Origin of the sequence: Mesorhizobium sp. Root554 (genome assembly GCF_001427025.1) — a bacterium.
Taxonomy (GTDB): Bacteria; Pseudomonadota; Alphaproteobacteria; order Rhizobiales; family Rhizobiaceae; genus Mesorhizobium.
Genome location: NZ_LMGA01000001.1, coordinates 2542841 through 2597914 on the forward strand (window position 1 = coordinate 2542841; position 55074 = coordinate 2597914).

Annotated in this window: 60 protein-coding genes (2 of these 60 only partly in view); 34 read left to right on the forward strand and 26 right to left on the reverse strand. The window is 62.7% G+C overall.

The annotated features are described in order from the left end of the window. Positions 1-880, reverse strand: the 5' portion of a protein-coding gene (locus ASD44_RS12420) for an iron ABC transporter substrate-binding protein (RefSeq protein WP_056112341.1). 131 nt of this gene lie to the left of the window's left edge; 880 of the gene's 1011 nt are visible here — the first part of the coding sequence; its start codon is at positions 878-880; its stop codon lies off the left edge, out of view. A 242-nt stretch (positions 881-1122) separates the two neighbouring features. Here ASD44_RS12420 and ASD44_RS12425 point away from each other — a divergent pair, with 242 nt between their 5' ends. Both ASD44_RS12425 and ASD44_RS12430 read left to right on the forward strand, forming a co-directional pair. Next, entirely contained in the window at positions 1123-1914 is a 792-nt protein-coding gene (locus ASD44_RS12425) for a 3-hydroxybutyrate dehydrogenase (RefSeq protein WP_056112343.1), read from the forward strand. Between the two features lie 47 nt (positions 1915-1961). Next, positions 1962-3104, forward strand: coding sequence for a patatin-like phospholipase family protein (locus ASD44_RS12430; RefSeq protein ID WP_056112347.1), 1143 nt, complete (start codon positions 1962-1964; stop codon positions 3102-3104). On the opposite strand, the gene ASD44_RS12435 is transcribed toward ASD44_RS12430, so the two are convergent. Further along, positions 3095-3688, reverse strand: a complete 594-nt coding sequence (locus ASD44_RS12435; RefSeq protein ID WP_056112350.1) for a TetR/AcrR family transcriptional regulator — start codon at positions 3686-3688, stop codon at positions 3095-3097. The two genes, ASD44_RS12430 and ASD44_RS12435, sit on opposite strands and share 10 nt — an antisense overlap. Positions 3689-3802: 114 nt before the next feature. Here ASD44_RS12435 and ASD44_RS12440 point away from each other — a divergent pair, with 114 nt between their 5' ends. The 6 genes from ASD44_RS12440 (at position 3803) to ASD44_RS18190 (ending at position 11922) form a co-directional block, all read left to right on the forward strand. Then, positions 3803-4264: a (2Fe-2S)-binding protein gene (locus ASD44_RS12440; protein WP_056116054.1), complete on the forward strand. Its 462-nt coding sequence runs from the start codon at positions 3803-3805 to the stop codon at positions 4262-4264. Position 4265: 1 nt separating this feature from the next. Further along, complete coding sequence (locus ASD44_RS12445; protein WP_056112352.1) at positions 4266-6542, forward strand: xanthine dehydrogenase family protein molybdopterin-binding subunit; 2277 nt, start codon at positions 4266-4268, stop codon at positions 6540-6542. Next, entirely contained in the window at positions 6539-7147 is a 609-nt protein-coding gene (locus tag ASD44_RS12450) for a hypothetical protein (RefSeq protein ID WP_056112357.1), read from the forward strand. Before ASD44_RS12445 ends, ASD44_RS12450 begins: the two co-directional genes overlap by 4 nt. 154 nt (positions 7148-7301) lie before the next feature. Further along, positions 7302-8465 (forward strand): efflux RND transporter periplasmic adaptor subunit, encoded by a 1164-nt coding sequence (locus tag ASD44_RS12455; protein ID WP_082542462.1) that lies wholly within the window; start codon positions 7302-7304, stop codon positions 8463-8465. A gap of 35 nt (positions 8466-8500) precedes the next feature. Further along, positions 8501-11668, forward strand: a complete 3168-nt coding sequence (locus ASD44_RS12460; RefSeq protein WP_056112360.1) for an efflux RND transporter permease subunit — start codon at positions 8501-8503, stop codon at positions 11666-11668. 95 nt (positions 11669-11763) lie between these two features. Beyond that, positions 11764-11922 carry a DUF3309 family protein gene (locus ASD44_RS18190; RefSeq protein WP_082542463.1) on the forward strand — a complete coding sequence of 53 codons (159 nt, stop codon included), beginning with the start codon at positions 11764-11766 and terminating at the stop codon, positions 11920-11922. Positions 11923-11980: 58 nt separating this feature from the next. On the opposite strand, the gene ASD44_RS12465 is transcribed toward ASD44_RS18190, so the two are convergent. After that, positions 11981-12934, reverse strand: a complete 954-nt coding sequence (locus ASD44_RS12465; protein ID WP_056112363.1) for an NAD-dependent epimerase/dehydratase family protein — start codon at positions 12932-12934, stop codon at positions 11981-11983. A gap of 98 nt (positions 12935-13032) precedes the next feature. Here ASD44_RS12465 and ASD44_RS12470 point away from each other — a divergent pair, with 98 nt between their 5' ends. Continuing rightward, on the forward strand, positions 13033-13920 hold the full coding sequence (locus ASD44_RS12470; RefSeq protein ID WP_056112366.1) for a LysR family transcriptional regulator: 888 nt from the start codon (positions 13033-13035) through the stop codon (positions 13918-13920). Here the strand turns inward: ASD44_RS12470 and ASD44_RS12475 are convergent. From ASD44_RS12475 to ASD44_RS12485, 3 genes are all read right to left on the reverse strand, one after another. Beyond that, the gene (locus ASD44_RS12475; protein ID WP_056112369.1) at positions 13905-15095 is read right to left on the reverse strand and encodes an MFS transporter; all 1191 of its coding nucleotides are present in this window, start codon (positions 15093-15095) and stop codon (positions 13905-13907) included. The two genes, ASD44_RS12470 and ASD44_RS12475, sit on opposite strands and share 16 nt — an antisense overlap. A gap of 109 nt (positions 15096-15204) precedes the next feature. Then, entirely contained in the window at positions 15205-15513 is a 309-nt protein-coding gene (locus tag ASD44_RS12480) for a DUF1244 domain-containing protein (RefSeq protein WP_056112371.1), read from the reverse strand. A gap of 13 nt (positions 15514-15526) precedes the next feature. Further along, positions 15527-16324, reverse strand: a complete 798-nt coding sequence (locus ASD44_RS12485) for an N-formylglutamate amidohydrolase (protein WP_056112374.1) — start codon at positions 16322-16324, stop codon at positions 15527-15529. A 243-nt stretch (positions 16325-16567) separates the two neighbouring features. On the opposite strand from ASD44_RS12485, the gene ASD44_RS12490 reads away from it, so the two are divergent. After that, positions 16568-17056 (forward strand): DUF1036 domain-containing protein, encoded by a 489-nt coding sequence (locus ASD44_RS12490; protein ID WP_056116060.1) that lies wholly within the window; start codon positions 16568-16570, stop codon positions 17054-17056. Then, positions 17053-18486: a pyruvate kinase gene (gene pyk, locus ASD44_RS12495; RefSeq protein ID WP_056112376.1), complete on the forward strand. Its 1434-nt coding sequence runs from the start codon at positions 17053-17055 to the stop codon at positions 18484-18486. Before ASD44_RS12490 ends, pyk begins: the two co-directional genes overlap by 4 nt. A gap of 13 nt (positions 18487-18499) precedes the next feature. On the opposite strand, the gene ASD44_RS12500 is transcribed toward pyk, so the two are convergent. The 6 genes from ASD44_RS12500 to ASD44_RS12525 form a co-directional block, all read right to left on the reverse strand. Next, a complete protein-coding gene (locus ASD44_RS12500) occupies positions 18500-19561 on the reverse strand; it encodes an alpha/beta hydrolase (protein WP_056112380.1) in 1062 nt (353 codons plus the stop codon). A gap of 67 nt (positions 19562-19628) precedes the next feature. Next, positions 19629-20243 carry a tetratricopeptide repeat protein gene (locus tag ASD44_RS12505; RefSeq protein ID WP_056112383.1) on the reverse strand — a complete coding sequence of 205 codons (615 nt, stop codon included), beginning with the start codon at positions 20241-20243 and terminating at the stop codon, positions 19629-19631. A 95-nt stretch (positions 20244-20338) separates the two neighbouring features. Further along, entirely contained in the window at positions 20339-20464 is a 126-nt protein-coding gene (gene ykgO / locus ASD44_RS12510) for a type B 50S ribosomal protein L36 (RefSeq protein ID WP_056112386.1), read from the reverse strand. A 138-nt stretch (positions 20465-20602) separates the two neighbouring features. Then, on the reverse strand, positions 20603-21688 hold the full coding sequence (locus ASD44_RS12515; protein WP_082542569.1) for a 5-(carboxyamino)imidazole ribonucleotide synthase: 1086 nt from the start codon (positions 21686-21688) through the stop codon (positions 20603-20605). Then, positions 21685-22182, reverse strand: a complete 498-nt coding sequence (gene purE / locus ASD44_RS12520; protein ID WP_056112389.1) for a 5-(carboxyamino)imidazole ribonucleotide mutase — start codon at positions 22180-22182, stop codon at positions 21685-21687. Before purE ends, ASD44_RS12515 begins: the two co-directional genes overlap by 4 nt. A 124-nt stretch (positions 22183-22306) precedes the next feature. After that, the gene (locus tag ASD44_RS12525; protein ID WP_056112392.1) at positions 22307-22510 is read right to left on the reverse strand and encodes a YdcH family protein; all 204 of its coding nucleotides are present in this window, start codon (positions 22508-22510) and stop codon (positions 22307-22309) included. A gap of 235 nt (positions 22511-22745) precedes the next feature. Between ASD44_RS12525 and ASD44_RS12530 the strand changes: the two genes are divergently transcribed. The 3 genes from ASD44_RS12530 (at position 22746) to ASD44_RS12545 (ending at position 25338) form a co-directional block, all read left to right on the forward strand. Beyond that, entirely contained in the window at positions 22746-22925 is a 180-nt protein-coding gene (locus ASD44_RS12530; RefSeq protein ID WP_056112395.1) for a DUF465 domain-containing protein, read from the forward strand. Positions 22926-23214: 289 nt separating this feature from the next. Continuing rightward, on the forward strand, positions 23215-24483 hold the full coding sequence (ispG, locus tag ASD44_RS12540) for a flavodoxin-dependent (E)-4-hydroxy-3-methylbut-2-enyl-diphosphate synthase (RefSeq protein WP_056112404.1): 1269 nt from the start codon (positions 23215-23217) through the stop codon (positions 24481-24483). Positions 24484-24486: 3 nt separating this feature from the next. Continuing rightward, positions 24487-25338 (forward strand): lytic transglycosylase domain-containing protein, encoded by an 852-nt coding sequence (locus ASD44_RS12545; RefSeq protein ID WP_056112406.1) that lies wholly within the window; start codon positions 24487-24489, stop codon positions 25336-25338. 44 nt (positions 25339-25382) lie between these two features. Here the strand turns inward: ASD44_RS12545 and ASD44_RS12550 are convergent, their stop codons facing one another. Next, a complete protein-coding gene (locus ASD44_RS12550) occupies positions 25383-27734 on the reverse strand; it encodes a response regulator (protein WP_056116064.1) in 2352 nt (783 codons plus the stop codon). 124 nt (positions 27735-27858) lie between these two features. Further along, the gene (locus ASD44_RS12555; protein WP_056112410.1) at positions 27859-28776 is read right to left on the reverse strand and encodes a polyprenyl synthetase family protein; all 918 of its coding nucleotides are present in this window, start codon (positions 28774-28776) and stop codon (positions 27859-27861) included. A gap of 121 nt (positions 28777-28897) precedes the next feature. On the opposite strand from ASD44_RS12555, the gene ASD44_RS12560 reads away from it, so the two are divergent. The 3 genes from ASD44_RS12560 (at position 28898) to ASD44_RS12570 (ending at position 30533) form a co-directional block, all read left to right on the forward strand. Continuing rightward, positions 28898-29608 (forward strand): transglycosylase domain-containing protein, encoded by a 711-nt coding sequence (locus tag ASD44_RS12560; protein ID WP_200946466.1) that lies wholly within the window; start codon positions 28898-28900, stop codon positions 29606-29608. A gap of 155 nt (positions 29609-29763) precedes the next feature. Beyond that, positions 29764-29946, forward strand: a complete 183-nt coding sequence (gene rpmF / locus ASD44_RS12565) for a 50S ribosomal protein L32 (protein ID WP_006203806.1) — start codon at positions 29764-29766, stop codon at positions 29944-29946. Positions 29947-30125: 179 nt separating this feature from the next. After that, complete coding sequence (locus tag ASD44_RS12570; protein WP_056112416.1) at positions 30126-30533, forward strand: hypothetical protein; 408 nt, start codon at positions 30126-30128, stop codon at positions 30531-30533. Between the two features lie 4 nt (positions 30534-30537). Here ASD44_RS12570 and ASD44_RS12575 read toward each other — a convergent pair whose 3' ends face one another. Both ASD44_RS12575 and ASD44_RS12580 read right to left on the reverse strand, forming a co-directional pair. Beyond that, a complete protein-coding gene (locus ASD44_RS12575) occupies positions 30538-30969 on the reverse strand; it encodes a heme-binding protein (protein WP_056112420.1) in 432 nt (143 codons plus the stop codon). 130 nt (positions 30970-31099) lie between these two features. Then, positions 31100-31615 carry a helix-turn-helix domain-containing protein gene (locus ASD44_RS12580; RefSeq protein WP_056112423.1) on the reverse strand — a complete coding sequence of 172 codons (516 nt, stop codon included), beginning with the start codon at positions 31613-31615 and terminating at the stop codon, positions 31100-31102. Between the two features lie 92 nt (positions 31616-31707). On the opposite strand from ASD44_RS12580, the gene ASD44_RS12585 reads away from it, so the two are divergent. Further along, the gene (locus ASD44_RS12585; RefSeq protein ID WP_056112426.1) at positions 31708-32550 is read left to right on the forward strand and encodes an alpha/beta hydrolase; all 843 of its coding nucleotides are present in this window, start codon (positions 31708-31710) and stop codon (positions 32548-32550) included. 29 nt (positions 32551-32579) lie between these two features. Next, positions 32580-33257, forward strand: coding sequence for a glutathione S-transferase family protein (locus tag ASD44_RS12590; protein ID WP_056112430.1), 678 nt, complete (start codon positions 32580-32582; stop codon positions 33255-33257). 22 nt (positions 33258-33279) lie between these two features. On the opposite strand, the gene ASD44_RS12595 is transcribed toward ASD44_RS12590, so the two are convergent. From ASD44_RS12595 to ASD44_RS12605, 3 genes are all read right to left on the reverse strand, one after another. Then, positions 33280-33543: a metalloregulator ArsR/SmtB family transcription factor gene (locus tag ASD44_RS12595; protein WP_056112432.1), complete on the reverse strand. Its 264-nt coding sequence runs from the start codon at positions 33541-33543 to the stop codon at positions 33280-33282. Between the two features lie 32 nt (positions 33544-33575). Next, entirely contained in the window at positions 33576-34823 is a 1248-nt protein-coding gene (locus tag ASD44_RS12600; RefSeq protein WP_056112435.1) for an MFS transporter, read from the reverse strand. Positions 34824-34919: 96 nt separating this feature from the next. After that, positions 34920-35111, reverse strand: a complete 192-nt coding sequence (locus ASD44_RS12605) for a DUF1192 domain-containing protein (protein WP_056112438.1) — start codon at positions 35109-35111, stop codon at positions 34920-34922. Between the two features lie 108 nt (positions 35112-35219). On the opposite strand from ASD44_RS12605, the gene ASD44_RS12610 reads away from it, so the two are divergent. Both ASD44_RS12610 and ASD44_RS18195 read left to right on the forward strand, forming a co-directional pair. Further along, a complete protein-coding gene (locus tag ASD44_RS12610) occupies positions 35220-36230 on the forward strand; it encodes an NAD(P)H-quinone oxidoreductase (RefSeq protein ID WP_056112441.1) in 1011 nt (336 codons plus the stop codon). A gap of 144 nt (positions 36231-36374) precedes the next feature. Beyond that, positions 36375-36515, forward strand: coding sequence for a DUF1127 domain-containing protein (locus ASD44_RS18195; RefSeq protein ID WP_082542570.1), 141 nt, complete (start codon positions 36375-36377; stop codon positions 36513-36515). A gap of 113 nt (positions 36516-36628) precedes the next feature. Here ASD44_RS18195 and ASD44_RS12615 read toward each other — a convergent pair whose 3' ends face one another. The 6 genes from ASD44_RS12615 to ASD44_RS12640 form a co-directional block, all read right to left on the reverse strand. After that, complete coding sequence (locus ASD44_RS12615) at positions 36629-37657, reverse strand: ABC transporter ATP-binding protein (RefSeq protein WP_056112444.1); 1029 nt, start codon at positions 37655-37657, stop codon at positions 36629-36631. A 10-nt stretch (positions 37658-37667) separates the two neighbouring features. Then, entirely contained in the window at positions 37668-38510 is an 843-nt protein-coding gene (locus tag ASD44_RS12620) for a carbohydrate ABC transporter permease (RefSeq protein WP_056112447.1), read from the reverse strand. Further along, entirely contained in the window at positions 38507-39427 is a 921-nt protein-coding gene (locus tag ASD44_RS12625; protein ID WP_056116067.1) for a sugar ABC transporter permease, read from the reverse strand. Before ASD44_RS12625 ends, ASD44_RS12620 begins: the two co-directional genes overlap by 4 nt. Positions 39428-39450: 23 nt before the next feature. Then, a complete protein-coding gene (locus ASD44_RS12630; RefSeq protein WP_056116070.1) occupies positions 39451-40695 on the reverse strand; it encodes a sugar ABC transporter substrate-binding protein in 1245 nt (414 codons plus the stop codon). Between the two features lie 67 nt (positions 40696-40762). Beyond that, positions 40763-41548: an SDR family oxidoreductase gene (locus ASD44_RS12635; protein WP_056112449.1), complete on the reverse strand. Its 786-nt coding sequence runs from the start codon at positions 41546-41548 to the stop codon at positions 40763-40765. After that, positions 41545-42309 carry a FadR/GntR family transcriptional regulator gene (locus ASD44_RS12640; RefSeq protein WP_056112452.1) on the reverse strand — a complete coding sequence of 255 codons (765 nt, stop codon included), beginning with the start codon at positions 42307-42309 and terminating at the stop codon, positions 41545-41547. The genes ASD44_RS12635 and ASD44_RS12640 overlap by 4 nt, the downstream gene beginning before the upstream one ends. Positions 42310-42434: 125 nt before the next feature. Here ASD44_RS12640 and ASD44_RS12645 point away from each other — a divergent pair, with 125 nt between their 5' ends. The 12 genes from ASD44_RS12645 (at position 42435) to ASD44_RS12700 (ending at position 53716) form a co-directional block, all read left to right on the forward strand. Then, positions 42435-43580, forward strand: coding sequence for a mandelate racemase/muconate lactonizing enzyme family protein (locus tag ASD44_RS12645; RefSeq protein WP_056116073.1), 1146 nt, complete (start codon positions 42435-42437; stop codon positions 43578-43580). Positions 43581-43638: 58 nt separating this feature from the next. Next, complete coding sequence (locus ASD44_RS12650) at positions 43639-44505, forward strand: DUF6772 family protein (RefSeq protein WP_056116076.1); 867 nt, start codon at positions 43639-43641, stop codon at positions 44503-44505. After that, positions 44505-44840: a hypothetical protein gene (locus tag ASD44_RS12655; protein ID WP_056112454.1), complete on the forward strand. Its 336-nt coding sequence runs from the start codon at positions 44505-44507 to the stop codon at positions 44838-44840. The genes ASD44_RS12650 and ASD44_RS12655 overlap by 1 nt, the downstream gene beginning before the upstream one ends. 75 nt (positions 44841-44915) lie before the next feature. Beyond that, on the forward strand, positions 44916-45701 hold the full coding sequence (locus ASD44_RS12660) for an SDR family oxidoreductase (RefSeq protein WP_082542464.1): 786 nt from the start codon (positions 44916-44918) through the stop codon (positions 45699-45701). 237 nt (positions 45702-45938) lie between these two features. Then, entirely contained in the window at positions 45939-47120 is a 1182-nt protein-coding gene (locus tag ASD44_RS12665) for a CoA transferase (protein ID WP_056112457.1), read from the forward strand. Between the two features lie 8 nt (positions 47121-47128). After that, on the forward strand, positions 47129-47581 hold the full coding sequence (locus ASD44_RS18510; protein WP_056112460.1) for a hypothetical protein: 453 nt from the start codon (positions 47129-47131) through the stop codon (positions 47579-47581). Between the two features lie 10 nt (positions 47582-47591). Further along, positions 47592-47924: a MaoC family dehydratase gene (locus ASD44_RS12675; protein ID WP_056112462.1), complete on the forward strand. Its 333-nt coding sequence runs from the start codon at positions 47592-47594 to the stop codon at positions 47922-47924. A 26-nt stretch (positions 47925-47950) separates the two neighbouring features. Further along, a complete protein-coding gene (locus tag ASD44_RS12680) occupies positions 47951-49678 on the forward strand; it encodes an iron ABC transporter permease (RefSeq protein WP_156459842.1) in 1728 nt (575 codons plus the stop codon). Beyond that, positions 49671-50729 (forward strand): ABC transporter ATP-binding protein, encoded by a 1059-nt coding sequence (locus ASD44_RS12685; protein ID WP_056112468.1) that lies wholly within the window; start codon positions 49671-49673, stop codon positions 50727-50729. Before ASD44_RS12680 ends, ASD44_RS12685 begins: the two co-directional genes overlap by 8 nt. Continuing rightward, on the forward strand, positions 50726-51472 hold the full coding sequence (locus tag ASD44_RS12690) for a citryl-CoA lyase (RefSeq protein ID WP_056112471.1): 747 nt from the start codon (positions 50726-50728) through the stop codon (positions 51470-51472). The genes ASD44_RS12685 and ASD44_RS12690 overlap by 4 nt, the downstream gene beginning before the upstream one ends. A 62-nt stretch (positions 51473-51534) precedes the next feature. Continuing rightward, a complete protein-coding gene (locus tag ASD44_RS12695; protein WP_056112474.1) occupies positions 51535-52482 on the forward strand; it encodes a LysR substrate-binding domain-containing protein in 948 nt (315 codons plus the stop codon). A gap of 157 nt (positions 52483-52639) precedes the next feature. Then, positions 52640-53716: an extracellular solute-binding protein gene (locus ASD44_RS12700; protein ID WP_056112477.1), complete on the forward strand. Its 1077-nt coding sequence runs from the start codon at positions 52640-52642 to the stop codon at positions 53714-53716. Between the two features lie 438 nt (positions 53717-54154). Here the strand turns inward: ASD44_RS12700 and ASD44_RS12705 are convergent, their stop codons facing one another. Then, positions 54155-54538, reverse strand: coding sequence for a DUF2147 domain-containing protein (locus ASD44_RS12705; protein WP_082542467.1), 384 nt, complete (start codon positions 54536-54538; stop codon positions 54155-54157). A 143-nt stretch (positions 54539-54681) separates the two neighbouring features. Here ASD44_RS12705 and ASD44_RS12710 point away from each other — a divergent pair, with 143 nt between their 5' ends. After that, positions 54682-55074, forward strand: the 5' portion of a protein-coding gene (locus tag ASD44_RS12710; RefSeq protein ID WP_056116080.1) for a DUF2177 family protein. The gene runs 15 nt beyond the window's last position; the window shows 393 of its 408 coding nt (coding positions 1-393); the start codon lies at positions 54682-54684; its stop codon lies off the right edge, out of view.

Sequence of the window (55074 nt, forward strand, 5' to 3'; positions counted from 1 at the left end):
CATACTCATAGGACGTGCCATTCTGGAGGATGTCCTGCCCGCCCTTGCCGGCGATCCACTTGAGGAAAGCCTGCGCTTCCTTGGGATGCTTGCTCGACGCCAGCACACCGCCGCCGGAGACCGAAACGAACGCTCCCGGATCCTGGTTCTTGAAGTAGTGCAGGTCGACGTTCTTGCTGTTCTCGCCGGTCTTCGCCTGATCGCCGAAATAGTAATAATGATAGATGATGCCGCCTTCGATCTCGCCGGCATTGACCGCCTTCATCACCGTGCCGTTGCCGCGATAGGCGGTGAAGTTTTCCTTCATGCCCTTCAGCCAGTTCGCCGTCGCCTCTTCGCCTCTCAGCTCAAGCAGCGCGCTGACGATCGCCTGGAAGTCGGCGCCCGAAGGCGATGCCGCCCAGCGCCCCTTCCAGCTCGGATCCGCAAGCTCCAGCATCGACTTCGGCAGCTTGTCGGCCGGCAGCTTTTCCTTGTTGTAGACAAAGACGGTGCTGCGGGCGGCGATACCGGTCCACTTGCCGCTGGACGGACGATATTCGTCGGGGATCAGCGCCAGCGTGTCGGCGTCGACCGGCGCGAACAGTCCGGCGGTCTCCACCAGCACCATGGCGGGCGAGTTCTCCGTCAGGAAGACATCGGCGGGCGAGGACGCGCCCTCGGCGACGATCTGGTTCGAGAATTCGCTGTCGGACCCGTTGCGCAGCGTCACCTTGATACCGGTTTCCCTGGTAAAGCCTTCAGCCCATTCCTTGGCCAGGCTTTCGTGCTGGGCGTTGTAGACGACGATCTCGCCGGCATCCTGCGCAACAGCAGGTCCCGTGAGCGAACTCACGGCAAGCGCCGCCGCCGCTGCCCAGGTGGAAAATGCAAATCTCATGGTCGTCTCCTTGCTTGTCCGGCTTGTCGCAATGGCCGTAGCAATACATGAACGTCCAGATCAAGTTTTTTCGTTCCGGAAACGACGATTCGACGATTCGGCGGCACGATCGCGTGATCCCGAACCCTGCCTTCGTCGGTAGCGCACTTTCCCCAGCGTCACGTTTCGCGCTATTTGTCTCGTCGTCAACCCGCCATATATTGCACTGCAACATCGCTCGGCCCTCATCCTGGAACCCCGTCATGACAGACCCGACACCGCGCAAGACAGCAATCGTCACCGGCTCCACCTCCGGCATAGGCAAGGCGATTGCCGAGGCGTTGGCGGCCGCGGGCTGCAATGTCGTCGTCAATTCCTTTTCCGACACGCCTGCCGACCACAAGGTCGCCGCGACAATTGCGGCAAAACACGGTGTCAGGGCGCTCTATGTGAAGGCGGATATGTCGAAGGGTGCGGAATGCCGCGCGCTCGTCGAAAAGACGGCGCAGGCCTTCGGATCGGTCGACATTCTCGTCAACAATGCCGGCATCCAGCATGTTGCGCCGGTCCAGGACTTCCCGGCTGAAAAGTGGGACGCCATCATCGCCATCAACCTGTCCTCGGCCTTCCACACGATCGCCGCCGCCATACCGCTGATGAAGAACGCCGGCGGCGGCCGCATCGTCAACATCGCCTCGGCGCACGGGTTGGTCGCATCGCCGTTCAAGTCCGCTTATGTGGCGGCCAAGCATGGCATCATGGGCCTGACCAAGACGGTGGCGCTGGAATTGGCGCGGGAGAAGATCACCTGCAACGCCATCTGCCCCGGCTACGTGCTGACGCCGCTGGTCGAAGCGCAGATTCCCGACCAGATGAAGGCGCACAACATGGATCGTGAGACGGTCATCCGCGAAGTGATGCTGGAAAAGCAGCCGACGCGCGAATTCGTCAGCGTCGAGCAGGTCGCGGCGACCACTGTCTTCCTGTGTTCAGACGCCGCCGCGCAGATAAACGGCGCGCATATCTCGGTCGATGGCGGCTGGGTGGCGCAATAGGCAAGCCACCCAGTCCACATCTGAAAACCAATCGAAAGGACGACGCCATGGCCGACAACGGCAAGGCGGAGGAGAAAAAGAAGATCAACGTCGCCCTGCAGGGCGGCGGCTCGCACGGCGCCTTTTCCTGGGGCGTGCTCGACCGGCTGCTGGAGGATGGCAGGTTGGAGATCGCCGCGATTTCCGGCACCAGCGCCGGCGCCATGAATGCTGTGGCGCTCGCCGACGGCTTCGTGCGCGGTGGAACCGAAGGCGCTCGCGAAAGGCTGGAAGCGCTGTGGCGCTCCGTGGCGCGCAAGGGCCGCTTCAGCCCTGTGCAGCGCGCGCCCTGGGATGTTCTGTGGGGCAACTGGTCGATCGAGAACACGCCGGGTTATGTCTGGTTCGACACCATGTCGCGGGTATTCTCACCCTATGTCGCGAACCCGCTCGGCCTTAATCCACTGGCGGAAGCGGTGGCGCACGAGATCGACTTCCGCAATGTGCGCGCCTGCAAATCGATGCAGCTCTTTATCTCGGCGACCAATGTCGAGACCGGCCAGCTGCGCGTCTTTTCCGATGGCGAGATCGACCTCGATACGGTAATGGCCTCGGCCTGCCTGCCGCAGATATTCCGCGCCGTCGAGATCGACGGCGTGCCCTATTGGGATGGCGGCTATGGCGGAAATCCGGCGTTGTTTCCGTTTTTCAAGGCAGCCGAGAGCGACGACGTCCTGCTGGTCCAGATCAACCCTGTCGTGCGCGAAGGCACGCCGAAGACCGCCAACGAAATCCAGAATCGCGTCGATGAGATCACCTTCAACGCCGGCCTGCTGCGCGAATTCCGCTCCATAGCCTTTGTCAAGGAACTGATCGCCGCGGACCGCCTGCCGCACGGCGAATACAGAGACATCCGCATGCACCGCATCGATGCCGATGACGCCTTCAAGGATTTGTCGGCGTCGTCCAAGGTCAACGCCGAATGGGCGTTCCTCGAATATCTGTGCGACCTCGGCCGCACCGCCGCCAGCGACTGGCTGGAAACGAACTACGAAGCGGTTGGCAAAAGCGCCACGCTCGATCTCTCCGGTGAACTCGACGACGGATACAAGCCCGTGCAAGGCCCGGTGCGCACACCGAAGGCCGGCAACCGCGTCCGCGAATTTTTGGCGACCCGGCGCAAGCCCGCGGCGGTGCGCCGTCAGGCGTGAAGCGCGAGGTCGATGACCTTGACCAAAGCGGCGACCGCCTGACGCTTCTCTTCCACATTGCTGATGCGCGACTTCATGCCTTCCAGCCCATCGAGCAGGATGTCGGCGAGCTGAGGCGCGGAAAAGCTCTTGGCCGCCAGATCGATACGGCTGCGGGCGGCTTCCTCGTCTATGGCGTCCGCGATATGGCCGGCCAGCTGGTCGCGCCAGCACAGGGCGATATCGGCGACGATCGATTTCATGTCCAGGAGTTCAGCGCCGTGTGGAGAATCGCCGATTTCCTGCATCATGCCGATCAGCCCCACTTCGATCGCATTCATCGCCCGTTGCGCGAAGGTGCCCTCGCGCTGAAGCGCCGCCTTTGCCGACTCGGCCGAACGTCCGAGCAGCATCATGGCGGTGGCGCGGTAGATGTCGGTCTTGTTCTTGAACAGCAGATAGAGCGCCGGCCGCGACATGTCCGCCGCCTTGGCGATGTCGTCCATCGTGGTCCTGGCGAAGCCATAGGTCAGGAAGGTCTTGAACGCCCCATCCAGCACACGGGCGCGTTTCGGGTCTCCTGCAATGTCTTCGATTGCGGTCACGGCTCTTCCTTCAAAACAGCTTGTTGACAAAATGACGAACTTTGTCAAGATGTCCAGAAGTTGGCGATGAGCCGGCGGCTTCCGAACTGCATGGACGACAACGAGGGTATCCCCGTGCGCCTAACCGTCGACGGACAATCGATCGATATCGACGCAGATCCCGAAATGCCGTTGCTGTGGGCATTGCGCGACCTTGCCGGCAAGACCGGTCCCAAGTTCGGCTGCGGCATCGCCGCCTGCGGCGCCTGCACCGTGCATGTCGATGGTTCGCCCGTCCGGTCCTGTGTGTTGAAGGTGGGCGAGGTCCATGGGCCCGTCACCACCATCGAAGGCATCGGCAGCGCCGAAAAGCTGCATCCGGTCCAGCAGGCCTGGCTGGAGGAGCAGGTGGCGCAATGCGGCTACTGCCAGGCCGGACAGATCATGAGCGCCGTGGCGCTGCTGGACGAGGTCCCGAGCCCGACGGATGCCGACATCGACAACGCCATGGGCGGCAATCTGTGCCGTTGCGGCACCTACCCGAAGATCCGCGCCGCCATCAAGCGGGCAGCCGCGCTGAAGACGGCGGGGGCCTGAGATGGCCAGCATCGGCAAGATCGCCCGCCGCGCCTTCCTGATTGGCGCTGCCGCCGTCGCCGGCGGCGTGGCCGTCGGCTACTACTATTACCGCAAGCCCTACGCCAATCCGCTTGACGACCAGCTCGCGGCCGGCGAGGCGACCTTCAATCCCTATGTGAAGATCGCACCGGACAACACCATCACCATCATCGCGCCCCGCGAGGAAATGGGACAAGGCGTCTCGACCACCCTCGCCGCCCTTGTCGCCGAGGAACTGGACGTGACGCTGGAACAGGTGCGGGTGGAGCACGGCCCGACTTCGAAAGCCTATTACAACGCCGCCATCCTGGAAGAGGGCGGTCCGTTCGCCTTCTTCGACGAGAGCACGCTGGCGGAAGCCACGCGCAACGGCATGGGCGTGGTGGGCAAGTTCCTCGGCCTGCAGGGCACCGGCGGTTCCTCGTCCATACGCGACGGGTGGGACAAGATGCGCCAGGCGGGCGCCGCAGCCCGCTTCATGCTCGTCGCCGCCGCCGCGCAACGGCTTGGCGTGCCGGCCGGCGAGCTTGAAACAGCGGACGGCAAGGTCCTGCACCGGCAGTCAGGCCGCACATTGACCTATGGCGAACTGGCTGCCGAGGCTGCTGCGAGGTCGCCGCCGTCCGAAGTCGCCTTGAAGGAGAAAAAGGACTGGAAGTTGCTCGGCAAACCGCAAAAGCGCGTCGACATGCTGGCCAAGGTCACCGGCGCGCCGGTCTTCGGCATCGATGTGAGGCTGCCGGAGATGCTGTACGGCACCGTCAAGTTCAGCCCGCGCTTCGGCGCGGCGCCTATAAGGACTGACCTCTCCAAAGCCGAAAAAATGCCGGGCGTGGTCAAGATCGTGCCGCTGGAGACGACATACGGCCACGGCTTCGGCGTCATCGCGCAAAATACCTGGGCCGCCTTCAAGGCGGCTGAAGCGATCGAGGTCGAGTGGGGCAAGGCCGCCTATCCAGCCGATAGCGCCGCGATCGCGAAAACCCTGGCCGATGCCCTCGCCTCGAACGGCGGTTCGGCCATGCGCGACGACGGCGATGTCGATACCGCTTTCGCCGATGCGCCGCGCGAGAAGATCGTCGAGGCCGACTATTTCGTGCCGTATCTCGCCCACGCCACCATGGAGCCGATGAACGCGACGGCGCAGCTGAGGGACGGCGCGCTGGAAATCTGGTGCGGCAACCAGTCGCCAACGCTGGTGCGCGAGCAATGCGCCGCGGCTGTCGGCGTCGATCAGGACAGGGTCGTCGTCCACACCGCCTATCTCGGCGGCGGCTTCGGGCGGCGCATCGAGATGGACTACGCGCTCTGCGCCGCGCTGATGGCCAGGGAAACGGAAGGACGACCCGTCAAGGTCACATGGACGCGCGAGGAGGACACGCGCCACGACACTTATCGGCCGGCTGCGCTCGGCAAATTCCAGGCGCGCCTCGGCGATGACGGCCTGCCGGTGGCGATCGACATGAAGATCGCCTCGCCGTCGATCATGGCCAGCGTTCTGCGGCGTCTGTACCCGTCCATCCCGGCGCTCGGCCCGGACAAGACCATTGTCGACGGCGCCTACAACCAGCCCTATACCGTGCCGGATTACCGCGTCACCGCCATTGCCGCGCCCATCGATATTCCAATCGGCTTCTGGCGCTCGGTCGGCAATTCCGTCAACGGCTTCTTCCACGAGGGTTTCCTCGACGAGATCGCCATCGCCGGCAAGACCGACCCTGTCGAGTTGCGCCGCAAGCTGATGGCCGCCTACCCCGCCGCCGTGAAGGTCATCGAGAAGGTCGCCGAAATTTCGAAATGGAGTGAACCGCTGCCGGCCGGCAGAGCCAAGGGCGTCGCCTTCACGCAATCCTTCGGCAGCTGGGTGGCGGAGGTCGTGCAGGTCGCCGACACGCCCGCCGGCATCCGCATCGAGAAGGTCTGGATCGCCGCCGATGTCGGCACTGCGCTCGATCCCGGCATCATCGAGGCGCAGCTCGTCTCGGCCGCGGTCTATGGCCTGTCCGCCGCCGTCAATCAGGAAATCACTTTCACCGACGGCGCGGTTGAACAATCGAATTTCCATGATTTCGACTGCATGCGCATCTTCCAGTGCCCGCAATTCGAAGTTGCGATCCTGGAGAACTATCACCGCATGGGCGGCGTCGGCGAAATCGCCACGCCGCCGGCAGCGCCGGCGCTCGCAAACGCCATTTTTGCACTGACCGGAAAGCGCCTGAGAAGTCTGCCCCTGTCCAGGGAGGTGCGCTTCGCATGAGACGGTTTCTCATCATCCTGACGCCTGCTGCCATGTTGGCTGCGAGCGTTCATCTCGCACCTGCACAAGAGGCCGCGCCGCCGCCTGCCCTGGCGGTGGACACGGCCGCCGGACTGCCGCAATGGCAAAAGGTCTACGAGGTTTTTTCGCATCCGCGCTGCGCCAATTGCCATGTCGAGGACGACCGTCCGCGCTGGTCCGGCGCGCATTATGGCGCAACCCGCGTTCATGCCTTCAATGTCCAACGCGGCACCGATGGTTCCGGCTTCGGCAATCCGGGCCTGCGCTGCACGACATGCCATTTCTCCAGCAATTCCAACATCTTGCATGGCCCTCCGGGGGCGCCAAACTGGCATCTGGCGCCGGCTGAAATGGTCTGGTTTGACAAATCGTCCGCCGAGATTTGCGCCCAGGTCAAGGACCCGGCCCGCAATGGCGGCCGCACATTGGCCGAAATCGCGGTGCATGTGCGCGACGACAAGCTGGTCGGCTGGGGATGGGCGCCCGGCCCCGGTCGGGAGCCCGCGCCAGGCTCCGCCGAAGAGACCTACCAGGCAATAGAGGCATGGTCGAAAGCCGGCGCTCCATGTCCGGCAATTGATTAGCCTTATCAACTTTTCTGACTGTTTTGCAGTGCAACTATCGCGTAGAAGAACCCCGCCGATCACGGCAATTTGAACAAGGCCCAGCCGAACCCCATATGCGGCGGCGCCAGACCTTAACGGTGCTGACCGGTCATCGCACGCTGGATTAGAGAACATGCGGAATTTCAAGTTTCACAAGCTCGCAGCTATTGTCGTGCTCATCGCCTTCGCGGCCTGGGTCGCCACCGGAGAATTCTCTTCGGTCGGCAGCGCCACCAACAGCGATGCCGAAAAGACGGACAATGCTGTCAAGCCGGCCGCGCAGCAGAACGCCGCCGAGCCGGAGAAGGCGCCGTTGCGCAAGGTCGGCGTCGTCGTGCCGCCGCGCAGCGAACATGCCCGCGCCATTCGCATCTCGGGCCTGACGGAAGCAGACAAGCGCGCGGTGCTTGCCACGCGTGTCGGCGGCGTCATCGAGAAACTGCCGGTCAAGCAGGGCCAGCGCATCAAGGCCGGCGACCTGATCCTTGCGCTTGCCGCCGAGGAAAAGCAGTCCGCCGTGGCCAATGCCCAGCAGGTGCTGGTGCAGCGCCGCGCCGAGCTCAAGGCCGCCGAACGGCTGGCGCAGACGGGCAATATTCCAAAGCTCCAGCTCGATACGGCGCGCTCGGCCATGGCCGCGGCTGAATCACAGCTCGACGCCACCGAACAGGACCTCGCCCGCAACGAAGTGAAAGCGCCCTTCGATGGCATCGTCGATCGTGTTCCCGTGGAACTCGGCAGCGCCGTCATGCAGGGCGGCGAAGTCGCCACCGTGCTCAGCCTCGATCCTGTCATCGCGCGCGGCGAGGTCAGCGAACGCGACCTCCGCTATCTCAAGACCGGTGACAAGGCGAATGTCCGGCTGGTCAGCGGCAACAATGTCGAGGGCACGGTGCGCTACATCAGCCGCGATGCGTCGTCGGCTACACGCACCTTCCGCATCGAGATCGCCATTCCGAATGCCGACGGCGCCATTCCAGCCGGCATGACCGCCGAGATAACGCTGGCCGCCCAGCCGACCGACGCGGTCGTTCTGCCGCGCTCCGTCGTCACCCTCGGTGACAAGGGCGATCTCGGCATCCGCGCCGTCGATAAGGACAACAAGGTCGTCTTCTATCCGATCGATCTGGTCGACGACACGCCGCAGGGCCTGGTGCTGGCCGGCATTCCCGCCGGTGCGAAGGTAATCGTACAGGGGCAGGATCTGGTCACGGAAGGCATTCAGGTCGACGCCGTCGATGCTGATCCTGCCGCGCTCAAGAAGCTGTTGGAAGACGCCGGGGCATCGACAAACTAGTCCTCCGGGACGCCGAACGAACTGCAGGTCAAACCATGGATATCGTCAAGCTTGCGATCAACAATGCGCGATTGACATTGTCGGTCCTCGTCTTCCTGATCATTGCCGGCGCTGTCGCTTACAAGAGCGTGCCGAAGGAAGCCGAACCCGACGTCGCCATTCCGATCATGTATGTGAGCCTCGTCTATCAGGGCATCTCGCCGGAAGACGCCGAACGTCTTTTGTTGCGACCGGTCGAATCGCAGCTCAAGAGCCTCAAGGGGCTCAAGGAGATGAAGTCCAACGCCTATCAGGGCGGCGCCAATGTCATCGTCGAGTTCGACCCGTCGATCGATCTCGGCGACGCGCTGATCGACACCCGCAACAAGGTGCAGGACGCCAAGCGCGATCTGCCGAGCGGCGTCGAGGAGCCGACCGTCAACGAGGTCAATCTGTCCGAATTCCCGGTGATCTTCATCTCGCTGTCGGGCGACATGCCGGAGCGCGCGCTCACCACCGCGGCCAAGACGCTGCGCGACCGCATCGAGGAAGTTCCGGGCGTCCTGGAAGGCGAAATCCAGGGCTCACGCGACGAACTGGTCGAGGCCATCATCGACCCGATGCGGCTTGCCTCATACGGGCTGCGCCTCGACCAGATGATCCAGGGCATCGGCCAGTCGAACAGCCTCGTCGCAGCTGGCGCCATCGAAGGCGCGGAAGGCAAGTACGCGGTCAAGGTGCCGGCTTTGATCGAGACCCCGGAAGATGTCGCCAACCTGCCCGTCGTGGCTGGACCCAATGCCGTCGTCAAGGTGCGCGACCTCGCAACCGTCCGCTCGACCTTCAAGGATGCGGAAACGATCTCGCGCATCGACGGCAAGACCGCCATCACCATCGCGGTGAAAAAGCGCATCGGCGCCAATGTGGTCGAGACGATCGAAGGTGCGAAGAAGGTGGCGGAGGAATTCGTCGCCCAGAACAAGGCGACCCTTCCCGATCTGAAACTGACCTACACCCAGGACAAGTCGACCTTCGTCAACCAGCTTCTCAACGACCTGCAGAACCATGTGATGATCGCGGTCATCCTGGTTTTCATCGTCATCCTGTACGCCTTGTCGGGCCGCGCTTCCCTGCTGATCGGCCTCGCCATCCCGTCGTCGTTCCTGATGGGCATCCTGCTGCTGGCGCTGATGGGCTACACGATCAACATGATCGTGCTTTTCTCGCTGATCCTCGCGGTCGGCATGCTGGTCGATGACGCGATCATCGTGACCGAATATGCCGAGCGCCGCATGGCGGAAGGCATGAACAAGGTCCAGGCCTTCGAGGAGGCGGCCAAGCGCATGGCCGGCCCGGTGATCGCGGCGACGCTTACCCGTATCGCGGCCTTTTCGCCGCTGCTGTTCTGGCCGGGGATCGTCGGCGACTTCATGAAGTATCTGCCGATCACGCTCATCGTCACGCTCGCGGCGTCGATGGCTTATGCGTTGATCTTCGCGCCGTCGATCGGCGCGATCATCGGCAAGGCGCCGAAGCATGAAGAAAAGCATCGCGACGGACTGTACATGGGTATCGTCAAAAAGGCGGTGCATTTCCCGATTACCGCCGTGGTGCTGACCATCGCCCTGCTTGGCGGCGGCATGTTCGCCTATGTGAAATTCGGCAATGGCGTCGAGTTCTTCCCGGCGGTCGAGCCTGACTACGGCCTTCTCTACGTCCATGCGCGCGGCAACCTGTCGCTGAAGGAGATGGATACCGCCACCACCATCGCCGAACAGAGGATGCTCGGCTGGCCCGGCCTCAAATCCGTGCTGACCAAGGTCGGCAAGACGCGCGGCGGCCAGGACATTCCCGAAGACGTCATCGGTGTCATCAACTACGAGTTCGTCGATTGGCGTCAGCGTAAGCCGGCGCACGCCATCCTCGACGATCTGCGCAAGGCGATGGCCGGCATTCCCGGCGTCGACGTCGAGGTCCGCGTACCGGATGCGGGACCGCCGACAGGCAAGGCAATCCAGGTCGAGCTTTCGGCGACGGATCCCACCGGCCTTAACGATTACGCGAAAAAGGTCGCCGGGGCGGTCGCCAAGGTTCCGGGAGTCATCGACATGACCGACGGCTTGCCGCCACCGGGCGTCGACTGGAACCTCGTCGTCGATCGCGCCAAGGCCGCCCAGTACAATGTGTCGCCGACGGCGGTCGGCACGGTCGTGCAGCTGGTCACGACGGGCCTGAAGCTGACCGACTATCGTCCGCCGGGCGCCGACGACGCCGTCGATATCAGGCTGCGCCTGCCAGAGGATCGCCGCACGCTGTCGTCGCTTGACGAGCTTCGCGTCGAAACCGCCGAAGGCTCGGTGCCGATCTCGAACTTCGTCACGCGGAGTCCCGAACAGACGGTCGGCATCCTCAACCGCATCGACGGCAAGCGTACCATCACCATCCAGGCGAATGTCGCCAGCGGCTTTCAGGTCGCCGAGGTCCAGGCCGCCGTCACCAAGGTCGTCGGCGAGATGGCGCAGCCGGGCATCGACTGGAAACTGGCCGGCTCCAACGAGGACAGCGCCGAGGCGGGCGCGTTCCTGGCCAAGGCCTTCGGCGCGGCGATGTTCCTGATCTGCATCGTGCTGCTGGCGCAGTTCAACAAGTTCACCAGCGTGTTCCTGGTGCTGACCTGCGTCGTCATGGCCATCGTCGGCGCCCTGCTCGGCATGCTGCTGACGGGCCAGACCTTCGTCATCGTCATGTCCGGCATCGGCTTCATCGCGCTGGCCGGCGTCGTGGTGAACAACAACATCGTGCTGATCGATACCTACGACCGGTTGCGCGAGGAAGGCTGGGACAAGCTCGAAGCCGTGCTGCAGACCTGCCGCGAACGTGCGCGGCCGGTGGTGCTGACGGCGTTGTCGGCCATTCTCGGCGTGCTGCCGATCGCCTTCGGACTGGGCCTGGAAATCTTCCACCGCGAGACGACGATCAACGCGCCGTCGACGCAGTGGTGGATCGCGTTGTCCTCGGCGATCGTCTTCGGCCTGTCCTTCGCCACCGTTCTGACGCTGATCGTGACGCCGTCCATGCTGATGATCTTCACGCGCAGCAACGACAGCAAGGTCCACGCTTTCTTCCGCCGCCTGTTCAAGCGCGGCAAGGGCAAGGTGTCGAGCGAAGCCGAGCCTCAGCTCTCAACCGAAACGGATGTGGCCTACCCCAAGGCCGCCGAATAGGGATCTGGCTAACAACGCAAAAAGGCCGTCCGGGAACCCCGGACGGCCTTTTCGCATTGTTGTGTCATTGCAACATTCCCAAGCGAGGGCTTGTCATGACGCTTAGTACACTTCTCATCATTATTTTGGTTCTTATCCTCATTGGCGCCGTTCCAAGCTGGCCTTATTCGCGCAGCTGGGGCTATGGCCCGTCCGGTATCGTCGGCGTGATTCTGGTCGTGGTGCTGATCCTGCTTCTCATGGGCCGGATCTGACCCATTTCCCGAGTACTCGAGCGGCGGATGCTTGCCGGCATCCGCCACTTTTTTGCTGTCAGGCTGCCTGCGATTCCACCGGCAACAGCGCAAGATCACGCAGCGCTTCCCGCGCCGCCTGATCCAGGGGTGTTCGGGGGATTTCGCCGATGAGGCTTGCCAGGCGGTCCGACGCAAGCCGGTGCGCCTCGAACCGCAGATAGGACATCGACACGATGGCGCGCCACATCGGCACGAACGGGCTGCCGGCGCGGAGCACCCACCATGGCATCGAGGCCAACTTGAGCGGCCGGACCATCGTCTTCTCGACCGCCGCCTTCATCTCCAGTTCGGTCACGGCATGGCCGGGTAGATGCAGCGCCTCATAGGCACCCATCCTGTCCAGGTTCTGCGCCAGCATCACGAACCCGCGGGCGAAATCCGGCAGATAGACCCACTCATGGACAAGGTCCACCGGTCCGGCGGCGGTGTAGACGCCCTTTTCAACTTTCGAGGCCGTCACCAGGTCGAACCATGAACCGGTCCCCTTGCCGCCGAAGAAATCGCCGGCCCGCAGCAGCACGGTGCGGACGCGGCCGGCTTCGGCTTCGCTGCGGAAAAGCGTTTCCATGGCGACGCGGATGCGCCCCTTCTCCGTCGTCGGATGCTGCGGCGTCTCTTCGGTCAGTACGGCGGGGATGGGCGAGCCGTAATTATAGACGGTGCCCGGAAACAGATGCACCGCACCGTTGACCGCGCAGGCCGCCATGACGTTTTCCGCCATCGGCAGCACGCTGCTCCAGTCCGAATAAACCGGGCTGAGCCCGTTGAAGACGATGTCGAACCCTTGCGTTGTCTGGGTCAGCGCCTCCCGATCCAGCGCGTCGGCCGTGATGGCAGTCACGCCTGCGAGTTCAGCCGGAAGCTTGCCGCTCCGGGTCACGCCGCCGACATCGTAGCCGGCGTCGAGAAAGGCCTTTGCCACGGCGCGGCCAAGCCGTCCGCTCGCGCCGAGAACTGCAATGCTGGTCATGTCTTTGCTCCATGTTGCGTTGGGAGCACAGATATGGTCGTATCGAATGCGAATGGATATTCTCCAAAACCGTCTTCTTGTTATTCATATTTGAATATATGGCTGATTTCGACTGGAACCTGATCCGAAGCTTTGTCGCCGTAGCCGAGACCGGCAGCCTGTCGGCGGCGGCGCGCCGTGTGGCCCTGAGCCAGCCGACGCTCGGCCGCCATGTCGCCGATCTCGAGCAGGCGCTGGGCGTGACGCTGTTCCGGCGCGGCCGGCGCGGCTACGCCCTGACCGAGGCCGGTCTCGCTCTTTATGAACGCGGCAAGGCCGTGAACGAGCACGCCACGGCATTTTCGCTTTTGGCGCTGGGCTCGGTCGAGGCGATCGAAGGCACGGTCCGCATCGCCGCATCGGAAGTCGTGGCAGCCTATGTGCTGCCGCCGATCATGGCGCGGCTCGGCGTCGAGGAACCGGGCATCGCGGTCGAGATCGTCGCCTCCAACCAGATCGAGAACCTGCTGCGCCGCGATGCCGACATCGCCATCCGCATGGTGCGGCCTGCGCAGAACGAACTGGTGGCGCGCAAGGTCACCGACATCGAACTGCGGGCCTGCGCTGCCACATCATATCTGGAACGCCACGGCCGGCCGCTCCAGCCCGCCGACCTCCTCGGCCACCATCTCATCGGCTTCGACCGTGGCGACGATATCATCCGTGGCTTGAACCAGATCGGCGTGGCGGTGACGCGCGATTCCTTCCGCTTTCGCACCGACAACCAGATCGTGCTGTGGGAGGCGGTGCGCGCCGGCAACGGCGTCGGCATCGGGCAGGAGCCGCTCGCCCGCCGCGACCCGCTGATCGAAATCGTGCTGCCGGATATGCCGCTGCCGGTCCTGCCGGTCTGGCTCGCCATGCACCGCGACGTGCGCACCAGTGTGCGCCTGCGCCGCGTCGCCGATTTCCTCTTCGAGGAACTGAAGCTTTATGCGGCCGGTTGAGGTGCGAAATCGGCGGAGCGGGCCAGTTCCGACATCAGGCAGACGATCACCAGCAGGCCGGACAGCGCGACGAAAACCGGCGAGAAGCCGGTATGTTCCGCGACGAAACCGATGGCGGAGGGCGCCATCAGGATGCCGCAGTAACCTATTGTCGTCACCACGCTCATGCCGGTGCCCGACGCCATGCCCGGCTGGTTGCCGCCGGCCGAAAAGGCGATCGGCACCATGTTGGCGATGCCGAGACCGGTGATGGCGAAGGCGGCGATGACCAGCCAAGGCCAGGGTGATAGCCCGGCAACCAGCATGCCGCCGGCGGCGATCAGGCTGGACACCCGCAAGGTGCGCACCGCGCCGAAGCGGTTGCGGACACCGTCGCCGGCAAAGCGCATCAGCGCCATCGCCCCGGAGAAAAGCGCAAACGCGAGGCCCGCCGTGGCGAGATTGCTGCCGAGCTCCTGCTGCAGGTAGAGCGCCGCCCAGTCGAGCACCGCCCCTTCCGGCACCATCGAGAACAGCGCCATGATGCCGACCAGATAGACCGCCGGGTTTCTCGGCAGGGTGAATTTGTGATGTTCCTGCGCCTGCGGCGTCGGGTCGGTGACCAAGTAGCGCGCCGCCGCCACCAGGATCACCGCGGCGACGATTGTGACGGTGCCCGCATGGGCGAGGTGGCCGAACTTCTGGATGAAGAAACCGCCGATACCGCCGCCGGCAAAGCCGCCAAGGCTCCAGAAACCGTGCGAGGAGGACATGACCGCCCTGGAGAGCCGGCGTTCGACGGCGACCGCATTGGCGTTCATGGCCACGTCCATGCCGCCGATCAGCCCGCCGAACAGGAACATCGCCGCCGCCGCCAGCGGCACGTTGGACGCCAGCGCCACCAGAAGCAGGCCGAAGACGCAGACCGCCGCGAAGCCGCGCAGGACGGCGCGCGACCCGTGCTTCGACATCAGGTAGCCCGACAGTGGCATGAAGGTCAGCGCTCCGATGCCGAAGACCAGGATCAGCAGGCCGAGGGTGAATTTGCTGATCTCGAGCCGCGCCAAAAACACCGGAATCTGCGGCGCCCAGCTGCCGGTCAGGAAGCCGTTGATGAAGAACATCGCCGCCACGGCCCAACGGCCGCGAAAAGCGGATTGCTGGGCTGCGGATTGCAGGGGGGTTGATGCAGGCATGAGGGATCCGGCGGTTAAATCGAATTGGTCGGCAAATTAGATCGATTCAATTGCCAGTCAAGACGACGGATGTCACAACTCTTGGACCAGATCGAGGGTCGTCCGTTATTCAGGGATCCTTCGGGCGATTGGTCTCGAAACCGGCTTTCTGCGCCTCAGACGCCTCCGTCTGATACCGCGCCTGCCATTCGGCATAGGGCATGCCGTAGACGATTTCGCGCGTGTCCTCCTTCGAAAGATCGATGCCTTGCGCCGCCGCCGCTTCGCCGTACCAGGTCGACAGGCAGTTGCGGCAGAAGCCGGCGAGGTTCATCAGGTCGATATTCTGCACATCGGTGCGCTGGCGCAGATGCTCGACCAGCCGGCGGAAAGCAGCCGCTTCCAGATCGCGTTTCTGCTCTTCGCTCAAACTGGTCATGAACCTTGCTCCGTCACAGCGGGCCGGTGCGCGAACCGAACCGTCTCACCTCATGTATATCGGAACGGCGATTCACCGCGTCAACGATCGGCGCCAATCTCCGCGCCCAGGCGAGCGCGCTCTGCTGGGTGGCGATCAGGTCCTGCCGGATTTCGATGAGCGCGTGCGCGTAACCATTGACGACGGCGTGCCGGAACATCGTGTCGCCGCGCAGCGCACCGTCATAGGGCTCATTGTCCCCGACCGTCAGGCTGCCGTCCGCCGCCAGCCCATCGATCAGCGGCCGCGCCGCCCGGTCGTCAAGGTCCCACAACAGGCCGACATGCCACGGACGGATATGACCCTGCATGGTCGGGGTGAAGGAATGAACCGAAAAGACGAAGGGCGCCGCCCCGCTCGCCCCCGCGACCGAGGCCACCATGGCGCCGACGGCGTCATGATAGGGGCGGTAGAACAGGTCGAGCCGCCTCTCCCGCTCCTCGTCCGACATCGGATAGTTCGCCGGCACGATGGTGCCGTCATAAAGCTGGCGAATGAGCGTCGGGTCGTCCTCGCCGCGGTTGGGGTCGATCAGCAGCCGCGAGAACGTCGCGAACACGGCAGGCGCATCGAGCAGCGCGGCAAGCTCGCGCAGGACCATCTCCACGCCGATGTCGTAGGCGATATGGCGGTCGAACTCCGAAGCCGGCAGACCGAGATCGCCATACTCCTCGGGAAGATTGCGGCGCGCGTGGTCGGCGACCAGAACCAGACCCCGCTTGCGGTCGCCTTCGATGGTCTCGAACGGCGCAAAAACTGTGGATCGGGTCATCGGCGGGAAAAATCGGTCGGGTTCGTTGCGCGATTGCTGCTAACCTCATTCCACGAAGCGGACAGACGCGCAACGCCGTTGTTTGGCCAAGGTTTTTGCAGAATCTGTCTGTGGGTTTGCCGGGCTGATGTCTGCTTGCGACTAAATCGATTGATTTTACGCAAATCGCCGCGTTGACATGCGCCCGGACATTTCCGAAAAGGGCGTCTGAACATGCTTACATCGTTCTTCAAGGGCTTGAGAATGACCATCGCCGGCAGGCCGCGCGCGGGTAGAACCTTCGCTGGACATCTGGCGTTTTTCGCCATTCTGCTGGCGCCGCTTGCCGTCGCGACACCTGCCAGGGCCGATTTTCGCGTCTGCAACGCGACGCAGAACCTCGTCGGCGTCGGCATCGGCTATCGCGCCAAGGCCGGCTGGATCACCGAAGGCTGGTGGCGCATCGAAGGTTCAAGCTGCAAGACGCTGATCGAGGGACCGTTGTCATCGCGGTTTTATTATCTTTATGCAGAAGACGCCGAACGCGGTGGCCGCTGGGATGGGCCGATTTCGATGTGCGTGGCGGAAAAGGAATTCAAGATCGCGGGCGTGACCGATTGCGTCGCCAGAGGCTTTCAGCGCGCCGGATTTCAGGAATACGACACGGGTGAGCAGGCGAGCTGGATGGTCCAGCTGACCGATCAGCCCGCAACGGACGGCGACAGCGCCGCCCCCGGAAGCAATGGTCAATGAGACGTAGCCGCAAGGTCAAGATACTCGCGACGGTAGGTCCGGTCTCCTCCGACGAGGCCATGCTGAAAAAACTCTTCGAAGCGGGCGCCGACGTTTTCCGCATCAATATGAGCCATACCGACCACGATTTGATGCGCACGCTGGTCGCTCGCATCCGCTCGGTCGAGGAGGCTGTCGGCCGACCGATCGGCATTCTGGCGGATTTGCAGGGCCCCAAACTGCGTGTCGGCAAATTCGCCAACGGCAAGGAAGCGCTGAGCGCTGGCCAGACCTTCACGCTGGACAACAATCCTGAACCCGGCGATGGCAGTCGCGTTTTCCTGCCGCATCCCGAAATCCTCGCTTCGGTTGAAGCCGGTCACCGCCTGCTGATCGATGACGGCAAGGTCGAGTTGAAGGCGATCAGGACCGATGGCACCTCCATCGTTTGCACGGTGATTTCCGGAACGGCGATTTCCGACAAGAAGGGCGTCTCGCTTCCCGACACCGAACTGCCTGTCGGCGCCCTTACGCCGAAGGACCGCACCGATCTGGACGCCGTGCTCGCGGCGGGTGTCGACTGGGTGGCGCTCTCCTTCATCCAGCGTCCCGAGGACCTTGCCGAGGCCCGCAAGATCGCGCGCGGCCGCGCCCTGCTGATGTCGAAGATCGAGAAGCCGCAGGCTGTCGCCAGGCTGGCCGAGATCATCGAATTGTCTGATGCGCTGATGGTCGCCCGCGGCGATCTTGGCGTCGAGATGCCGCTGGAAGCGGTTCCCGGCATCCAGAAACAGATTACCCGCGCCGCGCGCCGCGCCGGCAAGCCGGTGGTCGTCGCCACCCAGATGCTGGAATCGATGATCTCGGCGCCGGTTCCGACGCGTGCCGAGGTTTCGGACGTTTCGATCGCCGTCTTCGAAGGCGCCGACGCCATCATGCTTTCAGCCGAATCCGCCGCCGGCGCCTATCCGGTTGAAGCTGTGGCCACCATGAACCGCATAGCCGAGAAGGTCGAGCAGGACCCGCTTTACGCCGGCATCATCAACGCCCAGCGCTCGCAGCCGGAAGCCACCGGCGCCGATGCCATTTCGCTCGCCGCGCGTGAGATCGCCGAGACGCTGAAACTGTCCGCCATCATCACCTATACGGCCTCGGGCGCCACCGGCCTTCGCGCCGCGCGCGAAAGGCCACAGGTGCCGATCATCGCGCTCTCCCCCATCCTGAACACCGCGCGGCGGCTGTCGCTGCTGTGGGGAACGCATTGCGTCGTCTCCCCGGACGCGACCGACCTCGACGACATGGTCGAGCGCGCCTGCCGCATCGCGGCGGAGGAGAATTTCGGCAAAACCGGCGACCGCGTCATCATCACCGCCGGTGTTCCGCTGCGCACGCCCGGCTCCACCAACATGCTGCGCATCGCCTATATCGGATCGCAGATCCCCGGCCGGTAGCTGGTGCCCTGACTCAGGTCGGCGCCAGTTCACCGTCCGTTGCGGGCATATCGGCGCACCTGCCCCGGCCAAAAGAATCACCGGCGATGCGGGCTTCTACCACCTGCGCAACCGCTTCCAGGTCGCGGTCCTTGCCGGCAAGCTTCTCTATCGAGGCGACCACCAAGTCGGGAGCGATCCAGTCCGGCTTGTGGCCGAGATTGCGCACCCACACCAGTTCCGATCCCGGTATGTCACGGGCCAGCCCGCCCGAATGCAGTTCCTCATAGACGACGCTGTCGCGATCGCCGGAGAGGATCACTGTCGGCGCCTTGATATCACGATAGCGCGGCTGCAGGGCCAGCACGCTGTCATACAGCCCGGCGACATCGGTGGCGTTGGCGCGGAAGGCCGCCGGCCGCAGAACGAGCGGTATCGATGCCAACTCGCCGTAGTTGTCGGGCGCGTTGTTGGGCGCGAAGACGCAGCGCATGGCGGCGTCGAGTTGGAACAGCCCGGCCGGATAGGTCAGGGTTTCGGTGAACAGGCGTCCAATGACCGGCAATTTCGCCACGTCATAGTACCATGACGTCGCGCCGCCCGGCCACGGATGGGTGGCGGCCGCGGCGAAGACGAGGCCGAGCGTCTTGTCGCCATGTTCGACGCCGAACGCGGCCGTCACCGCCCCGCCGAACGAATGCCCGACGACAATCGCCTTTTCGATGCCGAGCCTATCCATCAACTTCGCCAGCGTATTCGCCTGGGCCAATGGATTGTCGTTGTTTCCGCGCTCCGACCAGCCGAAGCCCGGCCTGTCGAAGAACAGCATCTCCGCCCTGCCCTCAAGCAGTGGTCGCAGCGGGAGCATCTGGTCCTTCAGGTTGGCGCTGGCGCCGTGAATGAAAACGACTGGCGGCAGGTCGGGATTCGCAGGTCCGTTCACATGCACATAGTGGATGCGCACGCCATCGATGTCGGCAAAGGCGCCGATCGGCGGATTGCGCCGCTCGATCAGCCACGTGCCGACACGCGTGGTGCCGACGAGAACGAAAACGATTGCTGCGAGAAAGGCCAAGGCCGCATAGACGAGATTCATGACGAGGAGATACGGCGCCGACGCTGAGAAGTTTGCAACCAAATAAGTTTTTGCCGGAGCACGATGATCAAATGCCTTCGCCGGCCAGTTCCTCGGACAGAATGGCAACCTGGTTCTGCGCATTGCGCATCATCGGATAGACGTCGAGCGCCCGCTGCCAGGCCCGGAGCGCCTGCTCCTTGCGGCCGGTGTCGCTGAAAATCTGGGCCATGCCCGAGATCGCGCCGAAATGGCGCGGCTCGAGCTCGAGCGTTTGCTCGATGTCGGCCATCGCCTTCTGATAGTTCTTCATCATGAAATGTACGGTGGCGCGGCGGTTCCAGCCTTCCGCATAGGTCGGCTGCAAGGTGACGACCTGATCGAGGAAATCGAGCGCCACATCGAATTTCTGTTCGCCGATGGCTTTCTGCGACCACTGCATCATCAGGTCGATGGAAGCGCTGCCCGACTGGTTCCACTGCGCCCACACGCGGTTGGCGATCCGTTCGGCTGACTTCTCATTGCGCTCTCGCTTGAGGTCGGTGAACAGCTTGTCGAGATGCTGCGCCCGCGTCTGCGGCCCGGCTTCCGTCGACAGTTCATTCTTCGCCAAGCCATCCTTCGGCGGATCGTCGGCGGCTGCCGGCAGCGACGGGGCTGTGCTCAGGAAAAAGGCCGTGCAAACGGCAAAAACGATCCGCATGCGCCGGAATCTATCCCGTCGCGGCGGATCGTCAAACTGAATTTAGCGTGAAAGCGTTCGCACCCCGCGGCGCGGGATCACAACAGGACGGCTGATCAGCCCTGACGCGCCTTGTAGCGCGGCGCGGTCTTGTTGATGATGTAGACGCGGCCCTTGCGGCGGACAACGCGGTTGTCCCGGTGACGCGCCTTGAGCGCCTTGAGCGAGTTCTTGATCTTCATGGTCTTGCCCGTTGGTCTGGGCCCAGTCGGGCCTAACTGAAAAGCGCGCTGAAACAGCGCGCCTGAATTCGTGACCGGCTCATAAACGAGGAGGCTCGTGCCTGTCAACCGCTGGCAAGCCGTCCGGTCGGCAAAACGTTAGCTGGAAAGCGGTTTCAGCCGGGTGAAATGCCCCATTTTCCGCCCGGCGCGGGCTTCCGTCTTGCCATAGAGGTGCAGCACTGTGTCCGGCTCGGCCAGCAATGCCGCAACCCGGTCAACGTCGTCCCCGATCAGGTTCTCCATAACGCAATGGGAATGTCGCCCGGCAGCCCCGAGCGGCAAGCCCGCGACCGCGCGTATATGCTGTTCGAACTGCGAAATGGCGCAGGCCGCTTCCGTCCAATGGCCTGAATTATGGACCCGAGGCGCGATCTCGTTGGCGATCACGCCGCCATCGGCCAACACGAAGAACTCGACGCCGATGACGCCGACATAATCGAGCGCCGCCAGAATTTTTTCCGCGGCCGCGCGCGCCGCCGAGGCGGTTTCCGCTGAAATGGCCGCCGGCAGCGTCGAGCTATGAAGAATACCGTTCTTATGGACGTTCTCTGCCGGGTCATAGGCCACGACCGAACCGTCAGTCCCACGGGCCGCGATCACCGATATCTCGCGCTCGAAGGCGACCAGCGACTCCAGGATCAGCGGCACATTGCCCATCGCCTCGCAGGTGCCGGCGAAGCCGCCGGCCTCCATGTTGCGGAAGACGCGCTGGCCTTTGCCGTCATAACCGAGCCGGCGGGTCTTCAGCACGCCGCTGCCGCCGAAGTTGGCAAGTGCGGCGGCGAGCTGTTCGTCATTGTCGACGGGGAAGAAGCGCGCCGTTGCAATGCTGATCCCGTTGAGGAACTGCTTTTCCGCCATACGGTCCTGCGCCACTTCCAGTGCGCGCGGCGGCGGCAGAACCGGCACCGAGGCGGCAAGCCTCTGCGCGGCGGTAACGGGCACGTTCTCGAATTCGTAGGTGATGACGTCGCAGGCGGCGGCAAGCTCCCGCAGCGCGGCCCCATCGTCGTAATCGGCCACGATCTGCCGGTTGGCGACCTGCGCGGCGGGACAGTCTGCCTGCGGTTCGAGGACGATCGTGCGGTAACCCAGCCGCGCCGCGGCCATGGCGAGCATACGGCCGAGCTGGCCGCCGCCGATGATGCCGATAGCGGAGCCTGCCGGAAGCGGCCCGTTCACGGCGAGTCTGTCGGTTCGGCGGCGATCTTCGCCGTCTGCGCCGCCCGCCACTCGTCCAGCCTTGCCGCCAGCGGTTCGTCGTGCAACGCCAGCACTGCGGCGGCCAGAAGGGCCGCGTTCGCCGCGCCGGCCTTGCCGATGGCGAGCGTGCCGACCGGGATGCCGGCCGGCATCTGGACGATGGAGAGCAGCGAGTCCTGCCCGGACAAGGCTTTCGATTCCACCGGAACGCCGAAAACCGGCAGCGGCGTCAGCGCCGCCGTCATGCCCGGCAGATGCGCCGCGCCACCGGCGCCGGCGATGATGATTTTATAGCCCGCATCTTTCGCGCCCCTGGCGAAGCTGTAGAGCCGTTCCGGCGTGCGGTGCGCCGAGATCAGCATTCGCTTGTAGGAAACGCCCAACGCATCGAGCATTTCGGCGGCATGGCTCATCGTCGCCCAGTCGGACTGGCTGCCCATGATGATGGCGACATCGGCGCGCTGGTCGGTCAAAGGCGGATCTCCGGATCATTCTCGCAACGCGACACAGGCTGTCGCGCTGCCTGAATGCGGCCATACAAGTCGACAGGCCGCGCCTTAGCGGAAATCGGCACCCCTCGCAAGAACAGCGGGCCGTTCAGGCGATAATGTCGGGAATGATGCGATCTTCCAGCGCCGAAAGCCTGTCCTTCAGGGCCAGCTTCTTCTTTTTCATCCGCTGGATTTGCAGGGGATCGCAACCCATCGCGATCATCGCATTGATGGCCGCGTCGAAATCGGCGTGTTCCTGTTTCAAACGAGCAAACTCGAGACGAACTTCGGCTTGTTCCTGTTCCGACATGGCAACCGTTCTGCAAGTCTCCGGCGCCAGGAAGGCGCCTTTCGGGCGGGGCCGGCTTGTGCTCCTCACCGGCGCGCAGCCCATATCACATTTCACATTATCGGGAAATGCTACCACGGATTATTCGACATCCCGAAGCATCGGTGGCACACTGTCATCCTGCCGTCACAAGGCGGGCCTGAAGTGGACGCCTTTGCGGTGGCATTCGAGGAAACCATGAAAGGGAGAACCAATCATGTCTCTTGCGTCCCATCTTGAAGAGCTGCAGAAGAAGCACGGCGACATCGAACGCGAAATCGACGAAGCCCTGCTTCATCCATCGGTCGACGATCTTGACATCATCAACCTGAAGCGACGCAAGTTGGCCATCAAGGACGAGATTGAAAAGCTCAGGGCGAAACCGACCACGCACTGACGCTTCACGAACGACCTGAATTAGTTCTGCCGGCGGCATGTGACTGTCGCCGGAGCGGAGGTTGATTTCCTCACAGGCCAAACAGATGGCGACCGGCTTGAAACCGGACTTCCTTTGACTTGCGCCATCGGATTGGCGCATCCCGCCCGCGAAATGCCCGCTCCTTCATCCCGCATCGGCACCACCCCGATTGGCCGGTACGGCGAATGGTCGCCCATTGTGACCATTGACAAGGCGCACGCCGTCCGCCACCTGATGGCTTGATGTTGCTGGATCAGGACAGCCGGCGATGACCGGATATTTTTCTTCTCCCTTCCCGCGCCGCGTGTCTGTGGGCGTCGATGTCGGCGGCGTGATGGTCGGTGGCGGCGCCTCGGTTGTGGTGCAGTCGATGACCAACACCGACACCGCCGATGTCGACCAGACCGTTGCGCAGGTCGCAGCGCTTCACCGCGCCGGCTCCGAGATCGTGCGCATCACGGTTGACCGCGACGAGAGCGCCGCTGCGGTGCCGAAAATCCGAGAGCGGCTGGAGCGGCTGGGCGTGTTCGTGCCGCTGGTCGGCGATTTCCACTATATCGGTCACAAACTTTTGACCGACCATCCCGCTTGCGCCGAGGCGCTGGCGAAGTACCGCATCAATCCGGGCAATGTCGGCTTCAGGGACAAGCGCGACCGCCAGTTCGCCGATATCGTCGAGATGGCCATCCGCCACGACAAGCCGGTGCGCATCGGCGTCAACTGGGGTTCGCTCGACCAGGAGCTGCTGACGCGGCTGATGGACGAGAACCAGAGCCGCGGCTCGCCGCTGACCGCATTGGAGGTCACACGCGAGGCAATCGTCCAATCCGCCATCCTGTCGGCCGAGATGGCCGAGGAGATCGGCCTTGGCCGCGACAAGATCATTCTTTCCGCCAAGGTCAGCGGCGTTCAGGACTTGATTGCCGTCTATACCGAGCTCGCCACACGCTCGAACCACGCTTTGCATCTTGGCCTCACCGAGGCCGGCATGGGCTCCAAGGGCATCGTCGCCTCGTCGGCCGCCATGGGCATCCTGCTGCAGCAAGGCATCGGTGATACGATCCGCATCTCGCTGACGCCCGAGCCGAACGGCGACCGCACCCGCGAGGTGCAGGTGGCCCAGGAACTGCTGCAGACCATGGGCTTCCGCCAGTTCGTGCCGATCGTCGCCGCCTGCCCCGGCTGCGGCCGCACCACCTCGACCGTTTTCCAGGAACTGGCGCAGAACATCCAGGAAGACCTCCGCAGGAACATGCCCGTCTGGCGCGAGAAGTATCCCGGGGTCGAGGTCTTGAAGGTCGCGGTCATGGGCTGCATCGTCAACGGACCCGGTGAATCCAAGCACGCCGACATCGGCATTTCGCTGCCCGGGACCGGCGAGACCCCCACCGCCCCGGTGTTCATCGATGGCCGCAAGGCCGCCACGCTGCGCGGCCCCGACATCGCCGGCGATTTCGAGAAAATGGTCGCCGACTATATCGAGCAGCGCTTCGGTCAGGCAAAACCTGAATTGGGCGGCCAGCAAGCGGCCGAATAGACCATGCCGCGAGCTCTCGGCGCGGCCTTTCTTGTCATGAGCGTTCTTTGCAGCGGTTCAACCCTTGCCGATCCGCCCATGCCGGCGAAAAAGCGCCTTATCGGCCGCGTCTGCGATCTCATCGAATTTCACGCCGGCCGCGAAGGCTTGCCGAAAGACTTTCTGGCGCGGCTGATCTGGAAGGAAAGCCGGTTCGATTCGAACGCGGTCAGCCCTGTCGGCGCCGAGGGTATTGCGCAATTCATGCCGGGCACGGCGAAGATGCGCGGCCTCGCCGATCCGTTCGACATCGAACAGGCCATCCCGGCCTCGGCCAAATATCTAGGCGAGCTTAAAACCGGTTTCGGCAATCTCGGCCTCGCCGCCGCCGCCTACAATGCCGGCGAGACGCGCGTGGCGCGCTGGCTGAATTCGGGCGGCTTCCTGCCGCTCGAAACCGAAGACTATGTGCTCGACGTCATGGGCGAACCGGCCGAGAATTTCACCAACACCGCCTATGCCGGCACGATCCCGCCGCTGGACAAGAAGGACGGCTTTTCCGTCGCCTGCCGCAGGTTGCCGGTCATCATGTCGAGGACGGTGCCGATGGCTGCCATCAACGTGAAGCCCTGGGGCGTTCAGGTGGCCGGCAATTTCCGCCGCTCCGCCGCCGTCGGGCAATGGCAGAGGCTGCGCAACCGTTTCCCGGCGCTTCTGGCCAACCACAAGCCGGTGGTCTCGCGCGTGCGCTCGCCGATCGGCCGGCGCGGCGTCTATGCCGTCAGGATCGGCGTCGACGACCGCGCCAATGCCGACATCATCTGCCAGCAGTTGCGCGGCGCAGGCGGCGCCTGCGTGGTGGTGCGGAACCGCTAAAAGCCGGTCAGGAGCCCGTATCGATGGACCGATCCGGCTTCAGATCAAGCCGTCCTGGCGGTAAACCTCTCGCCCAGCCAGGTGCCGATCTTGGCGCCAAGCCGATCGGGAGAAATCGGTTTCGGCAGGTAATCGTCCATACCCGCTTCCATGCATTTTTCGCGGTCGCCCTTCAGCGCATGCGCGGTGACGCCGATAATGGGGGTATGCGCACCGGTCGCCTCTTCCGCCGCGCGGATGGCGCGCGTCGCCTCGTAGCCATTCATCTCCGGCATCGAAACATCCATGAGGATCAGCTTCGGGCTCAATGCTCGATGCATCTCCACCGTCGTGCGGCCATTGCTAGCGATGCGGTAGCTCAGGCCCAGACCGTTGAGGATCTGGCTGAACACCATCTGGTTCACCTCATTGTCCTCGGCGATCAGTATATCGACCGGTCGCACGGAAGCGGAAGTGTCGTTCAAATTCACAGGTGCGGCAGCCGGCTGGCTGCGAATGAGGGTGAAAGCCTGCGGGCGCTGTATGGCCTGCGGGCGCGGCACCGCGGGCGCCGCCTCGCGCACGAACGCCGCTTTGGCCGGCAACGAACGCGCTTTCTGGATTGCTCCAATGACAGTGCCGAGCAGAAGCGCCGAGCGCGCCGGTTTGGTCAGATGCGCAGCAATGCCAAACTCCATGATCAGCCTGCCGAAATCGATCTGGTCGACCGACGTCAGCAGGACGACGGGGATGGAAGACAGCCGGCTGTCGGATGAGATCGCCTTGGCGACGTCGGCGCCGTTCATGCCCGGCATCTGGTAGTCGAGGATGATGCAGTCGACCGATGCGCCAAGCTGGATGGCGCGGTCGAGAAAAGCGAGGCCGACAGCGCCGTTTTCCGCCGCGGCGCAATCGAAGCCCCAGCTCCGCAGCTGTTCCAGCAGGATTTCGCGGTTGACCGGATTGTCGTCGATGACCAGTACGCGCGCGCCGGTGACATCGCCCGGCACGACCGAGTCCTGCTCGTCGGCTTCATGCACGGGCATGGGCACGCTGAACCAGAACACCGAGCCGCGGCCGATCTCGCTCTCGACGCCGATCCTGCCGCCCATGAGATCGATGAGACGCGCGCCGATCGCCAGCCCAAGGCCCGTGCCCTCATGCCGGCGGGTGGACGAGCCGTCGACCTGGGCGAATTTCTCGAACACATTCTGCAGCTTGTCCGCCGGAATGCCGATGCCGGTATCCTCGACGCGCACATAAAGCGCGACGACGCCATCGGTGACTTCGCCCCCGACATCAATGAGAACATGGCCCTTTTCAGTGAACTTCACCGCATTCCCGAGCAGGTTGGTGACGATCTGGCGGAACCGTCCGGCATCGCCGACGACGAAGGCCGGCAGGCGCGGATCGACGCGCACGATCAATTCCAAATTCTTTTCGGCGACGCGCGCCGAGACCAGCGTCGCCACGTCCTCGACCGCTTCCGCCAGCCGAAAAGGCGCTGTCTCCAGGGTAAGCTGGCCGGCGTTGATCTTGGAGAAATCCAGGATGTCGTTGATGATCGTCAGCAGCGCATTGCCGGATTTGACGATGACGTCGGTGAAAGTCTTCTGGCGCGGATTCAACTCGGTCTTGGCCAGCAATTCGGCCATACCGAGCACACCGTTCATCGGGGTGCGGATCTCATGGCTCATATTGGCGAGAAATTCCGACTTGGCGCGATCGGCGGCCTCCGCCTTGGAGAGCGACTCGGCGCTCTCGGCGAAGGCGCGGTGGATCGCTTTCTCCATCGGCCGGAATATCCAAAAGGCGACGAGGGCCAGCACCGCGATCAGCAGGCCGCTGGCCCATAGCAGCAACCGGTCGCTGCGCCCATCGGCAAGCCGCCGTTCGCCATCCATGGCGGTGCGGGCGCGGATAAGCATCGGCCGGGCGAAGAAATTGTTCTGGTTGCGGATTTCCCGGAAGCTCCAGTCGTCGAGCTTCTGCGCCACGGCCATCAGGTTGAGATTGCGGATCATGTCACGCGTCGACCAGAACAAATCGCCATTCACCGATGCCGAACGCAGTTCGTAGCGAGCCATCTCCGACAGACGTGGTTCGATTGCGGAGATCTGAACCGACAGATGTTCGACTTCCAAACGGATGCGTTCCGCATGGCTGCTCGCCGCCTTGGCCAGGTCCGCACGGGTTGCGGGCCCCCATATCCTGGTGGCATTCTCGGCGAAATCGGTCGCGCTGCGAAGATCGCGCGTCAGGGTGGTAAGGCCACCGCTCACGCCGTCGACATCGTGACGGAAGGAATTGATGCCCTGCAAGGCCCACATCGCAAGGCCTGACGCGAGGGCGAACAAAAGCAGACCGGACAGATAGCGAATCCGGATCGACCGGATGAAGGAAGAGTATTCCGGCATGCGCAACCCCAAACACATACGCAATGTTAACGGCCGGAATTACGCTCTATTACCATTAAGATTTCGTTGGAGCCTGCCGCGAAACGCGGTGTTGCCGGCCACTTGCCGCGTGCGGCGATGCCGGTCACTTGCCGCGTGCGGCGATGAAAGCCGCGGCGGACTTGAGCAGGGCGGCTTTGTCGCCGTAGGGCTCAAGCAGTGCGTGCGCCTGGCTTACCAATCCCCACAACTGCGCTTTCGCCCATTCCTCGCCGTGAAGGGCAACGAGTGTCGCCTTGCCGGCCGCCGCGTCCTTGCCCGTCGCCTTGCCCATCGTGCGCGCATCGGCGGTGAGGTCGAGAAGATCGTCGGCGAGTTGGAAGGCCAGGCCGACCGCGGAGCCAAATTCGCCCAGCCTTTCGCGATCTTCCGAAGACGCGCCTGACAGGATCGCTCCGGCCTCGCAGGCGAAGCGGATCAGGGCGCCGGTCTTCATCGCCTGCAGCGTGATGATGCCGGCCTCGTCCGGTTTCGATCGTTCGGCCTGGAGGTCGAGCATCTGGCCGCCGGCCATGCCGCCGGGACCGGCGGCGCGCGCCAGCGCCAGGATGAGATCCGTGCGCCGTTCCGCCGGAATATCGGTCGCCTCGTCGGCAAGGATGTCGAAGGCGAAGGTCAGCAACGCATCGCCGGCCAGGATCGCCGTCGCTTCGTCGAACGCTTTATGTACGGTCGGCTGCCCGCGGCGCATATCGTCGTCGTCCATGGCCGGCAGGTCATCATGGATGAGCGAATAACAATGGACGCATTCCAGCGCCGCCGCGACCCGCAAGGCCGCCGCGCGCTCCCCGGAAAACAGCGCGGCGCTTTCCAGGACCATGAACGGCCGCAGCCGCTTGCCGCCATTCAGCACGCCGTGTCGCATGGCCGCGAACAGGCGGTCCGGCCTCGCGATCTCGCCGGCGAGAGGCGCGCCGCCGAGCAGGCGCTTCAACACGGTCTCGACGGCATCGGCTCCTGCCGCAAGCGCCAGTTCGAAAGCTATTTGGTCGTCTTTCAACATTGCGGATGCGGTAGCCGACAGTCGGACATTGCGCAAGCGGTCAAGCGCCGGTATGCCGGTTCAGGGAGTTACAAGGTTGGACGTAGAGCCGATCATCGACCGCAGGATCGAGGAACTGGGTATGGCGTCGAGACCCAAACGCGGCATTCGCGCTGGTCTTAGGGGCCGGATCAGGCCCGTGGTGAAGGGACTGGTGATCCTGGCGCTGATTCCGGTCGTGCTGACGATCCTCTATTTTCCCTCCTTCGTGCATCCGGTTTCGACGCTGATGCTGAAGGATCTGGCCACCTTCTCCGGCTACGACCGGCGTTGGGTTTCGCTCGACGACGTCGCCCCGGTGCTGGCCAATTCCGTCATCATGTCCGAGGATGGGCAGTTCTGCTCGCATCGCGGCGTCGATCTCGGCGAACTGAAGGGCGTGCTGGAAGACGCGCTGACCGGCGACCTGACACGCGGCGCTTCGACCATCACCATGCAGACGGTGAAGAACCTCTTCCTCTGGTCGCGGCCGCTGGGAAGTCTGCGCAAGCTCATCGAATTGCCGCTCTCGGTCTATTTCGATGCGGTCCTGACGAAGCGGCGGATCATGGAAATCTATCTGAACATCGCCGAATGGGGACCGGGCATCTACGGCATCGAGGCTGCGGCGCAGCACCATTTCGGCGTTTCCGCTGCCAATTTGTCGCGGCGCCAGGCGGCGCTGCTGGTCGTCAGCCTGCCCAACCCGATCGCCCGCAATCCGGCCAAGCCGGGGCCCGGCCTGCGGCGCCTGGCCTCGCTGATCGAACGGCGGGCGGCAAGATCGGGCGGCTATGTCGGCTGCCTGAGATAGCAGCTGGCGGCGGCTTCAAAAAAAATCGCGCCAGCGCTGGCCAAAAGCCGGCAGGGCGTGTATAGGCACGCGACTTTCTTCTGGAAATCCGGCCCGACAGCTGGCCCTTTCACGAGGGCGACGCGGGCTTTTGACCGACTGAGTGGAGCATATCCATGGCCGTACCGAAACGAAAAACCTCTCCGTCCAAGCGCGGCATGCGCCGCTCGGCCGACGCGCTGAAGGCCCCGACCTATGTCGAGGACAAGAACTCCGGCGAGATGCGCCGTCCGCACCACATCGACCTGAAGACCGGCATGTATCGCGGCCGTCAGGTTCTGGAGCCGAAGGAAAGCTGAGCTTTCCAACGGACAAGGACTTTGTCGCAGGACCGGCCGCTGGCCGGTCTTTTGCGTTCTGGCCTTGATTTTCCGACCTGACATCAAGGAAATATCGCCGTCATGGCCAAAGTCGCTTTTCTCCGCGGCCAAGACGTTTCATGGTGCTGTGAAACGCTTCCGCAAAGGGATTCCGTCCAATGCTCGCCGGTATGCCGCTTCTGATCGTGCCTTTCATCCTCTACAATCTGGGGCTTGCCGGTTTCCTCGGCGTTGGGGTCGAAGGCGACCCGTGGGCGACGGAAATCTTTTCGCTCGGCATGATGTCCGGCGGCGTGTTCTCGATGACGCTCGGCGATCTGATGATCCTCATCGGCCTGGCGTTTTTCTTTGTCGAAATCCTGAAATCGACCCGCACATCGAACGCGTCGATCATCGACCACCTGCTGTCGACCTTCGTCTTCGTCGCCTTCCTGGTCGAGTTCCTGCTGGTGAAAGGCGCCGCCCACTCCGTCTTCTTCACGCTGATGGTGATAACGCTGATCGACGTGCTGGCCGGCTTCTCGGTTTCGCTGCGCTCGGCCGGCCGCGACGTCAATCTTCATTGAACCTTCAGCCGGCGTCGGCGGTCAGTCCGGCTGCCTCGATGCCGGCGATCGCCGCCGCTTCGTCATTGTCCGAGGTATCTCCGGAAATACCGACGGCGCCGACGATCTCACCCGCCTTGTCGCGGATCAACACGCCGCCTACGACGGGGAGCACTTTCCCGCCCGAGACATCGGAAACGCCGGCTATCAAATGTGGGCGTTCCTTGGCGAAGGCTTCGACGCGGCGGCCGCCCATGCCGATGGACAGCGCGCCATAGGCCTTGCCCGCCGACATCTGCGGCCGCAGGAACGAAGCGCCGTCCTGCCGCGCGAAAGCGACCAGATGTCCGCCGGCATCCAGCACCGAGACGCCCAGCGGCTTGAGCTTCAATTCCGCGCCCTTGGCGAAGGCGGCGTCGATGATGGTGCGTGCGGTGTCCAGCGGCAGGGCGGTCATGGAAATCTCCGGTTCGACGATTGCGATCCGGCGGAGATAAGCCAGTCGTCGCCGTCTTGGAAGAACACCGGAGCGGAAAACACTTATTCGCCGATCAGGACGACCAAACCCGACAGGAGCGCGGCAGGCTCTAGGGCGAGGCGGCGCCCGCCTTGCGCAGCACCACTGCTTCATAGCCCGCCTGCAGCCTGCCGCGCACCGATTCATCCATCGGTCTGACCTTGCCGATGCCGAGATGCTCGGCCCTCAGATCGGCCATGAACGCCTCCCACATGGCCGGGCCGCCGTCTTCCAGAAGTTCGGCGCGGATGGAAAGCTCTTCGCTGACCGGCAGCCAGGCGCGGCCCCAGGCGCCGAGCTGCGCCATGATCGGCACCAGCGCGATCGACTTTTCCGTCAGGCTGTAGATCGCCTTCTGCTTGTGCGTGGGATCATCGGCCTTGGTCAGCATTCCAAATTCCATCAGCCGCTTCAGCCTGTCGGCGAGAATATTGGAGGCGATGCCCTCGATGGAGGTCGTCAGCAGTTCGCGAAAGTGCCGCTTACCGCCGAAGATCATGTCGCGCAGGATGATCAGGCTCCAGCGGTCGCCGAAAACCTCGAGCGACAGATTGATGGGACAGCCGGACCGCAGATCCATCGCCATTTCACGCACCTCAGAAAAACCAGTTGCATTATGATATCGGTTTTATTATCGTTCAACCAATTGCAAAATGCAATCAGTTTGGAGGAATAGTGATGAGCACCGGAATAGTCCGCCAGGGTGATGTGACGATTGCCACGCAGTCCTTCGGAACACCGGAAAACCCCTCGGTGCTCCTGGTCATGGGCGCCATGGCCTCGATGCTCTGGTGGCCGGACGATTTCTGCGAGGCGCTGGCCGCGGAGGGTTTCCATGTTCTCCGCTACGACAACCGCGATACCGGCCTATCGACCAAGTACGAACCGGGAAAGCCGGGTTATGGGTTCGACGACATGGTCAAGGATGCCGTCCGCGTGCTTGATCATCATACGGTCGACAAGGCGCATGTTGTCGGCATGTCGATGGGTGGAATGATCGCCCAGACGCTTGCGCTTGCCTATCCGGCCCGAATTGCCTCGCTGACTGTCATCAGCACGTCCCCGCTCGGCATCGATACGTCGACGCTTCCGGGCACCACGCAAGCCTATCAGGATCACGCTGCCGCCGGGGCGAACGTCGACTGGTCCGACAAGGCGCAGGTTTTGGATTTCATGATGAAAGATGCACGGATGCTGGCCAGCACCGCACATCCTTTCGATGAAGCCGGAATGCGCGCTTTCATCGACCGGGACTATGAGCGTTCGGGGAGCTTCGCCAGCGCCACCAACCATTTCGCCATCATGGATGGCGCACCGGCGGGAAGCATACGCGATCTCGAAGCGCGATTGCTTGTCGTCCACGGCACTTCGGATCCGATCTTCCCCGTCGAGCATGGCGAAGCGCTCGCCGCGGCGGTAGCGGATGCCAGGCTGGTCCGGGTTCCGGGCGGCGGCCACGAGTTGCACCGCGGCGACTGGCCCCTCATTGTCACGGCAATCGCGGCCCATCTGCGCGCCTGACAGATGCGCCGCAACCGAAAGGCTGACCAATGTCCCTGACCCTGTATCTCCATCCTCTCGCTTCCTTCTGCTGGAAGCCGCTCATCGCGCTCTATGAGAACGGCACACCGTTCGAGCCGGTGATCGTCGACCTTGCCGACGAGGCTTCCCGCACCGCGTTCTTCAAGCTCTGGCCGATGGGCAAATTTCCGCTGTTGCAGGACAGGGAGCGTGGCGCGTTGGTGCCGGAATCCTCCATCATCATCGAATATCTGGCCGCCCATCATCCCGGACCGGCTGACCTCGTCTCGACAGGCGACCCCGCACGCGACATCCGCCTCGCCGACCGTTTCTACGACAGCTATGTCCATCACCACATGCAGGCGATCGTCGCCGACCGCATCCGTCCCGAAGGCAAGCGGGATCCGTTCGGCGTCGAACAGGCGCGGGCGCAACTGCGCAAATCCTACGACCTGATCGAGCAGGACATGGCGGATAGGGAATGGGCTGTGGGCGAAGCCTTTTCGATGGCCGACTGCGCCGCCTTCCCGGCCCTTTTCTATGCCGCGAAGATCGAGCCATTCGGCAAGGAGCACGGCCGTGTCGCCGCTTACCTCAACCGGCTGCGGCGGCGGCCCTCGGTCGACCGGGTCGTCACCGAGGCGCGGCCTTATTTCCGCTTCTTCCCGTTCTGGGATGGTGCCGACGATTGCCCGCCGCCATCGTGACGGTACAACGCATGCGAACGGCCTATGCCGTCCAGAACTGGTCGAGCCAGATGTTGAGCTGGAGAAATCCGGCGTCACTGACCGCATAGACGCGGCGTGTGCCTTCCGCCTTAGCGCTCACCAGGCCGGCATCGAGCAAAACCTTGAGGTGTTGGGAAACCGCCGGGCGCGACACCGGCAGACCGGATGCAAGTTCACTGACCGTCTTCGGCCCTCGCCTGAGTTCTTCCAGCAGATATCGGCGATTGGGATCGGCTATCGCAACAAATGCATCTTCAAGCATCATGGCCTCATTTGTGAGGCAAACCACGACAAAGCTCAACCGTCGGTTTCAGATTTTATTCGGGGATCGAGCCGCGCCGCTTCCGGCGTCGTCGCCCGCTCCGAAGGTTGTGTTGCAAACGCCTCACGATCCTCAATGGGTACTGGCGCGCGCCGGTTGATACGCAGGAGCGTGTAGGCGGCAAGTGACATGTGGGCAAGCGCGGCGGCCAGGAACACGCCTTCCGGCCGCAACAGCCCCATAAGAGCGGCGCCGACCATCGGCCCGATCATCGTGCCGAAGCCGTAGAGCAAAAGCAGCCCGCCCGACACCTTGACGAAGTCCTCGGCATTGGCGTGGTCATTCGCATGGGCGACGGCGATCGAATAGAGCGTGTAGGCGAAGGCGCCGTAGGCCGCCGCGCAGATGATGACGAAAGCGCCCGACCGTGGCTGGAAAATGAAGATCGACAGCGCGAAGATCACCGCGCCGACGGCTGCCCCCGCCAGCACATAACGCCGGTCGGTGCGGTCCGAGAGACGGCCGGCGGGCAATTGGAACGCCGCGCCGGCGACCACGACCAGGCTCATCATCAGCGCAATCTCCGGCGTCGATATGCCGATACGCGCGCCGTAGACCGCACCCAGCGTACCCCACGAGCCATTGGCGATGCCAATCAGCACGCAGGCCACCGCCGAGACCGGGGAATTGGCGTAGAGGCCGCGTATATTCAGCTTCACGTCCTGCAGCGGTTTCGGATGCGACGCGGTCGAAACCGCCGTCGGGATCAGCGACAGGCAAAAGAAGATGCCGGTGATCATGAACAGCGACGCCGATTTGACATCGCCGCCGGCCACGATCATCTGCCCGCTCATGATGGAGGCGTAGGTCACCATCATATAGAGGCCGAACACGGTGCCGCGGTTCTCGTTCGTGGCCTTCTCGTTGAGCCAGCTTTCGATGACCATGAAAGCGCCAGCCATGCTGAAGCCGGTAAAGGCGCGCAGGAAAATCCACATATATTCGTTGATGATGAGGCCGGTGAGCAGCGCCACGATGGCGCCCGAGGCCGCGAAAGTGCCAAAGGCCCGGACATGGCCGGCGCGCCGCACGATCCTGGGGGCAAAGAAGCAGCCGGTGACGAAACCGCCGGCCCAGGCTGTGCCCATCAGGCCGAGCGCGGCTGTCGAAAATCCCTCGACCTGTCCGCGCAGCGGCAATAGCAGCCCGTGCAGGCCGGAGGCGGCGAGCAGGAAAGCGGTGCCGCGCAGCAGGGAAAGGATCGGCCGGTAGGTTGCAAACATCGTTCGAATCGGTCCGCTTCAAAATCTTGTGCAACGATCTCACGTCACAATGTGGCGTTTCTGGTCTTGCGGCGGCACTCCGGCGGCTCTTTTACATCAGCGGCGAAACAGCGCCTCGGCCACGGATTTCGTCGTGTCCTTCGCCTTGAGCTCGGCCTCGAGTCGCGAAATCTCGCCGCGCAGAACCGCGATCCGCTCTGTCAGTTCCCCCACTGAAAGCAGGGCTATGTCCTGGCCGATCTCATGCGTCGCCGGCTTTTTACGGGGTTCGTCGTCGATGACCGCCATCAGGGTTCCTCCCAACTTGGCCGTTTTCCTGATTTGACAATCAGCATACATAGGGCGAGGCAACGTTCAAAATCATCCTCGGCGAACTTTGGAATAAACGGACGGATTATGGTGAACGGACAGAAAATACCGGCGACGATGACGGCGATTGCCATTTCCGAGCCGGGCGGCCCGCTGGTGCTGAAGCCAGAGAGGCGGGATGTGCCGGCGCCCGGCGAAGGCGAAATCCTGATTCGGGTGCGCGCCGCGGGCGTCAACCGGCCGGACGTGCTGCAACGCAAGGGACTCTATCCGGCGCCGCGCGGCGCTTCCGACCTGCCCGGCCTTGAAGTCGCCGGTGAAGTGGCGGCGCTTGGCGAGAATGCGGCGCGCTGGCGCGTCGGCGAACAGGTCTGCGCGCTGACGGCGGGCGGCGGCTATGCCGAATATGTCACCGTCCACGCCAGCAATGCCCTGCCCATCCCGTCCGGCTTCACCTTCACCGAAGCCGCGGCGCTGCCTGAAACCTACTTCACCGTATGGCACAATGTGTTCCAGCGCGGCGGTCTGAGGTCCGGCGAGACCATCCTCATCCATGGCGGCTCTTCGGGGATAGGCACCACCGCCATACAGCTTTCGGCGGCATTCGGCGCCTATGTCATCGTCACCGCCGGCACGCGCGAAAAATGTGACGCCTGCCTGAAGCTCGGCGCGGACCGGGTGGTCAACTACCACGAGGAAGACTTCGTTCGCGCCGCTAAGGATGCCACCGGCGGCCGGGGTGTAGACGTCATCCTGGATATGGTCGGCGGCAGCTATGTCTCCCGCAACTACGATGCCGCTGCCATGGAGGGCCGTATCGTCCAGATCGCCACCCAGGGCGGCGCAACGGCCAAGACCGACATCTCCAAGCTGATGGTCAAGCGCCTGGTCCACACCGGATCGACACTGCGTCCGCGCACGCCCGAATTCAAGGGCGAGATTGCCGCCGCGCTTGAAGCCCAGGTCTGGCCGCTGCTGGCGTCCCGCAAGGTCGCGCCTGTAATGGACCGGATCTTCCCACTCAAGGAAGCCTGGCGCGCCCATGAGCGGATCGAGGACGGCGATCATATCGGCAAGATCGTCCTGGACGTCGGTTGACGCCCTTCGAACGGCATTAACTGTTCATTTATGTTGCAATGCAGCAAACGCATTGCGGCCATGCAAAAGAGTCTGTTCACTAAAGGAGCAGAAGTGCCTAATTGAGCGCCATCACAGATCGATATGACCCAGATGGAGGGGAAAATGAACCTGATCCGCAGCTTTAAGAACTGGCGCCGCTATAACGAGACCGTCCGCGAACTGAGCCGTCTCAACGCGCGCGAACTCAACGACCTCGGCATCCAGCGCTCGGAAATCGAGCGGGTGGCTCGCGCCGCTCTCTAAGACCTTTTCGCTTAGCAAGAGCCTCGGCTGAGTGCGGCACGCCGCGCCGCCGGCTCCAGGCCCGCTGGACCCTGTCCGGCGGGTTTTGTTTTTGTAGTTCAGCCTCGATGGACTTACGCGATCGCCCGGCCTTCCTTGTCGAAGAAATGCAGGACAGCCGGCTTCGCTGCAAGGCCGACGGCGCCACCGACTTCCGGCGCTTTGTTCCCGTCGTCAACGACGAGACAGATTTCGCCACCCGACAGCTCAACATGGATCAGGGTCACGGCTCCGGTATATTCCGCAAGCCTCACGACGCCTTCCAGCGTGCTTTTGCCAGGCGCGGTGAGTGTCAGATGCTCCGGACGAACGCCAACCGATTGGGTCCCGCTGGGCGTTTCGGCTTTTGGTGAAAGCCGCGAAGCGACCGCGGCGGGCAGAATATTCATCTTCGGACTGCCGATGAACTGTGCGACGAAGAGATTGCCGGGATTGTCGTAGAGGTCGCGGGGCGAACCGACCTGCTCTACCTTGCCGTCCCGCAGCACCACGATTTTGTCGGCGAGAGTCATCGCCTCGATCTGGTCGTGCGTCACGTAGATCATCGTTGTCGCCAGCCGCCGGTGCAGCGCCGCGATCTCGGAACGCATGTGGACGCGCAGTTCCGCATCGAGGTTCGAGAGCGGTTCGTCGAAGAGAAAAACATCGGGATTGCCGACAATGGCCCTGCCGATGGCGACCCGCTGGCGCTGGCCGCCAGAGAGCTGACGCGGAAAGCGGTCGAGCAGCGGTTCAAGCTTCAGCGTAGCTGCGGCATCGGCGACCCGGCGTGCGCGCTCTTCGGCCGGCACCTTACGCACCTTGAGGCCAAAACCCATATTGTCGCGCACCGTCAGGTGCGGATAGAGCGCATAGGACTGGAACACCATCGCGACGCCACGCTTGGCTGCCGGCACCTCGTTGACCACACGCCCGCCGATCTGGAGTTCGCCGTCGCTTATATGTTCGAGACCGGAGATCAACCGCAGGAGCGTCGACTTTCCGCATCCCGACGGCCCGACGAAAACAACAAACTCGCCCTCGTCGATTTCGAGGTCGATGCCACGGATTATCTCCGCCGTGCCGAACCGCTTGCGGATATCCTTGAGCAGGACTTTGGTCATGGCGGCCTTCCTATCCCTTGACGCCGGAGAGTGCGAAACTCTCGATGATCTGGCGCTGCGCGATCAGATAGATGATGAGAATGGGAACCACGGCCAGGCTCGTCGCCGCCAGCTGCAGGTTCCACAGTGGCAGGCCATAGCTGTCGTTGAAGTTCGACAATGCCAGCGGCAGCGTGAATTTTTCCAGCGAGCTCAGGAAGATCAGGGGTTCGAGGAAGAGGTTCCACGAATGCAGGAAGGTGATGATTGCAACGGCGGCAAGCGCCGGACGCGACATCGGCAGGGCGATCTTCCACCATACGCCCAACCGCGACAGTCCATCCATCTTGCCGGCTTCTTCAAGCTCCTTCGGCAGCGCCAGGAAGAACTGTCGCATCAGGAACGTCGCCATCACCCCTTGCGGGCCGAACACCGGCAGCAGGATGAGAGGCCAGTGGGTATCGATCAGACCCAGGGTTTTGATGAGAAAGAAATTCGGGATGATGGTGACTTCTTCCGGCACCATCAGGGCCATCACCAGGAACAGCATCAGCAAGCCCGCGCCGGCAAAGCGGATGCGCGCCAGCGCGTAGCCTGCGAGTGAGGCGATGAGCAGGGTCAGCACGGTCACCGTGCCCGCAATGTAGAGGGAGTTGAAATATTGCCGTGCGAACGGCTGATAGGTGAAGACTTCGACGAAATTCTCAAAACGCCAGACCCGCGGGATCAGCGTCGGCGTCCCGAAGATTTCGGTCGTGCTCTTGAAGCCGCCGGAAATCATCCAGAGAAATGGAAATACGAACGGCACCGCCAGCAGCAGAAGCACGACAGTCCAGCAGACGCGATAGAGGGTCTCGGTCTGGCGCGGGGTCATTCCATTTCCCTCCGCCGCAACATCACCTGCACCAGGGTAAGCGCCATCACGATGACGAACATGATCAGAGCCAGCGCCGACGCATAGCCGACGTTGAAGAATTTGAATCCCTGCTGGTAGATGTAGAAGGCGAGCACCAGCGTGCCGTTTTCCGGCCCGCCGCCGGTCATCTGATAGATGTGGTCGAACACCTTGAACGAGCCGATGGTCGTCAGCACCATGATGACGAGGGTCGTCGGCGCAAGCAGCGGCCAGGTGATCATCCGGAAGATCTGCCGGCGCGAGGCGCCTTCGAGTGTCGCAGCTTCCTCGTAGTCGCGCGGTATCGACTGCAGCGCGGCGATGTAGAGGATCATATTCAGCCCGACCATCTTGATGACGCGGGTGACAATGACAGCCGCCATTGCCCAGTTCGGCTGGCGCAGCCAGTTCGGGCCGTCGATGCCGATCCAGGCGAGCATCTGGTTCACGGCTCCGCCTTCGCCCTGCAGCAAGAACTTCCAGACGATCGCCCAGGCGATTGCAGAGGTGATCACCGGCGCGAAAAAGATGGTACGAAAGAAGACGACGCCTCTGAAAGGCCGTGAAAGCGCCAATGCGAGGGCCAGGGCAAGCGCCATGTTCAAGGGAACGAGGCCCAGCGCAAAGACCACCGAATTGCGCACGACGTGCCAGAAATCCGGGTTTTCGAGAAGCGCATTCTCGAAATTGCGCAGCCCGATGAAGGTCGACTGCTGGCTGAGCAGGTTCCACTCGGTCGTCGAAAAATAGACGATGGCGACCAGCGGCCCAAGGAAGAAGATCAGGAAGCCGATGAAGGTCGGGCTGACGAACAGCCAGGCTTCCAGCATTTCCCGGTACTTCAGGCTCAACCACGGCGCGCCCGAGGGACGCGCCGTCGTTTTTCTGGGTGCCATGTCGGCCATGCGGCGCCTTCTCGTCAGAGCAGCGGCTGGATGGCGGCGCAGACGCCCTTCAGGGCTTCCTCGACATTGGCGTCGGGCTTCCACAACGCATCCACGCGCGGCGCCATCGCAGCGAAGATCTGCGGGACTTTTTCATGCGCCGGATGAACGCGGCCGTTCACAATGGCGGCGGCCACATTCTTCATCTGCTCGGCTGGAATGAGCTTGTTGGAGTTGACGAAGGCATCGCTTTCCAGAACGCTCTTGCGCGCCGGCGGAAAGAACTGGGCCATGATCGCCACATTTTCCTTGGTTGTCATTTCAGCAACCAGTTCGGCGGCGAGTTGCTTGTTCTTTCCAGAGTCGAACACCGTCAGCGCCGCCTGGCCAATGACCGGCGCCTCGCCGGCAGGGCCTGAAGGCAGAGGCGCGATACCCCATTTGAAGCCGGCTTCCGGCATCTTCGACGCCCGCGAAATCTGGTTTACCGTCATGGCCGAATTGCCGGAGAAGTAGTCGCCCTGCTCGCCTGGCGGCACGATCGACTTGTCCTTGAACACCATGTCGTGCAGTTGCTTTACGGCCGCCACGGCTTCCGGCTTGTCGAGACCGCACTGGCCGTCTGCCCACAGTTCGCCGCCATAAGCGCGCACCGGCGGAAGCAGGGCGTGCGTCATGCGCGATGCATAGCCTTCGCCGTCCTTGAACTCGAAACCCCATTTGCCGGGATTGGCGTCAGTGACCTTCTTGGCGACTTCCTGGAATTTCTGCATGTTCCATTCGCCCTTGGCCGCCAGCTGGTTCGGATCTTCGACCCCGGCTTTGTCGAACATGTCCTTGTTGTAGTAGATCAGAAAAGGCGAGGTCGAGAACGGTACGCCGTAGACCTTGCCGTCCTTCTGCCACAGCGCCATCGCCGGCTGCGAAAAATCGTCGAAATTATAGCCCTCGGTGGCCTTGAGCGTCGGCCCGATGTCCATCAGCAGGCCGGCATTCTCGAAGGCGGGCGCCGCGTCTTCCATCATCCAGGCGACGTCAGGCGCGTTGCCGCCGGCGACCTGGAAGGTGAGTTTTTGCGTATAGTCGGCGACCGGCACGGTTTCGAACTTCACGGTGACGCCGGGGTGCTTGGCGATGAAGCCCGCGGCGATGCCGTTCAGCATCTTCAAATGCGCGTCGCTGCCTGTCCAGACAGTGACCCGAAGTTCCTGTGCGATCGACGGGGCCGAAAGAGCGCACAACGCCAAGGCCGATACGGCTAGTTTTATGACTGTCTTCATTGGTTTCCTCCCGAAACACTGATGGTCCACGAACAATTCCAGAAATGACCCGACAGGCAGCGTCTTGTCATGCCGCCGCGCCGGGCAGGACGCCAGGCGCATCGCCTATGGTCCAGCCGCCATCGACGGGAATGTCGGCGCCGGTGACGTAGCGGGCGGCGTCGCTGCACAGGAATACGAAGGCGCCGACAAGATCGTCGGCCTGACCGTGGCGGCCGGCGGGGATCTTTGCCGCGACCGCCTCGCGGAATGAACCATCGCGATAGCGCTCGGCCGTCGCTTCGGTCTCGATCGCGCCAGGCGAGACGACGTTCATCGTAACGCCATGCCGGGCAACGTCACGCGCCATGGCGCGCACCGCCGTCAGTTGCGCTGCCTTCAGGGATGCATAGACAATCGTTTCCGCCCTTGGACGCTTTGCCATCACGCTGCCTGTGGCGACGACACGTCCCCAGCCGCGTTTTGCCATCGGCGGCACAAGCTTTGCCGTCAGGGCGAGCAAGGCGGAAAAGTTTGCCGAAACATGCGCCTGGATATGCGACCCATCGACGTCACCCCAAGGGCGGCGGCGCTCAATCGCCGCATTGGATATGAGGATGTCGATAGGGTTGGCGGCGACTTCATCGGCAAAAGCCGAAACTGCCTCGCTGTCGGTGAAATCCGCCTCGAGAATCTCCGTATCCAGGCCTATCGCTGCCGCCGTCTCACGCGCGCCGTCAAGGTCGCCAAAATGATGCAGCACAACGGAAGCGCCATGCTGGGCGAGAGCGATCGCCACCGCGCGTCCGATGCCCGAGCTGGCGCCGGTCACCAGTGCGCGCCGACCGGCAAGCGAGAAGCGCTCCCGGTTCACGGCGACCGCTCCTCGAATTTGCCGGCCACCACGCCCGCGACCTCGAGCGACGCAATGTCGGCGGCATCGAAGTGCTCCCGAATGCGTTGGTCGGCCAGATCGGGGTCGCCCGCCGCGATTGCGTCATAGATTGCCTGGTGACGCTGAACGGTGGCGTGCCAATCCGCTTCGGTGCGGTTGGAGCGCTGCGAAAAGAGCTCCGAGACCTCGCGCTGGACCGATCGCATGCCTTCCATCTGCAGGCGGATCATCATGTTGCCAGTGGCTGTAGCGAGCCCGAGATGAAACAGGATGTCAGCCTGCGTGAAATCACTGGGCTTGCCGATGCCCGACTGCATGTCCCGTATGGCCTGGCGCATCATCTCGAGCCCTTCCGGGTCGTGTCGCTTGGCCGCCAGCCGCGCGATGCCCGTCTCGATGACGCGTCGCATCTCATTGGCTTCCTGAAGCCGCTTCAGGCTTGAGCGGATCGCGTAAGCGTAGATGCGCTCCATCGGCTCGCCGCTGAGCGCTTTGGCCCGCGCAACCTTTCCCTGCTGCGTCGATACCAGCCCGGCATTGGTCAACTGCCGCAGGGCCTCGCGGGCGATCGGTTTCGACACGCCGAATTCCCTGGCGATCTCGCCTTCCGGCGGCAGCGCCTCACCCGGGGCAATGCGCCCATCGATCAAAGCGTCGGCAATCGCTTCCGACACGCCGTCCGCGAGGCGAGACGGGTTCGCCAGTTTGGTCGAGAAGATCGATTTGCGCGCTAGGGACATTTGGACGCCTCCTAGCGGTTGCTAACACAAGACCAGACAACATAGCAACTAAGTTTTCTGGTTGCTAAGTTGAATAGTACCGGTTACGACAGCCGTCAGAGGCGACGGAAGGAAGTATGAAGCCGATGCACGGGAGCGACCCAATCGTGGCGGGACCGCTGAAAATTACCGAGGTGATCGCTCACCCCCTCAGCCAGACATTGCCAAAGCCGACCGTCACCTCATGGGGCGCATACACCAAGGTGTCGCTGGTCCTGGTAGAAGTGCGCACGGCGGACGGCATCGTCGGCGTCGGTGAAACGCTGGCGCGGTTTTCGCCCAAGGCCTATGTGGAATTGATTGAAAGCTCGCTCAGACCACGCCTGATCGGCCAGGATGCGCGCAACATCGGGGCACTATGGCAATCGATGCGGCGCGCACTTTCCGGCCGCGCGGGCGGGATGCTGATCGAGGCCATTGCCGGCGTCGATATCGCCCTTTGGGACATCCTCGGCAAGGCGACAGGGCAGCCGGTCGCCAAGCTCCTGGGCGGCGTCGGCCGCGAGCGGATCGATGTTTATGCGGCGGCGGTCAACTGGGTCGACGACAAGACGGCCGACGCCGAGCTTGACCGCTATATCGAGGAAGGTTTTCCGCGCATCAAGGTGAAGATGGCGCGCCCTGTGCGCGACGCGTGCAGGCGCATCGAGCGTATCCGCAAACGCGCCGGAGACGCCGTCGGCCTCTGCGTGGACGCCAACTGGGCCTACAATCTCGATGAAGCAGTAGAAGTCGGCCGGGCGCTTTCGGCCAACGGCTATTTCTGGTTCGAGGAGCCGCTTCAGCCGGAAAACGAGCAGGGCTATGAGGAGTTGCGCCGGCGCTGCGACGTGCCGCTGGCCGCGGGCGAAAGCAACTTCACCCTCGACCAGGCGCAACGCCTGATCGCCAACCGGACGCTTTCCGTGCTGCAGCCGGATGTCGCGCGCGCCGGCGGCATTACCGAAACGCGGCGCATGGCCGACTATGCCGCCGCGCACGACATCCGCTACGCGCCGCACATCGGCATGTCGGGCATTATCTGCGAGACGGCCAGCGTCCATCTGGCGGCCGCGATGCCGAACTTCGGCGTCATGGAATGCGAGTGCGACGCCAGTCCGTTCAAGACGCAGCTTGCCGACATCGCGCCAGGATGCCGCCGGCAGAAGAACGGCACGCTCGATGTGCCGGACCGGCCGGGCCTCGGCATCGAGATCGACTGGGATGCCGTCAAAAAACTGAAAGCCGAATGAGATCCACGTTCACATGAAAAGCCAAGAATCCCTACAACCGGACAGTTTGACCGAAGCGATGCGGCTGGCGCTTTTGCGCGCCGATCCGGCGCTTAGCCGATTTGACCCACTGCCGCGGATTCTATCGTTCGACAATTTCGCACGCGGTCACTGCGGCTGGTCGCAGCTTGTCGGCAACTACGAGGACGACCTGGACACGATGTTGCCGGGTTACGCCCAGCATACCAGCGCCATGCTGTCGACGCTCGGCCATTGGGACGCCGGCTCGCATGGCGGGATGGATTCGTCCTATGCCTTGAAAATCGCGACACGTCCGGTGGCGGGCGCACGCAACGTCGCCATCAAGCGCCATACTTTCAGGAAGCGCGGGCCGATCCGCTTCGAAATGTATTTCACCTTCAAGCCGGAAGCCACCGAGCTGAGACTGTCGGAGACCGACGTGCGCTCGATCGGCTTCCTCTTCGACCTGCAGGGCGGCGACGGCGACGCCAGCGGGGATCGCGTCATGCCGCATCTGCGGTTCCTGAACGCGCTCGACGGCCAGCATCTGCAGAAATGGCAATATAAGCCAGAGACCGAACGGATCATTCCGATTGGAACCGACAACAAGACGATCAGCCACTACCATCTCGCCCCCGAGGGCTGGCTCGACCTTCCGGGAGGCGCCCAGCGCCTCTGCTACAACGAGATACCGACCAAGGTGAACTGGACGTATCTGTGCTTCGATTTCGATCTGGAGTCGATGACGGCGCTCGGGCTGCGCTGCAATGACCGCAGCTTCGATCTTTCGGGATTCGAATCCATCCGTATTCCGGCAATGAAAAACCTGTGGTGCATGCTCAATTTCTGCCTGTTTGCGGAAACCGATGTGGCCAAGCGCGCCTTCCTCTACGTCGATTCGATCTGCATCTCGGGAGACTTCTGATGCTGCCGGAAAACATCACGGCCATCGTCTCCCGAAACGAACGCTGGTGCGGCGAGGCGGCCAGCGAGCCTTACGAGGCGGGATGGGCGCGCGAGGCGATCTTTTTCGTGCGTGCGCTCAAGCAACCTGTCGGCCCCCCGGCCAAGGCATGGGTCGAAATCTCTCCGGACGGCATGCACTGGCTGCGCGAGGGCACGGAGTTCGAACTGCCGGGCGAACGGGACGGCCTGGCGGCGGCGCGGCTGACACGGTTCGGAAACTGGCTGCGGATTGCAGCGCGCTTCGAAAATGGCGCGGAATGCACCGTTCTGGTGACCCTGCATCTGAAGGCCTGACTCACCTGCTGAATTCTTCTTCCCGAGGGCGGGTTCGCCTGCGCGAGTTCCATTGCGACTTTCCAGAGAGAAATCATGACTGATATCTACGCCACGTTTTCCGACGACAGCTTTGCCGGCAGGACCGTTCTGGTCACAGGCGCGGCGAGCGGCATGGGGTTCGAGACGGCTCGGGCGTTCCTTTCCAAGGGAGCCGAGGTCGTGATGTGCGACCGTGATGCGGAAGGCCTCAAGAAGCGTCATGCCGAGTTGAAGGACGGCGGCGCAAAGGCGCATACCGTCGTCGTCGACATGGGCGATCCCGACAGCATCAAGCAGATGTTCGACTATTGCGACGCCAATCTGGCGCGGCTGGACAATGTCGTGACCTGCGCCGCCATCATCACCGCCAAAAGAATACCCGAGCAGGATTGGGCGCACTGGCAACGCGTCCTGGGGGTCAACTTGCTGGGCACCTTCTTCACCGTTCAGGGCGCGGTGCAGCGCATGCAGGCCAATCCGGACGGTGGCAACATCGTCTGCGTGGCCTCCGACGCCGGCGTCCATGGCGGCGGCGGCTTGATTGCCGATACGGCCTATGCCGCGTCGAAGGCCGGCACCTTGTCGCTGGTGAAATCCGTCGCCCGCGAAATGGCCGGCAAGAAGGTGCGTATCAACGCTCTTAACCCGGGGCCAACCGATTCACCGATGCACTCGCACATAGACCAGGCCTTGAAAGACCGCATCGCCGCCAATTTGCCGATGCGCCGCATGGGCACGCCGCAGGACATGGCGGCGGCGATCCTGTTCCTCTGCTCGGGTGCCGCAGGCTTCGTCTACGGCGCGGCCCTCGACGTCGATGGAGGCTCGATGTTCCGATAGAGGATAAAGCGTGCCCTGATTTTGGACGGGCTGCCGAGCTGAATTTGGCTTTCTGTTTTGAGCCGGCGATGCGGCGTTCGCCGCCAATATCAAGCATGGAGCGACGCTTCCATGCTTGATAAAAACTAATGCATAAGTCTCATATCGACGTTTGTCAGGCCTCCCCTCAACCCCTATCGACTAGGAGCAGTTGAAATGCAGGCGCGCTCCGATTGATTGGCGTGCCGGGGAGGTTTGATGCTGGAAGGGCTTCGTGTCCTGGATTTGACCTGGGTTCTCGGCGGACCGTTCGCGGGACAGCTGATGGCCCAACTCGGCGCCGATGTGATCAAGATCGAGACCCTGTCAGGTGATTTGTCCCGGGCCGTGCCGCCGCATTGGATCCAAGGTGATTCCGCCTATTATCTTTCCGTCAACCGCGGCAAGAAATCCATCGCGCTCGACCTCAAGAGCGAAGGCGGACGCCATGCCTTCGAGAAACTGGTCGCTACGTCCGACGCAGTCATCTACGGCTTCGCACCCGACGTGCCGAAGCGGCTCGGAATTGACCACGAAAGCCTGTTGGCCATAAATCCCCGGATCTGCGTGGCCGAACTCATCGGCTTGCACGACGAGGGCGAATACTCCCGGGCTCCTGCCTACGATCTGATCGTGCAGGCCATGGGCGGCGTCATGAGCATCACCGGCGCGGAGGGCGGTGAGCCCGCCCGCGTCGGCTACCAGATCGGCGATCTTTCCGGCGGTCTCTACCTGGCGCTCGGGCTCACTGCAACGCTTGCCGCTGCGCAGCGTGATGGCAAGGGGCGCAAGGTGCAGATCTCGCTGCTCGACTGCCAGGTATCGCTGTTGACGTGGCAGGCGCAGAACTATTTCGCTTCCGGCGAAATACCGGTGGCGCGCGGGTCGCGCAATCCCGTCCTTGCGCCAAGCGAGGTCTATCGCTGCGCAGACGGCCGGTATCTTGCGGTTTCCCCGACAGGTGACAATTTCTGGCGCAATTTCTGCGAAATCCTCGGCCGACCCGACCTGGTGACAGATCCGCTCTATGCCACCCGTCAGGCGCGCATAGAGAACGGACTGAAACTTTCGGAAATTCTCGGCGCAATCTTCGACACGAAACCGGCGACGCATTGGGCCAGCCTGTTCTTTGCAGAACGCGTGCCAGCCGCCATCGTTCATCGCGTCGATGAGGCCGTCTCGCAACCCGTCGCGCGCCTGCGCAACATGGTCGAAGAAGTCGAGAAGCCGGACACGGGCGTTTCGACTCGCTTCCTCGGCAACCCGTTCAAATATGAAGACAGCAAGGTTCTCGGCTATCCACCCGCACATGGTGCGGACGGTCGCGACCTGCTGCGCGACCTGTGCGGCTACGACGATGCAACCATCGACGAATTGATAAAATCCCAAGCCATCAAGTAGGAGGAAAAATGACCCGACCGAGCGACATCAAGCCCCGGGAAGGAGATCTTCCGGGCAGCAAATTCGACGATTTCGAGATCGGCGCCAAGCTTCCCGAGACACGCTTCACCATTACGCCGGACATCGTCGCCGAATATGCAAGGGCGGTCGAGTCTGACCCGCGAGGGTTCGAAATCGACGGCAAGCGCGCGGCGTTGCCCTCAGTTCTGTTCGTCTACCTGATGTCGGTTTTCTATCGCCGCTATCCTCCGGCGCAAGGTGGCATCATGGCCGGCAACCGCATGGCTTTCTTCAGCCCGATCTGGGCCGATGAGGATACCGAAATCGTCGGCACCGGCCAGGTCGAAGAGAAGTTCACCAAGAAGGGGCGGAACTACATCCGTTATTCGGCTGTATTCCATCGCGCTGACAACGGCCAGAAAATCGCCGAGGCGGTCAACACCTCGACATTCCCGAACTGAGGACATCGGCATGAACAAGAAATATCCGATCACGCAGGAGATGATTGACCGCTATGGCGTCATCAACGGCGACAACGACATCATTCATTACGATCATGACTATGCTGTGAGCCGCGGCTTCAAGGGGCCGATCGCGCACGGCCTGATGGTTTCCGGCTATGCCATCGACATGGCCTGCCGGAAGTGGGGTAAGGATTTCTTCTACAAGGGTGAAATCGACGTCCGCTTCCGCGGTCCAGTTATTCCCGGCGATACGGTGGACATCGTCATCGACGACGGTTCGCTCGTTGCGTCAGTGGAGGATGGCGAAGCGCTGGTGGGAAAAATCGGCCTGCGCGGCTAGATCGCGTGTCTGGGAGGAGCGACATAGTGGGAGCAAACAGGGCAAGTTCGCCTGCCATGCAGGCGAACCGCTGGTGGTGGCGGCCGGAAGGAGCCATCCAATCGGCGGTTGCGCTGGTGGTGGTGTTCCTTATCCTCGCGCCGGTCGTACCGCTTCTCATGCAGTCGTTCTCGGCCAACGCGCTCTACGCCGCCGATAACACGGCTACGCTGGCCAATTTCCACAAGCTCCTGACCGACCCGGCTTTCGGGTCGGCGCTGGTGAATTCGCTGCTTTTCGCGGTGGGGGGAACAGTCCTGGCCCAGGCGATCGGCGCCGTTGCCGCTGTCCTGGTCGGACGCACCGACATGGCGCTGCGTGGTATGATCGGAACCATCGTCATCTGGCCTGTCTTCATATCGCATCTTGTCATCACGACGGGCTGGTCGATCGTCTACGGTCCTGCCGGATATTTCACCATGCTGTGGAAGCAGCACATCGGCACGGAATTCTGGTCGCTTTACACTATTGCCGGAATGGCGCTCGTCGCCGCTGTTACTCAAGTGCCCATAGCGTTTCTATATTGCCTCGGCTCATTGCGCTCTTCGGACCCGACGCTTGAGGATTCGGCGCGCGCTGCCGGGCTACGGCCCATGCAGATATTTCGGCGTATCACGTTGCCTCTGCTGAGGCCGGCGTTGCTGGTGTCCGGCATCCTGAACTTCGTCATGATGCTCGAGGCTGTATCCATACCGCTAGTCTTCGGCCGGCCGGCCAAAATCGAACTGCTGATGTCCTATATCTATGAACGCTCGATATCGGTCGGCACCCCGGACTACGGGCTGGTCGCCTCGGCGGCGACGCTTCTGGTCATTCTCGTCCTCGTGCTGGTCATCGTCCAGCGTTCGATCCTGAAGAACCCGCAACGCTTCGTCACCATCGGAGGCAAGGCGCAACGGCCGAGACAATTCGCGCTCGGACGCTGGAAATGGCCCGCCGCGGCGATCATGTGCGCCTATCTCCTGCTGTTTGTCCTGCTGCCGCTTGCGGGCGTGGTTGGATATGCTTTCGCCAAGATCCTGACCCCGCTGGTGCCGTTGTCCAAGGTGATGACCCTGGCGAATTTTGAAACAGTCTTCACGACGGCGACTTACCGACGCGCGATCTTCAATTCCGTCGTCATCTCCGTGGTCGGCGGAGCAATCACGACGGTGATCGTCACCCTGCTGGCCCTTGTGGCGCATCGTTCGAAGTTTCGCTTCGGCCGCGAACTGGACATCATCTCGCTGCTGCCCCGCGCAGTTCCGGGAATGATAGCCGGCATCGGCATCTTCTACGTAACGGTGCTGATCACGCCGCTCGGCTGGATGCGCCAGACGATCTTCCTGCTCATGATCGCCTTTGCCATGCGCTACATCCCGTTAGGCTACGGAGCGGTAGCGACCGCGATCATGAAAATCGATCCTCAGCTTGACCGCTCGGCGCGCGCCATCGGTGCCGATTGGTGGTTTACCGCGCGGCGTGTCGTCATCCCGCTGCTGTTGCCAGCCATGATGTCGAGCTACGCCCTGCTGTTCGTTTATTTCTTCAAGGACTATTCCACCGGCGTTTTTCTTGTTGCGCCCGGTAGCGAAGTAATGGGCACGACCATGTTGCAGATGTTCCTGTCCGGGCAAACCGGGCCGGCGGCGGCCATGGCGACCATCCAGCTCGTGCTGACCATGGTTTTTGTTGTCGGCCTTCGCCGACTGACCGGAGTATCCATGCATGGCTGATCTCAACCTGATTTCCATCAGCCGCAAATATGGTGGCTTCAACGCGCTCAAGGACCTCGACCTGACGGTCAGGGATGGTGAGTTCGTCTCGCTTCTGGGCCCCTCGGGTTGCGGCAAATCGACGACGCTGGCGCTGATCGCCGGGCTCGACAATCCGACGGCTGGACAGATCGAGATTGACGGCAAGATCGTTGCGGATGCATCGACCCGCCGTTTCGTGCCTGCCGAGCAGCGCAATCTCGGGCTGGTTCTGCAAAGCTACGCGCTTTGGCCACATATGACTGTCGCGCAGAATGTCGGGCTGCCGCTCGAGATCCGAAATGTCCCAAAGGCGGAACGCAAGGCAAGAACGCAGGAATATCTCGGGCTCGTGGAGATGGGCGGCTTTGAAGATCGCTACCCGCATGAACTGTCGGGCGGACAGCAGCAGCGTGTCGCCCTTGCGCGGACACTGGTCTACGAACCCATTCTGCTGCTTCTCGACGAGCCGCTTTCCAACGTCGATGCGAAATTGCGCGAGCGCGCGCGCATGTGGCTCAAGGCGCTGCAGCGGCGGCTGAAAGTCACGACGATTTTCGTCACCCACGACCAATCCGAAGCCTTGGCGCTGTCCGATCGCATAGCCGTGATGTCGGGAGGCCGGCTGGTGCAAGCCGGCACACCGCTTGAAATCTACCGGAACCCGAAAGCGCCCTTCGTGGCGGATTTTGTCGGCTCGGCGAATTTTCTGAAAGGCCGTGTCGAGGCACCCGGCAAAATAATCCTGCATGGTGGCGCATCCATTCGCGCATCGACCGCCCTCCCCCCCGGGAGCGAGGTCGTCGTGGCGTTGCGGCCGGAAGATTTATCGCCTGTCCGTCCTGGCGAAAGCAGCGACAACGCGGTTTCGGTAAAGATCGTCGCCAAGGATTTCCTGGGGCCGCGCTGCATCTACCATGCCAGGCTCTGCGACCAGGATTTACGGTTCGAATCCACTGAACTCTCCCTGGAGGGCCAGGTCGCTGTCGGTTTCAGCAAGGACGTCGCTTTCGTTTTCGAGGCCAATCAATGACAACCACCCGGATCGCCACCTCGAACGCCACAAGCATCACCGTGTTGGGAGCGGATCTCGTCGAGGATCTGATCGGCAAGATCAGTTTCACGGCAATGACCTACCTGCTGATGACAGGACGCTACGCCGAGCCGGCGCAGGTGAGGTTGCTTGACGCTTGCCTGGTGACTTTGGCCGAGCACGGCTTTACGCCTGGCGCCATCGCATCGCGGTTGGTGGCGGATGCGGTTCCCGGCGAGATGCAGTCGGCGGTCGCCGCGGGCCTTTTGACGGTCGGCGGCGTCTATGCCGGAACCATGGAAGGCTGCGCAAAGCTTCTGGTGACGGCGGCCGAGGCGGGAGATGCGCAGGGTCACATCCGCGAAGTGGTGGCGTCGCACGTTGCCGAACGCCGGCCTCTGCACGGGTTCGGCCATGCCAACCACAAGCCCGACGACCCGCGCACACTGCCGCTGCTTGCTCTTGCCAAGGAGGAAGGACTTTCCGGTCGCTACATCGACCTCCTGCTTGAGTTCGGTCGCGAACTCGACCGGCAATCGGGACGGCACATCACCATCAACGCCACCGGAGCCATAGCCGCCATCCTGCTGGAGATCGGCATTGATGCGGATGTGGCGCGCGGCATCGCGCTTGTTTCCCGTTCCGCCGGACTTGTCGGGCATGTGTTGGAAGAAGCCCGGACCCACTCTGCACGATCCATCGTAAGGGCGGCGAAATCGGCCGTTCCCTATTCGGCGGAGTAAACTGGTCCGGGCCGCGCAAAGGTGCTATATCCGGGTCAGATTTTATCAACCGAACGTGCCCGGTGCCCCAACTTCCTCCGCTCAATTCCCTGCGCGCCTTTGAGGCTGCCGCCCGGCACCTGAGCTTCAAGCACGCGGCCGAGGAATTGAGCGTCACCGACAGTGCGATTTCACGCCACATCAGCCTGCTCGAAGGCCGATTGGGCGTGACGCTTTTTCGGCGCCTCATCCGCCAGGTCGCGCTGACGCCTGAAGGAGCTGCCCTTTTCGCCGAGGTCTCGCCCGCGCTCAGTCGCATCGCAATGGCCGCGGCGGCGATCACGCAAAGACAACGTGCGGCAACCCAGATCTCGGTCAATGCCCCACCGACTTTCACGATGCGGTGGCTGATCCCTCGGCTCTCTGACTTCCTTCGCGCCAACCCGGGCGTCGATGTTTCGGTCACCACGTCGATCCGGCCGGTGGATTTCGCGGCTGGCGGCTATGACCTCGCGATACGGCGCGTGCCAACGGAGATTTCCGGCCTGGTCAACCGGAAGATTCTCAATGAAATGCGGTTGCCGGTCTGCCATCCGTCGCTTCTGGAAAAGATCGATCCGAAGGATCCCGCATCCCTGCTCAGCCACACATTGCTGCATGCGCGCACATCTCCGGGGGCATGGTCGGAGTGGCTGGCGGAAGCCGGCGTCAAGACAGCGCCGTCGGCACAGGCGCTCAGTTTCGAGGAAATGTATTTCGTCGTCCAGGCCGCGGTGAACGGCCTGGGTTTCGCCATCGTTCCAGCGGCGGTCATCATCGACGAAGTCTTGTCCGGACAATTGTCTCTCCCGTTCCGCTTCGCATCCGGACGCGCAAACCACTACCACGCGATCTTTCCCCGTACGCCGGGCAGACAAGGCGCGGTGCAGCGATTTTGCAACTGGATGGCCGAACAGGGCGCCATCTCGGAAAGGCACGTCCGCGAGCAGCTTGGCTTGCGCGAGGCGGCATTTATGGATCGAATTTCCTGAAGTATGAGACGAATTTTATCGCTTGTCGCAGTCTCCTGGGGTGCCGACAGTGTCATCGCTGACAAGTCCAGCGTGAATGGCCTTAAGAATGGCGCCGGCGATCATCCCGGCATCGTCTGAAGGTCTGCCCTCGGCATCGGCAAATGGGAGGAAAATCATGTCATACCAATTCATCAAGGGACTGGTCCTTTCGGCCGTCCTTGCATCAAGTCCCGCTGCCGCTGCCGAAGACTGGGCCGCCATCGAGCAGGCGGCAAAGGCAGAAGGCCCTGTCCTGGCCTATACGACCCTGACGCCTGAGAACTGGAAGGTCCTGCTGGACGCCTTCAACGCGAAGTACCCGGACGTCAAGGTGACGCCGGTGCGCACCGGCAGCCATGCCGAAACCTTCGAGCGCTACCGGGCCGAAAGCGCGTCCGGAACCAAGACAGCCGACGTTCTCCTGGCCGTCGGGCCGGACCAGTGGAAAGCGCTGGTCGATTCCAAGGACGTCGTGCCTTTCGAAGTTTCCGATATCGGCCAGTTGCCCTCTTTCTCCTATACGGCTGATGGGCGCTATACGCTGTCGACCGACAGCCAGGTAATCATTTTCAACAAGCTCGTCCTGCCAGAGGATCTATGGCCGAAGGGCACCGGCGACTTGGCCGAGAAAGTGAAGGCTCATCCGGAAGCCTTTACCGACAAGATCGGCAGCTACAATCCGCAGGTCTCGCCTTTCGCCTATTCGGTCTACTGGACATTGAAAGAGCATTTCGGTTCCGACGCCTTTTGGGCCAATGAAACCGTCCTCGCCCCGGAGCTACGCTTCGAGCAGGCTGCCGGTGTCGTGGTCAACAAAACGCTGACCGGCGAATATGTCGTCGGCTACATGCTTCCCGAAGCGCTGGTGCCGTTGCCCGACGACGCTACGCGCGACGTCCTCGGTATCGTCTATCCCAATGACGGCACACCGGTACTGCTGCGTGAAATGGCGGTTATGGCCAAGGGCTCCAGCCATGACGGCGCCAAGCTGCTCGTCAACTTCCTGACATCTGCGGAAGGACAAGTGGCGCTGGGCAAAGCAGGCCTGACCCCTTATTCGCCCGCGGCGGAAGGCAAGGTTTCGCGCCACTACAACAACATCGTCGCCGGCGGCGACAGCGCCAAAAGCGTCGCGCTCTACAAATGGGAGCCGCGTGTCGATGAGGAAATGAAGGATTTCCGCGCGAAGTTCCATCAGTTGGCGGGAGAATAGACGACCGGGCGGCTTGCAGATTTTCGCATCAAAAATGGGCTTAGGCGAACTGGCTTCGCGCTGAGCCCACAGCCACCAATAGGCCGTTTTGCCGAACCTCCCGCAGGAAACTGAACCCGCCTTCATGAGGTGAATAGTGGTGCCCCAGCCCGATGCGATAACGGCTGCGGCGCACCCTGTGTTGACTTGCATTTTTGCCAGGCTCGCGAACACGACCTGCGCCACAATGCCGTCAGGCGCAGATTTTCGCCAGGTTCTGCGCATTGGCAAAACTGTTCATCGTCGCAGGGGACGCCAGAAATCATCAGCGACGGCATCGTCCGGATGTGGCAGCCAATCCCGGCGTGGACGTATCACGGGACCAATACCTAAATCATCCGGCAGGCCAGCGGCTTTCTGGAGCAGGATCGCGGAAGAGTGAGATCACCTCTCCTACCGCTATTCGCCGGCGCGAGACCAGCTCACGTCCTTGCACAGAAGGCCGCCGGCGATGCAGCCTCTGGTCACCAAATTCGCCTTGGCAACCTTGATGGTGATCGAATAAGTGCGCTTGCGCTTGACGTCATAGGCGCTGCCCGACAGCGTGTCGTCGGACTCAGGCTTGACTTTCATGACCAGCTTGTCGCCGACTTCCTCGCCGCCGCTTGTGTCCTTGATCCAAAGGTTCGTTGCGCAAACGGAATCACCGCATGGCGCTATCTTCACGCGCGCATTGCCGTCGCCGCGCATCCACACGCCGCTCGGGTCGGGAGATGCGGCCTGCGCCACGCCACCGAACACGAACACGAACATCAACCCGGCAGTCAGGCACCGCTTTCTCATCAACACTCTCCCGATGGCAGCGAACAACGACGGAGGAACGGGATTCGTTGGCTGTAAGTTTCGGCGGCGGACGCACGGTGAAACCCGCAAGCGACGCCGGCCGTTTCTGCATGGATACGGAGCAATGAAGGGACGAATCGATGATGAAACTGTACGGGACGGCCTACTTTGCCACGGCGATCGTTTTTCTCGCCATCGATTCCGTCTGGCTGACGCTGACCGCGAGCCGTTTGTACAGACCGCTGCTGGGCGACCTCCTGATGGATGGATTCCGCCCTGCTCCCGCCATCCTGTTCTATCTGATCTACATTGCCGCCATCGTCTTCTTCGCCATCCAGCCGGCCTTCGGAAGCGGCCGCTGGACGACGGCTGCGCTTTACGGCGCCGCCTTCGGCTTTTGCGCCTATGCCACCTACGACCTCACCAACCAGGCGACGTTGAGGAACTGGCCGGTCGCCATCACCATCGTCGATCTATGCTGGGGCACCGTGCTGACCGCCGCCGCAGCCACATTGGGCTACGTCATATCCATCAGG

Bases quoted from the DNA above. Each gene is read 5' to 3' on its own strand.
- ASD44_RS12445 (WP_056112352.1), top strand. From the start codon at position 4,266: ATGGCCAGCATCGGCAAGATCGCCCGCCGCGCCTTCCTGATTGGCGCT.
- ASD44_RS12625 (WP_056116067.1), bottom strand. From the start codon at position 39,427: ATGGCACCCAGAAAAACGACGGCGCGTCCCTCGGGCGCGCCGTGGTTG.
- ASD44_RS12470 (WP_056112366.1), top strand. From the start codon at position 13,033: ATGGCTGATTTCGACTGGAACCTGATCCGAAGCTTTGTCGCCGTAGCC.
- rpmF (WP_006203806.1), top strand. From the start codon at position 29,764: ATGGCCGTACCGAAACGAAAAACCTCTCCGTCCAAGCGCGGCATGCGC.
- ASD44_RS12630 (WP_056116070.1), bottom strand. From the start codon at position 40,695: ATGAAGACAGTCATAAAACTAGCCGTATCGGCCTTGGCGTTGTGCGCT.
- ASD44_RS12460 (WP_056112360.1), top strand. From the start codon at position 8,501: ATGGATATCGTCAAGCTTGCGATCAACAATGCGCGATTGACATTGTCG.
- ASD44_RS12675 (WP_056112462.1), top strand. From the start codon at position 47,592: ATGAACAAGAAATATCCGATCACGCAGGAGATGATTGACCGCTATGGC.
- ASD44_RS18195 (WP_082542570.1), top strand. From the start codon at position 36,375: ATGAACCTGATCCGCAGCTTTAAGAACTGGCGCCGCTATAACGAGACC.
- ASD44_RS12615 (WP_056112444.1), bottom strand. From the start codon at position 37,657: ATGACCAAAGTCCTGCTCAAGGATATCCGCAAGCGGTTCGGCACGGCG.
- ASD44_RS12425 (WP_056112343.1), top strand. From the start codon at position 1,123: ATGACAGACCCGACACCGCGCAAGACAGCAATCGTCACCGGCTCCACC.
- ASD44_RS12590 (WP_056112430.1), top strand. From the start codon at position 32,580: ATGTCCCTGACCCTGTATCTCCATCCTCTCGCTTCCTTCTGCTGGAAG.
- ASD44_RS12645 (WP_056116073.1), top strand. From the start codon at position 42,435: ATGCACGGGAGCGACCCAATCGTGGCGGGACCGCTGAAAATTACCGAG.
- ASD44_RS18190 (WP_082542463.1), top strand. From the start codon at position 11,764: ATGACGCTTAGTACACTTCTCATCATTATTTTGGTTCTTATCCTCATT.
- ASD44_RS12560 (WP_200946466.1), top strand. From the start codon at position 28,898: ATGGCGTCGAGACCCAAACGCGGCATTCGCGCTGGTCTTAGGGGCCGG.
- ASD44_RS12620 (WP_056112447.1), bottom strand. From the start codon at position 38,510: ATGACCCCGCGCCAGACCGAGACCCTCTATCGCGTCTGCTGGACTGTC.
- ASD44_RS12705 (WP_082542467.1), bottom strand. From the start codon at position 54,538: ATGAGAAAGCGGTGCCTGACTGCCGGGTTGATGTTCGTGTTCGTGTTC.
- ASD44_RS12455 (WP_082542462.1), top strand. From the start codon at position 7,302: ATGCGGAATTTCAAGTTTCACAAGCTCGCAGCTATTGTCGTGCTCATC.
- ASD44_RS12550 (WP_056116064.1), bottom strand. From the start codon at position 27,734: ATGCCGGAATACTCTTCCTTCATCCGGTCGATCCGGATTCGCTATCTG.
- ASD44_RS12430 (WP_056112347.1), top strand. From the start codon at position 1,962: ATGGCCGACAACGGCAAGGCGGAGGAGAAAAAGAAGATCAACGTCGCC.
- ASD44_RS12595 (WP_056112432.1), bottom strand. From the start codon at position 33,543: ATGATGCTTGAAGATGCATTTGTTGCGATAGCCGATCCCAATCGCCGA.
- ASD44_RS12610 (WP_056112441.1), top strand. From the start codon at position 35,220: ATGGTGAACGGACAGAAAATACCGGCGACGATGACGGCGATTGCCATT.
- ASD44_RS12660 (WP_082542464.1), top strand. From the start codon at position 44,916: ATGACTGATATCTACGCCACGTTTTCCGACGACAGCTTTGCCGGCAGG.
- ASD44_RS12500 (WP_056112380.1), bottom strand. From the start codon at position 19,561: ATGAATCTCGTCTATGCGGCCTTGGCCTTTCTCGCAGCAATCGTTTTC.
- ASD44_RS12480 (WP_056112371.1), bottom strand. From the start codon at position 15,513: ATGACCAGTTTGAGCGAAGAGCAGAAACGCGATCTGGAAGCGGCTGCT.
- ASD44_RS12685 (WP_056112468.1), top strand. From the start codon at position 49,671: ATGGCTGATCTCAACCTGATTTCCATCAGCCGCAAATATGGTGGCTTC.
- ASD44_RS12465 (WP_056112363.1), bottom strand. From the start codon at position 12,934: ATGACCAGCATTGCAGTTCTCGGCGCGAGCGGACGGCTTGGCCGCGCC.
- pyk (WP_056112376.1), top strand. From the start codon at position 17,053: ATGAGACGTAGCCGCAAGGTCAAGATACTCGCGACGGTAGGTCCGGTC.
- ASD44_RS12570 (WP_056112416.1), top strand. From the start codon at position 30,126: ATGCTCGCCGGTATGCCGCTTCTGATCGTGCCTTTCATCCTCTACAAT.
- ASD44_RS12525 (WP_056112392.1), bottom strand. From the start codon at position 22,510: ATGTCGGAACAGGAACAAGCCGAAGTTCGTCTCGAGTTTGCTCGTTTG.
- ASD44_RS12605 (WP_056112438.1), bottom strand. From the start codon at position 35,111: ATGGCGGTCATCGACGACGAACCCCGTAAAAAGCCGGCGACGCATGAG.
- ASD44_RS12580 (WP_056112423.1), bottom strand. From the start codon at position 31,615: ATGGCGATGGATCTGCGGTCCGGCTGTCCCATCAATCTGTCGCTCGAG.
- ASD44_RS12490 (WP_056116060.1), top strand. From the start codon at position 16,568: ATGACCATCGCCGGCAGGCCGCGCGCGGGTAGAACCTTCGCTGGACAT.
- ASD44_RS12545 (WP_056112406.1), top strand. From the start codon at position 24,487: ATGCCGCGAGCTCTCGGCGCGGCCTTTCTTGTCATGAGCGTTCTTTGC.
- ASD44_RS12505 (WP_056112383.1), bottom strand. From the start codon at position 20,243: ATGCGGATCGTTTTTGCCGTTTGCACGGCCTTTTTCCTGAGCACAGCC.
- ASD44_RS12650 (WP_056116076.1), top strand. From the start codon at position 43,639: ATGCGGCTGGCGCTTTTGCGCGCCGATCCGGCGCTTAGCCGATTTGAC.
- ASD44_RS18510 (WP_056112460.1), top strand. From the start codon at position 47,129: ATGACCCGACCGAGCGACATCAAGCCCCGGGAAGGAGATCTTCCGGGC.
- ASD44_RS12485 (WP_056112374.1), bottom strand. From the start codon at position 16,324: ATGACCCGATCCACAGTTTTTGCGCCGTTCGAGACCATCGAAGGCGAC.
- ASD44_RS12665 (WP_056112457.1), top strand. From the start codon at position 45,939: ATGCTGGAAGGGCTTCGTGTCCTGGATTTGACCTGGGTTCTCGGCGGA.
- ASD44_RS12530 (WP_056112395.1), top strand. From the start codon at position 22,746: ATGTCTCTTGCGTCCCATCTTGAAGAGCTGCAGAAGAAGCACGGCGAC.
- ASD44_RS12690 (WP_056112471.1), top strand. From the start codon at position 50,726: ATGACAACCACCCGGATCGCCACCTCGAACGCCACAAGCATCACCGTG.
- ASD44_RS12555 (WP_056112410.1), bottom strand. From the start codon at position 28,776: ATGTTGAAAGACGACCAAATAGCTTTCGAACTGGCGCTTGCGGCAGGA.
- ASD44_RS12600 (WP_056112435.1), bottom strand. From the start codon at position 34,823: ATGTTTGCAACCTACCGGCCGATCCTTTCCCTGCTGCGCGGCACCGCT.
- ASD44_RS12585 (WP_056112426.1), top strand. From the start codon at position 31,708: ATGAGCACCGGAATAGTCCGCCAGGGTGATGTGACGATTGCCACGCAG.
- ASD44_RS12655 (WP_056112454.1), top strand. From the start codon at position 44,505: ATGCTGCCGGAAAACATCACGGCCATCGTCTCCCGAAACGAACGCTGG.
- ASD44_RS12475 (WP_056112369.1), bottom strand. From the start codon at position 15,095: ATGCCTGCATCAACCCCCCTGCAATCCGCAGCCCAGCAATCCGCTTTT.
- ASD44_RS12640 (WP_056112452.1), bottom strand. From the start codon at position 42,309: ATGTCCCTAGCGCGCAAATCGATCTTCTCGACCAAACTGGCGAACCCG.
- ASD44_RS12700 (WP_056112477.1), top strand. From the start codon at position 52,640: ATGTCATACCAATTCATCAAGGGACTGGTCCTTTCGGCCGTCCTTGCA.
- ispG (WP_056112404.1), top strand. From the start codon at position 23,215: ATGACCGGATATTTTTCTTCTCCCTTCCCGCGCCGCGTGTCTGTGGGC.
- ykgO (WP_056112386.1), bottom strand. From the start codon at position 20,464: ATGAAGATCAAGAACTCGCTCAAGGCGCTCAAGGCGCGTCACCGGGAC.
- ASD44_RS12450 (WP_056112357.1), top strand. From the start codon at position 6,539: ATGAGACGGTTTCTCATCATCCTGACGCCTGCTGCCATGTTGGCTGCG.
- ASD44_RS12575 (WP_056112420.1), bottom strand. From the start codon at position 30,969: ATGACCGCCCTGCCGCTGGACACCGCACGCACCATCATCGACGCCGCC.